Source organism: Novipirellula artificiosorum (assembly GCF_007860135.1).
GTDB lineage: Bacteria > Planctomycetota > Planctomycetia > Pirellulales > Pirellulaceae > Novipirellula_A > Novipirellula_A artificiosorum.
The window spans coordinates 115344-167774 of record NZ_SJPV01000011.1; the positions used below are offsets into that span (position 1 = coordinate 115344).

The window sequence follows — 52431 nt, forward strand, 5'->3', positions numbered from 1 at the left end:
AATTTCGTTACCGCTTTTTTTGTTTGGCTACCGAAGGTGCGCTGCGATAAAACGCACGTGCAGCGATTGTCTTTCGCCGCTTTGCGGTGCCCGCGCGCCAAACCAACGTAGTCGCTTGCCCCAGCCCACAGACGATTTGCTAGCATTAAAGGCGTGATTTTTCCCCTTGACCAAATTGATCAGAGGGTGACAATTCACACTCAAGCGGTCGAGCATAGGATTTTGCTCGGGCCGACGGCAAAGGATTTGTCGTGAAGCGTTCAAACAATCGCGATTTTGCAGGGAGGCAATCATGCGCCACGCAGTGCAAGCTTCATCGAGCAGCTACACCCCCTCTTCTTACTCCGCTGCTGACTCCAAAACGACAGGTGGATCGACTTCCCTTCGTCGTGTTTTCCCGCAAGCCAAGTTTTTCGCTGGCGAGGACGTTCATTTTGAATCGATTGCGGAGGATGTCGAATCGGCGGAAGCGGGCCAGTTGGTTGTCTATCGGATCGGCCAAGACAACCCAACCGAACTGATCGCTGCAGCGATGGCTCGCGGTGTTGCAGGCATTTTGACCGAACAGATCTTGCCTTGCCCCGTGACGCAATGCATCGTCGGCGATGTCAACCTTGCGATGGCCGATTTGCAGTCGCGGCTTCTCGATCGTCCCGATCGCAAAGTGCTGACCGTCGGAGTTTATGGGTCGGCTGGGAAAACAACGACTTCGTTGTTGGTTGCGCAACTGCTTCGTTCCATTGGGTTGCGTACTGCCTACCAGACCGACCTTGGCGAAAGCGACGGCATCGTTCAGTCGACGTCCTCTCGCGATCTTCCCGTGGCTGGCGAGTTGGTCCAATGGTTGGGGGAAGCCAGCGACGCAGGAGCCCGAACGGCCGTGATCGAGTTGTCCGACGATGCGGCCAAGTGTGGCTACTACGATTCCATCGAATTCGATCTGCTGCTGATCACAGGATCCCCGGTCGCCGAAAATGACTTCGGTCCCTCGGGGTTACAGTCGGTTTTGGATCGCGTGACCGCGGCGGGCGTGGTCATCACATCCGCGGACCAGCCCCACATGCTGCGGATGCTTCAAGATCAAGAATGCCGACGATTCACCTACGGCGTTCGTAAACCAGCCGACGTCACGGCGAAATTGATCGAGCAAGAATGTGGGATGTCCACCTTGATGGTGACACATGAATCGGTCAGCGCGGCGATGGAAACGACACTTTGTGGTGCAGCCATGGCGGCGAACCACGCAGCGGCCACCGCGGTTGGCATCCTATTGAACCAACCTCTTGAGGAAATTGTCGAGCATTTGAGCGGACTGAGATCCGTTCCTGGTCGCATGCAAGTACTCAGTTCGTTCGAGTCCGCCGACGTGATTGTTGACTCCGCTCGAACCCCCGAGCAAGTTGCCGCGACACTAAGAGCGGCTCGAGCGATGAAGCAACCGGGCGGGCGTTTGTGGTGCGTGATGGCGATCGATCCTGAATCCGATCCCGTTCAACTGGCCCTTTTGGGCGGCCATGCTGAGCGATTTACCGACCAACCGATCGTGACTTGCGTCAAACAAAGCAAAGATCACTTCCTGCGAGCCTCTCACGCTGTGCTCGATGGCGTGAAGAAATGTGCCTTGATGCGATTGGTTGCCGATCAAAAGCGAGCGATTGAGTGGGCCATCAGCGAATCGTCCGCTCGCGACTGCGTTGTCATCCTCGGAGGGGTCGACCGCGGTCACGCTCAAGACCAGCGATCCCAAATCGAACGGTTGACGCAGTGGGTCGAATCTTCGCGAAAGCAGGACAAGATCGAATCGAAGGTCCGTGTCGAAGGGGCTCCCAAGATCCTGCCGTTTGTCAGCAAGTCATGAGTTTGACGCCGTTTTTTCAAACGCCTGCGCACTAGGAACCGGTACCGTTGTGAGGAACCGGCGTCGCGGGTACGACTGGTTAAGGGGTCAATTGGAAGCAAACCACTTGGTCATCACCTCGCACGATCATTTTGTCGCCGACGACAATCGGAGCCGCCCAACAGGGATACTTTAGCGGTGACGTTTGGAAGTCGACGGCGCCCAGGTCCCAATCGGCAACGAGTTCAAAGGCATCCGGATTGGCTCGAATCACTTGCATGCCACCGCCTTCTTCCAGCACCATCAAAAACTCACCCACACGCGTCACCGAAGACCGCGTACGGCTCGAATCGGACCACCGCACGTTGCCCGTCATCCACTCGACGCAGCGAAAATCACTATCGGGCGCGTTTCGGCCGCTGCATCCGTAAAGAAACCCGTCATACAAAACCGGTGTGGCCCAGTGGCAGCGCATCGCTTGTTTGCGACGGTTGGCTTGAGGATCCTTCCACACCCTTTTCGCCGACTCCGACGAAACCTTCAGCAACACACTGCCGATTTGGTAACACTCGCTGATGAAGACGTGGTCCCCCGAAACCACCGGACTCATCGCATTGACGCTTTCAAGCAGGTCCGCTCGATGTGGGTGACTCCACGCGACCGTGCCGGTTCCCGCGTCGACACACCAAAGTGAGTCGCGTCCCAACACAAGCACGTGGTTCCGGTCGCTCAGTCGAATCGTTCGCGGGCTGCTGTAGCTGGCCAAGTCATCACCGCATTTCCACCGTTCTTTTCCGGTTTTTCGATCGAAAGCAACCAACAACGATCCATTGGCTGAGACGCGATCGAGCCACCCCGGTGCAATGTGCTGGTCCTCAACGGGGCTGCCGCCGACCATCACCACCACGTTGTCGTCAAGCAGCAGAGGCGACGACCCTACGCCGAAGAAATTCTGAACGACGCCGTAGGTCGTGACGGTATCGACGGACCAGACGACTTGGTGGGTCATGCGATCTCGACAAACCAGTTCCCCCGCGACGCCGTAAGTGAAAACAAAGTCAGCATCCACCGCAGGCGTCGACCGAGGCCCCGCTTCGTAACCATACAGATCACGATACGCCAACGGGCGTGCGTCCTGCCAAAGGACTTTGCCCGTCAACAAGTGGATGCATCGTAAACGCTCCTTGACGCCCTCGGAAGTCGTTTCTGCGTCCGATTGATAGTAAGCGTCTCCCCAGACCGCCCCGAGCCCATAACCGTCACCGAGGTCCAAGGACCATATCCTCTGGGGCTTCGCATCCCAATCGAAGGACTTGTCCGTTGCGGCGGTCCCATCAAAACCACGGCCCAGCAACCGCGGCCAGGATTCGGGGGGCGGCGTGGCGTCGACCGCAACGGTCGGAAGTGGTGCATCGCCCGCGGTCGATTGTGCCGAGACGGTTTCAGCCAGTGTCGTGGCAAGCAGGATTGCGATCAAACGAAATGGCTTGAACATCCGAATCGTCTCCCTAAGTTGCGTTGGTATTGGCAAACGGAACGCCCTTGCAGCCCTGTCATCGTAACGCCCCTCTCGCCACGCTGCCGCCCCGTCCGCTACGATTGAACCTCTTCATCGAGCTGTTGGCGGAAACAGCGGGGGTTGGTACTCGGGCCGAACACGTTTTATGTCGCGTATTGCCATTGTTTTTGGTTTATTGTTGTGTGCGTTGACCACGGCCGGGATGATGGTCTCGCAGAAGATGCCATCGCTGTTCTTTCCGATGATGTTGGGGATTCCGATTTTGTTCTGTGGAGTCGTCGGCCTCAATCCTCACCGTCGTCGACATGCCATGCAAGCCGCGGCGCTGATTGCCCTGGTTGGGATGCTTGCCGGTGGCAGCCATGCGGCCTTGGGCGCTCTGCGGACCATGAACGGCGCTGCGGTGAACCCAACCGCTCTAAGAATGGTTGCCGGCGCTGGGTTTTTATGCCTCGCATTCCTGCTGCTGACGCTCAGCGCAACACTGCGGCGAAGCGCTGAGAACCGCCGGCTCAGCGCGCTTTCGCGTTCGAAGTCGTGGTCGGATTCGAAGGGCCCTGCCCCCGCATCCCCCGCCAACTTGAAGAGACCGCAGGGGCGGTGACTCGGCGACTAGTGGACCGTCAAGGTTAAAACTGCGAGTTGGGACGTAGTGGACTTCGCCAGAAGTCCCGACAAACATTTGAGTTACGGATTTCTGACGAAATCCACTACCCGAAAATTGAATGCTGACGGTCCACTAGTGCAGTTTTTTCTGTAAGGCTCCGCGGAGTTTGCCGAGGTAGACGTCGGCATCGCCGACTTCGTTCATCACTTTCTGGCTCATCTCCTCGATCGATTTGTCCGCACTGGCGAGCAGGGAGCGTGCTTCACTCTGCTGGCTCGACAACCATTCCCGCAGCGCCAACGTCTGCTCGAGATGGGCTTGATCGATGGTCGCTTTCAGTTTCTGCTGCGAGGCGACCAGTTGCTCATTCACTGCGTCTTGGGTGGCTCGGCGGAAGACTTGGCCAAGATTGGTATGCACGTCGAACGCCAAGTCATCCCATTTGCCACTAAAGTTCGAATCAACTTCAATGCGATCCACGGCATCCAGACTGGATTGCATCGACTGTGCTGCCGCGGATTTGGCATACTTCGAATCGAGGGCCAATTGCATCTTGAGCCCGGTTTGTTTGCTGACGAATCGTCCTTCGACCTGTTCGCCTTCGCTACGAAGTTGGACCCACAATTCGCGTTTCCCGCCTGTGATACGAAGTCCAGCGTCATGATCGTTACCCAAACGCAAGGGTTTCGCGTCGGTTTGCGGCCAGTGCAATGTCAACAGGTCCACATCGGCGCCCCGACGACGATCACGGACGTATTCGACACGGACCACCTCTGGACCTTCAAGCTGCAGCTTTGCAACACTGGGTTCACGCAATCGCTCCGGCGATGGCGTCATGTTTTCGACAAAGCCCGTCAAGGCGTAGGTATTTCCGTTGGCTCGCAACAACCCGCCCACCTCACAGTGGCGGACCAATACGTCTGGTAAGCGGTTCGCCCCGACCAAGTCAATGTCTTGGCCACGAATGCGATCGGATTCCGGAGCGACCACCGTATAGTTTGCGATCGTTCGGCCACCGTCTAAGTAGCTGCGGATTTGGGCGACTTGATCGCTGACGGCTCGTTTGAGCATGTCCACACCGAAATCGTCGGCGTCATTGAGTCCACCGGGAACGTACTTTTCGACTCGGGCGATGTCGATCTTCTTGGCTTCATCGAGCGAAGCAAGATCGTTTTGCAGTTGCTCCGGCAGCGAATCAATCGCTTGACGGACGGCCATCAATTCGTTGCGTGCTTCACGAGCTTGTTCGAGTGTACGTTGCAATTGCGGCCAATCTCGTAACGGATTGTCAATCCCGCGCGCTTCATCTCGAACCGCACGGATCTGCTGCTCAAGGTTTCGTGCACGAACGACCAGCGAGTCGTATTCCGATTCCCAACGCTCGCGGATTTCCTGACTGCGACGAACCGTTTCGAGGTTCTCGGTCAAGGCGCTCGCTTCGTTTTCAAGACGGCCGGTGGTTGCGGCAAGCATCTTGCTCAAGATCGAGGGTTCCCCGCTCGACTCTTCAACGAGTGGCTTATCCACTTGATCCAGTTTACCCGAGGTTTCGCGGCGTGAACCAATTTGAATCCCCGTGATTTTTCCTTCACGAGCAACCCAGCGACGGTGCAACAGGGCATCGCCGTCAAGTGTCAATTCAATCGACTCGGCACGAAATGCATCGCGCATTTCCTTCTCGTCGCGAGGATCCGCAACTTGAAAGTTGGTGTAGCGAATACTGGGTGGAAACAGCCCGACCTGGGCGTTGCCGATTTCAACCTTTGCGCCGGTCGCGCTTTCCAAGCCCGTAATTGTCACATAGCTCGCAACGGGCCCCAGTCCCCAACGGAACAACATGATGATCGCAACGATGACGATCAAACGGGTGATCACAAAACTCCAGCGAATCATGCTGCATCCTTTTGCTGAGAGGTGCGCAATTGACGAAGCAAGTAGTTGAGTGCCTCGTCCATCGGTTGCTGTTCGGTTGATCCGGCGTCCGTGGCGGACTCCGAAGTGAATTCATTCGATTGGGGGTCTGCCGAAGACTCGGTGCAAGCGTTTTCTTTCATCCGAATCACATCGATCCGCGTCTCCACAATCCCCCCGCTCAGCGACGCGTCCCCGCCGGAATCCGCCTCTTGGGTGGACGGTGTCTGCTGTGGAACGCGATGAGGACCGGAAACGGCCCCGTGGGCAGCGTCAACGGCGACCACTTGCTTTTGGCGGCGAACCGCCACGGATTGAGACGCAGGGTCTGGCGAGTCGAGTTCGTCGGTCGGATGGGGAGCAAACAGCCGAAACAAGGGATATGTGATCATGAAAATCGGAAGCAACGCTGCGACACCGATCAAAAAGCTGCCCATCACGACCGTATTGTTCATTTCGGTCCATGGTGCCAAAGGCAACATCCACGCTTTTGCCAAATGAGGCCCGCCCGATGGATGGGTCAGGACCCATTGGCCCACTTCGTGCGAAATGGGGTCAAGCTTGGTCGCGGCAAACGTCACTCCGATCGCTGTCAACCCAGCCATCGCATGGTTGATTTTGAAAGACAATACTGCGATCAGAACAAATAACGCCAACAGGTTGCCGTGCGGGATGATTCCGAGCAATGCACCGAGCGCAACGGCCCAGGCGAGTTGATGGGGGTACTTGCGACCGGCGACCGCTTTTCGGACGTTACTGATTAACTTGATGGACCAGATGATCATTGCGGTGCGCCTCCATGCGCACAGAGTGGCTTCCCTGGGGTTCCATATAACCGGTTCTATCGGCCACCGTCAGCCTGAATATTCAGTACAGACGGTAAATTTTCTCATCCTAGCCAGTTGGTGAGTTTGGCGACGGGGACCTAGGGGATCCAGGAGGGCTGCGGCACTTCCAGCGAAATCGATCAGGGAAGTCATTGAAAAAAACGCTCCTGATGTGACCAGACTTGTCAAAGAGAGCTGCAACCATGGTCAGGCGACTTCGGGTTCAGTTACGGCGATGGGGCCGCGGATCGGCGGATCGGCTTTTGCGACGACCGGGCCACGAATACAAACACGAATACAAACAACCACCCATGAGGCACAACGTGAATTCACTCTTCCCCAGCACCGACCCCGAGTTTCTCGGTTGGGAGAAGCCACTCTTGCCGCAGGTGGTCGAGTTGCTGATCAAGCGGTTCTGCTCGCGAGCGACGCTCGACTTGTCGGGCTGGATCGTCGTTCTGCCCACCTCGTTCAGTTCGCGTCGCTTTGAAGTTCTGCTTCGCGATTCCGCATCGGATCTCGGCGTCCGGCTACATCCGCCAGAGATTTTGACGATGGGGCAGCTGCCCGAGAAACTCTACCGTCCGCGAAACGCGTTAGCGATCGAATTCGAACAGACTTTGGCGTGGTCACGAGTTCTCGCGACCACGCACGTCGATGACCTCGCCCCGTTGGTCCCGACGCTGCCTGCTTCGGACGAAGTCGAGTCTTGGATGGAATTGGCGGCCACGATTCGTGGATTGCATGAGGATTTGGCTTCCAACCGACTCAGCTTCCAAGCGATCGCCGAGGTCTCAGAATCTGAAAACGACCAACGGCGTTGGAAGCTTCTCGCCGATCTCTATGCCAAGTATTTGCAGGAATTAGATCGCGCTGGTTTGGCGGACCCCCACGAAGAACGCGACGTTGCGATCCGCAACCGTGCCTGCAAAACGAAAAAGACCATTGCGCTGGTAGGGACAAGCGACCTGAGTCACCTGCAAGTCGCGATGCTCAACGTCTTAGAAGGAGAAATACTACCCTTTGTCGCGGCCCCCGACACGTTCGCCCGACGATTCGATGCCTTTGGTAGCATTCTGGCCGATCCATGGCTTGATAGCATCTTGCCTTTGCAAGACGATCAATTGATTCCCGCAGGCGACATCGCCGATCAAGCGACCGCGGTCGCGGAGAACTTAGCGGAAATCGCTCCGCAATTCCCCGCCAACGAAGTCACGATCGGTGTGACCGACGAGTCGCAGGTTGGGCCGATTGAATTGGAATTGCGTGGCTGCGGCGTCGAGACCTTCCGGCATCTGGGATGGCCCATCAGCCGAACGGCAGTGGGCCGATTGTTCGACCTCACCGCCGACTATTTGAAGCACCGGACTTGGCAATCGCTCGCCACCTTGGTTCGTCACGCAGTGGTTCACGATCGGATCAGCGCAGAACTTCCGCAGCCCGCCGAAACACAATCGTTGTGGCTTGTCGAGCTTGACGAACTGCTCGCGAATCACTACCCGATCCGAATCGATGCCGACCTACCCCAACTTGCGAAGCAGAGATTCCCGCAAGCGATCGCAGTCGCCGCGTGGGTCGAAGCATGGCTATCCCCCTTTCTCGACGAGAACAAGACTCATCCGTTGGCGACATGGTGCAAAACCATCACGGTTTGGCTTGATGGCATCTTCCAAGCCGAAGCTCCCAACGATGATCCGACACGCGCTCGGACGCCCATGGCACTCGATTCGGTACGTCGTTTGTTGAAGCGATTTGGCGAGGTGAATGCATCGCTCGATTTTGAAATCGACGGTGCGGGAGCGATGCAAATGATCGCGAATCGAACCGGTGAATTGCGAGTGCTGCAGCCGATGAAATCGGGTGACGTCGAAATTCTCGGTTGGCTTGATTTGGCGCTCGATGATTCAAAAGCCTTGATCGTTGTCGGATTCAATCATCCGTTTGTTCCCGCTGCGGTGACCCATGACGCCTTTTTGCCTGGCCATCTGCGGACGAGCCTTCGGATGGCGGACAATGATCGACGTTACGCGCGCGATGTGTACAACATGCAGCTACTGCTTTCGACGCGTCCCTCGGTTCGCTTCATCGTTGGCCGCACGTCAGCCGATGGATCGCCGACGCCGCCGAGCCGGTTGCTCTCCGCTGCATCGGATCAGGACGTCGCCCGGCGGATCCGCTCGCTGCTGAACGTCACCCGACCTCGTGTCGTCGTGGAGCACTGCTGGGACAGCGCTGAGGAAAACAGATCGCTGTCGATCCCTAAGCTGCCACCGTCCGCTGCAGAGTGTCCGGTCAAGACGATGAGTGTCACGGCATTTCGCGACTATTTGACATGTCCGTATCGATTCTACTTGCGACATGTGCTGAAACTGAAACCCCTCGATGATGCAAGTGCTGAGTTGGCAGCCAACCAATTCGGCGATTTGGTTCACGGAGCACTGGAAGCTTTCGGGAAATCTAAACACCGTGACGAAGGCAATCAGCAGAAAATCGAAGCCCATTTGCTCGATCACTTGCACGTTTACGCAGACCAGCACTACGGTCACGCCACATCGACGGCGGTGACGCTGCAAATTCGCCAAGCGGAACGACGTTTGAGTGCCGTGGCTGCCGAACAAGCGAGGCGGATCGACGAGGGCTGGCGGATTCACCAGTCCGAAGCGTCGGTTGACGACAAGATGGGAGCGTGTGTTGAAGTGGAGGGGTTCAAGATGGGGCTTCGTGGTCGCTTGGACCGAATCGATCACCATCCCAAATCAGGTCGATGGGCCATTCTGGATTACAAAACACATGGTCACAAACCCGAAAAGAAACATTTGAAGGCTACCGACAACGGTCTGCAATGGATCGACCTGCAATTGCCGCTGTATCGGATGATGATTCCTTTTCTTGGAATCGATGCGGATGCCAAAGCGGTCGAACTTGGGTACTTCAACATCAGCGACAAAGACGCAGAAACGCGGATCAACATTGCCAAGTTTGACGAAACACTGATGGACCAAGCACAACATTTGATTTTGCATTGCGTCGCGCAAATTCGCGACGGGCATTTTGAACCGACCGACGGTCCGGTTCTCTACGACGACTACGACATGATCTTGCAAACGGGAATTTAGATCCATGACCACCGAAGCGCCCCACAACGCTCTTTTACCGACGCTCGTGCGGGCTTCCGCCGGGACCGGCAAGACGTATCAACTCACGGCGAGACTGCTGCGCGTCTTGCTGCAGGATTCTGCCCCCGAAACGATTCTGGCAACCACCTTTACACGTAAAGCCGCGGGTGAAATCCTCAATCGGGTTCTCGAAGTGCTGGCCAAGGCGGGGGAGGACGACGATCCCGAGGCGTTGCAGGCACTTCGTGAGCAGGTGGGAATCTCGACGCTCCAGCATCAAACGTGCCGTCAACTGCTGCACCGATTGGTGCGCAACATCCATCGGCTGCGAATCTGTACGCTTGACAGCTTATTTACACAACTCGCTCGCTCATTCCCCTTCGAACTCCGCCTGCCGCCCGCATGGCGATTGACCGATGAAATCGAAGAGGTTTGGATCCAAGAGAAAGCGATCCAGCGCGTCGTCTCGACGTTGAATCCTTCCGAGATGACCACGATGCTGACGATGCTCGGAAAAGGAGAAATCAAACGTTCGATCCAACGGGAATTGATGCAAGTGGTGGATACAGCCTATGGCATCCATCGCCGCTGTCCCCCCGATGCTTGGAACAAAATGGTGGCTCCTCGACGCCCAGAACAAGCAGATCAGACTCGAGCTGTGGGCGACTTTCGATCCGCAAGCCCAAAACAGGAAACGGTCCTTGCCAAGTTGCAGTTGCTTGCCGATGCAACTGAGACGGGTGATTTCAAATCGTTAGTTGACGAAACGCTGATCCGCAATATTGCCAAAGCTCGGCGGACGCACACGGAGGTCAAGTTCGGTCGATCGAAGCTACCCGATGGACTCGACGATGCTCTTGACACCGTCTACGCCGCGGTGCGGACGGAACTGATCGGACTACTCAGCGCGCAGAACGAAGCCACCGGAACCATCCTCACCGCTTATGACTTCCACGTCAATGCGATAAAACAAGTCGGTCGTGTGCTGAGTTTTGAAGATGTTGCGGTGCGATTGTCCAAACTGTTTTCGGCGATCGACTACGACACATTGGTCAACCGGATGGATGGTGCCATCGATCACTTGCTACTGGATGAGTTCCAAGACACCTCACCGGCGCAGTGGCAAGTGCTGCGACCGTTGGCGGTGCGTGCCTGTGACCGCGATGCAGTAGCAAAGGACGGAGCGGAATGGCAATCGTCACGATCGTTCTTCTGCGTCGGTGACACGAAGCAAGCAATTTACGGGTGGCGTGGCGGCGTGGCTGAAATCTTTGATGCCGTGACCGATCAGATCGATGGGATCGCGGAATCGGAACAGAATATGAGTTTTCGTAGCAGCCCTGACATCATGGACTTCGTCAACGTTGTTTTCTCGAACCTGGCACGTCACCCGATGGTACGCGAAGGGGATCCGAAGGACCCCGCTGACAAGTCGGCTCACGAGGCAGCAGCGATTCATCGGTTTGCTCAGCGATTTCCGCAGCACGAAGCAAACAAGAAAACGCTCAAGGGATTCGTTCAGATTCGAACGAGTTCAAAGGTCGAAAAGGGGGATAAGGATGCCAACGACGCGGCCTGCTTCCAAGATGCCGCCGATCTGATTTCAGAAATTGCGGCGGATGCACCGGACAAAACCGTCGGTGTCTTGACGCGAACCAATGCGGCCGTTGCCGAATTGATCACGTTGCTTGAATCCCGCGACGTCGAAGTGAGCCAAGAGGGCGGAAATCCGCTGACCGATTCCGCTGCGGTCGTCACGGTTTTGTCGGCATTGATGATGGCAGAACATCCGGGTGATGGTCGATGGCGTTTTCATGTCGAACCCACGCTGCTTGCTGCCGACCGATCGCTCGATGCCGATTCGATCCGCAGGCGAGTTGAACAACGTGGCATCGCGGAAACCGTCCAATCGCTGTGTGAAACGCTTGCTCCGCTGTGTGGCCCGCGAGATACATTGCGATTGAAACAATTGACACACTTGGCAATCGGCTACGAGAACAATCCCCAGCCGCGGCTTCGCGATTTCGTACGATTGGTTCAAGAAAAACGGGTGGAAAGGCCGCAGCGGGCCCAAGTCCGAGTGATGACCGTGCACCAAGCGAAGGGACTGGAGTTTGATGCCGTGGTGTTGCCGCAGTTGGACGGCCCGCTGACACGATCAAGCGGCAACTGCGTCTCGGATGCGAAATCGTTGAGCCAACCGGCTCAAGCGATCACACGATACATCGGTCAAGACCATTGGCATTTCCTGGATAAGAAATGGCAGTTCGCGTTTGGAAACCAAGGCGCCAGTGCGATGACCGAAGCGTTGTGTTTGCTTTACGTCGCCACCACACGAGCGAAGCAGGCATTGTATTTGGTGATACAACCGAGCAAGAAAAAGGAGTTCCATTTGAAAACAGCGGCTTCCTTGATCTACCATGCGGTGGGTTGCGAAGAGGACCCGACGCAACCGAACGAGGTGATGCATGAATCGGGGACACCGATTTGGTTCGGTGACGCTGACAAAGAAAGAGTGAAGGAGGTTCCGGCAAAGACGGTGAAAATCCAGTTTCGTCACGCCACTTCGGAAACCACGGATGTCCCCGAAGATCTCTCCGAGTTATGATCGGTCGGAGCACGGCTGATCTGTCCCCCCACCGGAAAAAAAGAGCCCGCCCGCCATGAAAACTCTCTTTCGCATCCTCGCTTGCGTTTTTGTTTTACCCTGCATGGTGCAGGCGCAATCCAAGCCAAACGTCGTTTACATTCTGGCGGATGATCTCGGCCTCGGCGACCTCTCATGCTACGGCCAGCAGAAGTTCCAGACGCCCAACATTGATCGACTTGCTAGAGAAGGGATGAAGTTCAGCGGTCACTATTCAGGAAACACGGTCTGCAGTCCCTCGCGGGCCGTGTTGATGACCGGACAACAACCGGGTGCGGTTGCCGTTCGCGGAAACATCTCGGAATCAGGGGACGGACTGCTTGATCCCACGCAGACGGTCTTGCCCGAAGTGTTCAAAGCGAGCGGATACGCAACGGGGGCCTATGGAAAATGGGGATTGGGGCACACCCATGAGTCAGGACCTGCAAATCCGCTCTGGCACGGCTTCGATGAATTTGCAGGTTGGAAGAGTCAGACGATTGCCCACACCTATTACCCGACGTCGATCGTCGAAAATGGCAAAGAAATCAAGCTGGATCCGGGCACCTATGTCCATGACCGAATCATGCATCGCGCGATGGAATTCATTCAGCATCATGCGAAATCCAAGACCCCTTTCTTCTGCTATATCCCCACCGCTGTTCCGCACGCAGCCATGCAGGCCCCGAAGGAATTGCACGCGAAGTGGCGAAAAGTGTTCCCCGAGTTCGACGACGTGATCGGCAAGTACACCGTGCATGGTGGGGATGGCGTCGAAACCTGCGAGGACGTCGTCAATCCGATTGCGGGATTTGCGGCGATGATTGAAAACCTTGACAATCAAGTCGGCGAGATTCTGGACTTACTGAACGAGTTGCAGGTTGACGACAACACGTTGATGATCTTTACCAGCGACAACGGAGCGCACAAAGAGGGCGGGCATGATCCCGACTTCTGGAACTCCACCGCGAACCTGCGCGGGTTCAAACGCGACATGCACGAGGGAGGTATTCGGACGCCGATGCTTGCCCGTTGGCCAGGCGTGATCCCAGCGGGTCAGACCACCGATCATCTGAGTGCGTTCTGGGATGTGTTGCCCACCATGTGTGAAATTCTTGGGCAGCCCCGGCCTGATCAGAGCGACGGCATTTCGTTTCTGCCGACCTTGCTCGGCAAACCGAACCAACAGCGGGCACACGAATATCTCTACTGGGAATTTTGCAAGGGCGGTGATCAGATCATCTTTTCCCAAGCGCTGCGGAAAGGGAAGTGGAAAGCGTATCGCGAAGTCGCAAAAAACTCGCAGCCAGCACTCGCGCCGATGGAAATCTACAATCTAGAGATCGATCCCTACGAAACCAACGACTTAGCAAGGTCCATGCCGGAACTTGTGACGGAGATGGCTACTCTGATGAAGGAAGCTCATTCGCCGTTGCCCACTTGGACCCGGAAGTAGGCTTTAGCCGATTCAGCAAGGATCCAGCACGCAATCGGCTAAAGCCTACCACTCCAACGAATCATCCGGGCTAGCTCCAATCCAGCCCAAACGGTAACCGGTTGAGCGTTCGGGGCTCGCCTTCGGTGACGACCAGCATGTCTTCGACTCGGACGCCGCCGTCGGTCCGTCCGTAGAGCCCAGGCTCGACGGTAAAGACTTCGCCTTCGAGCATTTCACCGCCGCCTTCGTCCAACAGAATGGGCTCATGGACGTCCAACCCGATGCCGTGACCGGTTCCATGTTGAATGCTTGGCGCGTCGGTGATCGTGCCACGCGACGTTGGATAGCCGTGTTGCTTCAAGGTTTCCTCGGAGGCCTTGTGCACATCGCTTGCCAAGTTACCTGCGACCAATTTGCTTTCGGCCGCAAGCTTTGCCTCGACCACCGCGGCGTGCATCGCTTCAACGGTTTGCGAGGCCTGGCCGTGGACGATCGTCCGCGTGCAGTCGCCGTTGTAACGACTCGACTCATCCCGTGGGAACAAATCGACAACGACGGGATGCCGTGTGTAGATCGCTCCACTGCCGCTGTGATGACAATCGGCGACTTGCGGGACGGTCGCGATAATCGCGCCGTGTCCCATGCTAAACCCTCGCTGCAAGAATTGCATGGCTGCAAAGCTTTGCAGGCCTTCGCTGGTCAACACTTCACCATCGACCGACAACCGGCCTTCGGCGTCGGCCTTTGCACCCGCGATCCGCCGCAGCACGATCAACATGACCTCTTCGGTCACGCTTTGAGCCTTGGCCAGGGCTTCGATTTCTTGATCGCTCTTGGTGCGTCGGTCCAAAACGCCAAGTTCTTCGTCGTAGCGAACCTCGATCTCGGCTTGTTGCAGGTGCCATGCGAAGAGGAACGGCAAGCTGCGGTCCGTGATCACCGTTTCAATTTTTTTAGACCGCAACAATTGAACGGTGGCCTGGGCGGTCGCGGTTTCTCGATCGGCACTCAATCCCAGCGGCGGAATATGCTCAGCGGGACACGTCACATGATCCGCATGGCTTTTTTGCCGCACTCGATCCATTTCCAAGTCGCGGACCAGCGCGATGGTGTGGCCGTGAATATCGACCCAGGCAGCCGGATCGCCCAGAGGCACTTGGAAGCGTCGGAACAGGGAAGCGTTCTTGTCAGCGAAACCGGCGAGGATGAGGGCACTGTGTGGCATGAGAAACGGGGTGTCATGAGAAAGGGAAACGGTTTCCGAGGATTTTAGCAGATCGGTTGACGAGGTGTTCGCCTCGCGAGGATTCACGCCGTCGCCTGACCGTGCAAGCATTCACTTGGTTTGCCGCGCGGAGGAAGTGGAATACGTGAACGCCAAGATTGCATCCCCTGTGGCATTCTGTCCGATTGCGTCAAAGTGGGCGTGGAGGGGGCTTAGCGGTCCTTGGCAGTCTTGCCCTCGCGACGTAAATTCGGGGCCTTGCGAAGAAAAATTCTTCCAACAGATGTTGATTTGGAACGCCGGTTTTCGGTCAAAACAGCGACTGATTGGTCCGATTAGAACAGTAAGGGCCGCCAACGTCGCGCACAGCGCCCTTGTCGCTAGTTTTGTCAGCGGAAACGCCTCGGTGAACCTCTCGGGCTTTTGTTTGAAGCGTTTTTTTCGATAGGATATTCGGTCAAAGCAACCGATCATCGAGAGAGTTGAGCAAGCACGAGCGAGCGCTTCGTTTTTTGCCTGTTTCGCTTTTTTTCGCATCAGCGTCTTTCACATCTTTGCACCGTCGGTGCATTGACGGTTTCCACTTCCCGCATTCCCCCCGACGACAGACGTGTCCAACCCAACTTCTGAAACTTCATTTTTCCTTCGTCACGAGTTCGCACTTCGCCGACTTCACTCTCTCACCGGGATTGTGCCGTTAGGGCTGTACATGATGGTTCACTTGACGGTGAACGCCAGCTTGTTGAACAGCACTCAGTCGTTCCAAGGGGCGGTGTACGGAATCCACAGTGCCGGCAAAGTGCTTCCGATTGTCGAATGGGGACTGATCTTTGGCCCGCTGCTGTTTCACGCCCTGTTCGGCGTTTGGATCGCCAAGAATGCCAAACTAAACACGAGCCATTACAAGTACGTTAGCAACCGCCGCTATTCGTGGCAGCGATGGACGGGCGTGATTGCATTGGTGTATCTGTTCCTCCACATCCTGCATCTTCACGGTTGGTTCCATTTCGAGCCTTACTTGGCCGTGATTCAACCGATGGGATTCGGCCAATTCAAGCCTTACAACGCGGCCAGCACTTTGATGATCGCGATGAATGATTTCGGCGGTCTGGTTTGGCCACCCATTTACTTGATCGGCATGCTTTGTTGCGTCTATCACTTGGCCAACGGTTTATGGACTGCGGGGATTACCTGGGGCGTCTGGATCACTCCGGCCGCTCAAGAGCGTGCGTCCAAAGTCGCCCTCGTGTTCGGTTTGGGGTTGGCCCTGGTCGGTACTGCCGCTTGGTGGGCTGCGATCTCGGGATCCGCCGAGGACATCGCTCGAGCCAAGAAGACCGAGGATCGGATGTACGATGTTGGCATTCGAGCTGGCTATGTCCCCCTGTCCCATGAGAAGCGGACACAGCCGGACGAGGTCGCCGCCGAATTTGAAGAAGAAGACGAAGTGGTCGTTTACGAAGCCATGATGAGCGACGATGCCGAGTAGACTCGGCTGGGAAAGTCGGCCGCTTGGCCGATCCGAAAAACCTTCTGTATTAGTATCCACAAACTGTTTGATTTGAAATATGTCTGAGCATCGTGTAGTCGTTATTGGTGGCGGACTCGCTGGGCTTGCTTCCGCAATGAAGCTTGCAGAACTTGGCGTAAAAGTCGACTTAATTAGCCTCACTCCCGTTAAACGGTCACACAGCGTTTGTGCTCAAGGCGGGATCAACAGTGTCAACGATTCGACTCGCCAACTCGGTGACGACGAGTGGAAGCACTTGGACGACACCCTGTACGGTGGTGACTTTCTGAACCATCAACCGCCTGTCAAAGAGATGGCGTATTGGGCCCCCAAAATCATTGATTTGATGGACCGACTCGGTGTCACGTTCAACCGCACCGGCGAAGGCTTCCTCGATCACCGTCGGTTCGGCGGCACGCTTTACAAACGAACCGCATTTGCCGGAGCGACGACCGGCCAGCAGTTGCTTTACGCTTTGGATGAACAAGTCCGTCGCTGGGAAAGCGAAGGGATGATTCGCAAGTATGAGTTCTGGGACTTTTTGAATCCCATTCAAGATGAAACCGGCCGATGCCGGGGCGTGGTCGCCCAAGACATGGTTTCGATGGAAATTCGAGCGTTCCCGGCCGATGCGGTCGTGGTCGCCACCGGCGGCTGTGGTTTGGTTTACGGCCGTAGCACGATGAGCGTGTTCTGCACCGGTAGCGCCGTCAGCCGCTGTTTCCAGTCGGGTGCGAAATACGGAAACGGGGAGTGCATCCAAGTTCACCCCACGGCGATCCCCGGCAGCGATAAGTTGCGGTTGATGAGCGAGTCGGCTCGCGGCGAAGGAGGTCGAGTTTGGGTGCCACGCAAGGCCCAGGACCCTCGTCCGCCGATGGAAATCCCCGAGAACGAACGTTATTACTTCCTCGAAGAACGTTACCCTGAATACGGCAACTTGGTGCCACGAGACATCGCGACTCGCGAGATTTTCGACATTTGCGTCAACGACGGCTTGAGCGTGGATGAAGACAAAATGTGCGTCTATCTCGATTTGACCCATATTCCTCGAGCCGAATTGGACCGAAAGCTGGGCGGCATTTTGGAAATCTACGAAAAATTCCAGGGTGTTGATCCTCGCGACGAACCAATGCGGATTTTCCCCGCCGTCCACTACAGCATGGGCGGATTGTGGGCCGATTACGTCAAATCGGCCGAGGGTGGCATGGAACAAGGTGCTCCAGAAAACCACATGACTAACATCGAAGGTTTGTACGCGATCGGCGAGTGCGATTATCACTACCACGGTGCAAATCGGCTGGGTGCCAACTCGTTACTTTCCTGTATCTTTACCGGTTTATTCACCGGGCCGTCGATCTTGAACTACGCCGACAAGCAGTCCTCCGGTTCCGGCGATGTGCCCTCGGAAGTCCTCGAAGCGGCGGTCGCGAAAGAGCAGCAGCGTCACGACGACCTGCTCAACGGCAACCCAGGTAGTGATGAGAACCCGTACTTGATTCACCAAGAACTTGGCGACTTGATGACCCGTGTCGCCACCGTGGTCCGCCGCAATGATCAATTGGCGGATGCCATCGAGAAAGTCAAAGTGCTTCACGAACGGGCGATGAAAGTCAATCTGTCCGATAGCGGCAGCTGGACCAACCAAAACGTCATTTTTGCGAAAGCGCTTCAGGACATGTTCCCATTGGCGAAGTCGATTCTGCAAGGAGCCCTGCAGCGGGATGAGTGCCGTGGGGCCCACTACAAACCGGAGTTCGAGAAGCCATCGTTGACGGCCGAGGATCCGACGGAACGCCGAAAACAAGCCGAAGCATGGTGCGATGCCTTTGAAGCGAACAACGAACGATTCCTCAAAAGCACGATCGCGACATGGAACGCGGAAACCATGATGCCCGACATCACCTATGAAGAAGTCGACGTTTCGCTGATCCCGCCACGCCCTCGTTTGTACGGCTTGGTCGGAGCCGAAGAGATCGAAGAGGTCTGGAACGAGCGTGCTCGCGCCAAGAAGCAGTCGCAACAAGCAATCGGTGCCCAGTAGGCCTGACCTTGGGCATGCCGTTTGCTAACCATTTTTTCGAAATCATTCCAATTCACCAATACAGCTACAGGATCGACGGATGACCGCCCTCGAACCCACTACGAGAACAAGCACCGATTTCATTAAGGTACGGATTCGTCGTCAAGACGGACCGGGCAAAAAGCCCTATTGGGAATTGCACCAATTGCCTTATGAGCCTGAGTTGAACGTGATCAGCGTTCTGCAGAAGATTGCCGCTCAAGCAACGACCAGCGATGGCAAGAAGGTTGCGCCCGTGACCTGGGATTGTGGTTGCCTCGAAGAAGTTTGCGGGGCCTGCACGATGGTCATCAACGGCAAGGTGCGTCAGAGTTGTAGCGCTTTGGTGGACCGATTGCTCGAAGACAACCCGGACGAATTGGTGCTCGAGCCGATGCGAAAATTTCCGGTCCTGCGTGACTTGATGGTTGACCGTCAACGTTTGTTCCGAGCACTCGAGCGGGTCGAAGCGTGGGTGCCAGTCGATGGCTACTATGACATGGGCCCCGGCGAACGACAGTCGCGAGAGGACCAAGAACGCAATTACCCTCTCAGTCAATGCATGAGTTGCGGATGTTGCGTGGATGCCTGTCCCCAATACCTGAAAGCCGAAGTGGCACGTCTCGACGGGGAAAGCGACGAAGCGTACGAAAAGCGGAAATTCGCCGAATACGATGCAGCGTTTGTCGGGCCCCACGCGATTTCGCAGGCAATGTTGTTCAACAACAATCCCACCGGCAAGTCGCTGGCCGGTGAACGGCTCGATGCCCTGAGTGGCCCCGGTGGAATCCAAGCCTGTGGCAACGCCCAGAATTGTGTGGCGGTTTGCCCCAAGGAAATCCCACTAACCACTTCGATCGCCCGGGCTGGCCGCGCCACGACGCTGCACGCAATCAAGAAGTGGTTCGGTTAATGCTCGGTTAGCCCGGATGATTCGTTGGAGTGGTAGGCTTTATCCGATTGCGTGCTGGATCCTTGCTGAATCGGCTAAAGCCTACGACTCCAACGTGCGCAGTCGGTTTTCACTCAATCGGTTTAAGCCGGTTGCATTCAAAGTGTGAATCGTCTAGTCGTCTAACGAGGCTGCAACCAAATCGTAGCCGTCGGCGGCAACGATTTCGCAGCGGACCATGTCGCCCACTCGAATCTTTTGCTTTTTTCCCGCTCCGCTGACGTAGACAATCCCGTCAATGTCCGGTGCCTCGCCACGAGTCCGCCCAATCCACACGCCCTCTTCATCGGGCAACGGTGCATCGATCAACACATCGTCGATCGTGCCCACGCGGCTTTGGGTCCAATCGAAAGCGATTTGCTGTTGGATCGCCATCAATTCTCCTTGCCGACGATCCGCGACCTGTTTGGGAACGCGGTTCGGCAACTTTGCAGCCGGTGTATCTTCTTCCACCGAATAGGTGAACACACCGAGATGTTCGAACCGTTGCTTGGTGACAAAGTCACACAGCTCTGCAAAGTCGTCGTCCGTTTCGCCGGGGAACCCAGCGATCATCGTCGTTCGCATCACGACATCTTTGATTCGCGACCGAAACTTCCCCAACATCTCTTCCTGGATTGCACGAGTGGTCTTGCGAGACATTCGCCGCAGCATCGTGTCGCTGGCATGTTGCAGCGGCATGTCGATGTAAGGCAATATCCGCGTCGCACCCGCCAGCGTGTCGATCAGCGCGTCGTCGATGTACATCGGATAGAAATACATCAAGCGAATCCAATCCACCGATTCGATCTTATCCAGTTCGGTCAACAGTTCGGTCAAGCGTGGTTGGCCGTAGAGGTCTTTTCCGTAATAGGTCGTGTCTTGTGCGACGACCACGATTTCTCGCACGCCACTGTCGCCCAACCGCTTGGCCTCATCGACCACCTGTTCGATCGGCTTGCTGTAGTGTTTGCCTCGCATTTTTGGGATCGCACAAAACGTACAAAGCCGATCGCATCCTTCGCTAATTTTCAGATAGGCAAAGTGCCGCGGCGTCACCGCGCTGCGAACGGCGTCGCTAAGCGGTTTGATCGGGGCAGGGCGAAAAACGCGTTGCTGTTCCTCGATTCCTGATTGCAAACGATCGATCACGGAAACGATTTCGTTGCGACCGAAGACGCCGATCATGGCATCGATCTCGGGACGCGCTTCCAGCAATTTGCCTTGCTGGCGCTCGGCCAAACAGCCTGTCACGATCACGTTGCGGATTTTGCCTTCGCGTTTGAGCGCCAACATCTCGTCGATCGCCTCAAGCGATTCCTCGCGAGCCGAGTCGATGAACCCGCAAGTGTTGACAACCACAAAATCGGCCTCGTCGACCGACCCGACCATGTTGTAGCCATCTTCGTCGAGGCGGCCGAGCATCTGTTCGGTATCAACCAAATTCTTGGGGCAGCCCAAACTGATGACCGCGTAGCGGCCTCGCGCGTTGGGATCGTTGCCGGTGGCACGCATCGATGGAGCAGGGGAGGAGGTGTCCGAAACGACGGGAAGCTGCATGGGGAGTCTGTCAAGGTTTGGAGGTTGGACTTCGGCCTGCGGAAACCGATGCGACAGCGTGAAATCCAGCGAACGCCGCAATGAATTAAACCTGACAATCCACTTTTCCGCTACCGACTTTTTGCGGAATTCGCCGGTGATCTTGCGATCCGCGGCACCGCAATCAAAAAAAATCCTTCCTGAGCCGTTAGATCAATGCCTTGGGGCGGACTGTTCTACAATAGGACACGCCGATGAACCTTCCCAACAAAACACCGAATCAGCCGAAAACTCGCCAAAGCTTGATCCTGCAACTGAAAAAGCAGCGGGATCAGGACGCGTGGCATGAATTCGTATCGGTCTATGAATCGTTTTTGATGCGTTTGGTCGAACGACGTGGGGTTCCCAAATCGCATGTTCCTGACGTCACCAATCAAGTCCTGGCCGCAATCGCTCGTTCGATCGATTCGTGGCAAGACGACGATCACGATGCATCGTTCCGTCGCTGGATCAATCGCGTCGCACGCAATGTCGTGATCAAATACATGTCTCGCGAACGTCGCCAAATTGCTGCCGCGGGAGGGACCGATGCGTTCGAAGCTCTCGCTCAATGTGCCGACCAGCCCGATCCGGCGCTGGCAAGACAGTACGAGCATGAATTGATCGTTTGGGCTGCTGAACAAGTCAAAGCGGAATTTGTGGAGACCAGTTGGACTGCATTTTGGGAAACGATGATCGAAGGTCGGTCGGTTGCGGAGGTGGCTGAGACGTTGTCGGTTTCCGCCGGCAGCATTTACATGTCACGCGGCCGGATCATGAAACGGATTCGCGAAAAAGTGAGCGAGGTGATGGACCGATGAGTTCGCCAACAAGCCATCTCGACCCTGAAACGTTGTCCGCTTCGCTGATCGGTGAATTGTCGGAGGATCAAGAATCGGTCACCCGCGATCACCTCAGCGAGTGCGAGGTGTGCCGAGTCGAACTGCAGCGACTCGCCTGCGGTGGTGATTGGGATTCGATTGAACATGCCTTGCGAGTGGAAGCCCAATCCCATCGCTCGCTCGGGACTCACTCCGCATCTCGGCTGATCGAATGCTGTGAGAATCCAGATACCAACGAACCCGTTTATCCCGTCGAATATGCCCAGTCGCCGACGGATTTCGCGATCAGTTTTTTGGAGCCCAGCAACCGTGAAGATTCGATGGGTCAGCTTGGCGAATTCGAAGTCCTGTCGGTCATCGGATTCGGCGGCATGGGGATCGTGCTGAAGGGATTCCAAGAGGAGCTGAATCGACCTGTGGCGATCAAAGTGATGGCTCCACATCTGGCCACCAGCGGAGTGGCGCGGCAACGATTTCTGCGTGAAGCACAAGCAACGGCGGCGATCGTCCATCCGAACGTGATGCCGATTTTATCGGTCAATGAAAAGTCATCGTTGCCTTTCTTGGTGATGCCCTATGTCGCATGCCACTCGTTGCAGCAGCGAATCGATAGCGACGGTGCGCTCGCCACGGTGGATGTGCTACGAATTGCACTGCAAGTCGCCGAGGGACTCGCTGCCGCTCACGGCCAAGGTCTGGTCCACCGCGATGTGAAGCCGGCAAACATCTTGCTCGAACGAGGAGTCGATCGGGCCATGTTGACCGATTTTGGCTTGGCCCGAGCGGTGGATGATGCGACCGTCACGCGGTCGGGCATTATCGCTGGAACGCCGCAATACATGTCACCCGAACAGGCACGGGGTGAGGCGGTCGACGCTCGCAGCGACCTGTTTAGTCTCGGCAGCGTGATCTATGCGATGTGCGTCGGGCATCCCCCGTTTCGCGGTGAAACCAGCTACGGCATTCTGCGAAAGGTCACCGACCTCGCTGCACGATCGATGCAGCTGGAGAATCCGCAAGTGCCGGAGTGGTTGGACCGGTTGACGGCGAAGTTGATGTCCAAAGAGGCCACCAAGCGATACGGCAGCGTGAACGAGGTCGCGACCCTGCTTCGACAATGCTTGGCTCATGTCCAACAACCGACGGTAGAAGCGTTACCCCCATCGCTAAGGACACCGATGAATAAAAAAGGCAAGCGACAGGTTTTGTACGCCGTCTTGACGGCGGCAACGCTCGCCAACGCGATGGTGTGGCTGGGCCCGCACTGGAAAACGGAATCGAGTGAGAGTTCCATCGGGCCGATGGTTGTGCCAGCCGGGTCGACGTCGAACCCTACAGCTCTTCCCCTACCGCCAGCCGTTTGGGATGACGACGTCGATCAAGAACTTGGCGAACTGAGCCATGAAATTGATCAGCTACTCGGTGAGACGTCGGAGTTCCCGCTTTAGAGAGCGTCCGACTCGGAAAGTGAAACAAACGCATAGCATTCGATCTTCTTTCTCCTCGAAGCATTGGTATCGACACAACGCGTCTCTGGCTCCCTTCTCCTCCATTTTTAGGTCGTGCAGTTTTTAAGTTGTTTCTTATCGAGAGATTACGGTACCGTTACCTCTCCTTTGGGAGAGGTCGGCGTCTATACGCCGGGAGAGGGTTTTCGGTTGCCCTCCCCCTCGCTGCGCTCGACCCCTCCCGCTACGGAGGTCGTGCAGTTTTTAAGTTGTTGATTGAAAAAGACTTACAAGATTTACCTCTCCCCTCTGGGAGAGGTCGAGCCTAAGCGAGGGAGAGGGAAAACGGGCTGCGATTACAACATGAAATTCCAGCACTGTTTCTATACCGGCCCTCCCCCTCGCTGCGCTCGACCCCTCCCGCTGCGCGGGCAGGGGTGGTTGGATACCTAAACACTGTATTAGTCACAACTTAAAAACTGCACGACCTCTACGCGGGCAGGGGTGGTTGGATACCTCAACACTGCAGCAGTCACAACTTAATAACTGCACGACCTCCAAGTGGGGAGAGGGGAGCCCGAGAGTCGAGTGTATCGTGTCGGGGTGAACGGCAACGTGAACTACCACAAACTCTTTTCTACAAGGCGAGAACCTATGATGAAAACCATCCTGACACGTCGGCCGTTGATGTCGACCTCTATTGCCACAACCGCACTGTCGATTTGGATCCTGCTGCTGACTCCGGCGACATCGGTTGCACAAGATGGAGGCGCTGGTGAAATGGGCGGTGGAGGATACGACGGTGGTGATGAAATGGGTGGCGACGACTATGGTTCAGGATATGGCGAGGTCGGCAGGGGGGTCGAAGTGAAGTTCGTAATCCTGCTCGGTCCCAATCTGAAATCAGGTGAGAAACCTTTCCTGGACGCGTATGAATTGTCCCGCGCAGCAAGCGTTTCTGGGGGTGCAAGCCTCCCCATTTCACAAGATGCAATCGACGTGGACTTGAAGACTCCGCTACCAACCGACGCCGGCATCTCGGCGCAAGGTCGCTATCCCCAAAAGTGGGACAAGGAGGAACTCGATCAGTTTACCACTCGGATTCGTGCTCAGGCGATCCGATTTGGGATCACCGATGTCCGGTTTGAACCGTTTCCCGAAGAAACCGCGAAAAAAACTCCACGCACTTCGAGGTCGGATAGGGTGTCTTTTCCATTTTCCGAAGTCAACGCGAAGGAGACTGCATTTGTCCGTGTCCCCGTCCGACTCGGACGACCCGACTTCGCCGTTCTCACCAAAGCAGCTGCTGCAGCTCGAGCCCTGGATGCCGAAAACCCCAAAATCGAACTTTTTAATGCACCGCCCCCAGCCCAACATGCGGGCGGGTATGGCGATGGCATGTACGGCGGCATGGGGGACATGTATGGCATGTCTGACGGCGGTGAGATGTACGGAGGCATGGACATGATGTATGGCGGCGGTGACATGGATGGCGGCTACGGTGGTGGCATGATGGGAAGTGACATGGAGACGCCCACCCTCGTTGATTTGACCACTCAATTGGAAATGCAACGAGAAGCCCTGCAACAGGCAGAAGTGGCATTGGAGTCACTTCGGCAGAAATCGATCGATTCAAAGAACGATTCCGAAAAGCAGCAACTTGAGCTCAAGATCCGCGAGCAATTGTTGTCGGCATTCAACGTTCGCCAATGGCTTCAGCAGGCCCAAGCGGAACAGCTTTCGCGAAAGCTAAGCGATATTGAAGAGAGGATGCGTCAACGTCAATCTCGCCGCGACGAAATCATTGAAAACCGACTCAAAGAGATGCTCGATCGCAAATAGCGAGACGATCTCGCTGGCTCAAGCTTCGCGGGTTGGTACGATCCCGGGCATCACCCGAGGTGCCTGGTTCGTCCGGCATCGAGGCCCTTTCTTGGATTCAAGGCGGCTTCTTACGCCGCTCGGCGAAGGTCTTGATCCGCTGCGCTTGGTCCGAGGGTGGTCGGCGAGTGCATACGGATCACGCTGTGTTCGTCGTGATCCTTGTTGACCGTGTCAATCTCGCTGCCGGTGAAAACGCACTCCAAGTTCCCCGCGTCCGAGTAGATTTTCAGTTGGTCTTCCTCGATGAACCAAATCGCGCGATGATCGGTCAACTCGAAACTTCGGCCACAAAAAAATCCTTCGCGAATCAGCATCGATTCCGATACAATTCCTGACGTGCTATTCTCTTCGGTCGATCCGCCGTGTTGCTCCGCAACCCAGCGTCTGAGACGATTTCGGACCATAGCCAAACGTTGAGAATTTGTCATGCGAGGGGTCTGTACTTCGGTCAAGCGGAAGGGGAACTGCTCGGGCGGTATCGGTCGAGCCATCCCGATCCGTGGAACAAGTTCGGGAAAATGAAGCAAACAGGGCGTGCAATGCGCTCGAGAAGCCTCACACCCTTTTTCGGCTCACTACAATTGGTCCGTTCGGCTCAAATCGATCCGTAGGCAATCCAACCCCAAACCTCCCAAATTGACAGTGTTCGAAGGGAATCCTCCATGCGTGTTCTGCTCGACGAGACTCAATTGACCACGGGGGTCCATGGGCTCGCCGATGAAATTGACCGATACTATGGAAACCAGCGGCATTTGACGGTCATTGCTGTGATGACGGGCAGTTTGGTCTTGTTTGCGGATCTGATTCGCCGGCTATCGATGCCTCAACGGGTCGGCGTGGTGCAAGCGTCCAGCTATCGTGGCGGTACCACGTCGGGACAGCTGCATGTTGACGCGAAAATGATGATCGATGTCAGTGGACGCGATGTGTTGTTGGTGGATGATATTTTTGATACCGGCAAGACACTCGATCGGCTTCGCTCGATGATGATTGAATTTGGAGCAAACAGCGTGAAAACGGCGGTGTTGCTTCACAAGCAGCGTGACCACGCCGTGGAGCTGCGGCCCGACTTCGTGGCATTTGAGATCCCTGATGAGTTTGTGGTCGGCTATGGGCTTGATTACTTAGACATGTACCGCAATCTTCCCTACTTAGCCGTACTCGAGCCGGCTGAAATTGAAGCGACCGCGTCGGAACAACAACCGTGAATCCACCTTTGCGAGTCCTTCTCGTTGGCCGGCATTTTTGGCCGTCGGCTTCGTATGACAGCACAGGGTTTCTGTGTCAATTGGCGACCGGCCTTCACCGCAGCGGGGTGCATGTCGAAGTCCTTTCACCTCGCTACGCTGCGACGTGGCCCGAGCGGTTTGAATATCGCGAGATTCCCGTGCATCGGCCCGCCGCGGCGCCACGTAGCGATTGGTCGATGGGGCGTTACGTGCGGCATGTGACGTCGTGGTTGAAGGAGCATGGCCGTTCCTTCGACGTCATTTTAGTCGACTCGATTCGTGAAGAGTCCGTGGCTGCCGTTGATGCAGCGAAATCGGTCGGCGTGGCGACGATTTTGATCAGTGGTGGTTGGGCCGAGCATGGTGATCCGCTTTGGTGGCAAACCACTCGGGCGGCACGGCGCTGCGGTGTGGCCGCCAAGTCGGCCGATTTCATCATCGCGAAAGACGCCGCCACTCAGCGGTTGTTGATCAGCAGCGGCATCCCAACCGAGCGGGTAAGGCGGATCGAAATTGGATTTGCCAACTCGACCGGCACAGCCGACGATTCACGCGAAGCGGCGCGAACTCGACTGGGGAAGCTCAATTCTGATCTGTCGACGATGCCCGACACACCGGTCATCGCCTGTCTCGGGCGTATGGAACGCGATGGCCCGATGGGACTGCTTTCTCAATCGGCCCGTTACTTGGTCACTCGAAACCCCGATGTTCGGATCTGGTTCATTGGGGACGGGCCGACACGGCAATCGCTCTATGATTTCATGCGGGCGGATGGAGTGCGCAATTCCATCGCCATGCCAGGCTCCTTTGTCGACCCGAGCGACTTGTTGATCGCCGCAGACTTGTATGTGCAAGGAGCGGAAACGGGTCTCGATTTTTCGTTGCCGGCCGCCGTTGCCGCCGCAATCCCGATCGTGGCAGTCGAAACACCGACGGTTCGGGCCCTGTTGGGTCAATCCCAACCGGGTGCAGACCCCGCGGCGGCTTGCAACGATGGCAGCGAGGTCGAAAACGTGACTTGGTTCGCCAAAGGCAAGGCAAAATCGCTGCGTGGGGCGATTCGTAGTGTGATGGATCATTTGCCTGACGCCCGCAAACGAGCTCGGATGCTGCGCCGAGATTTGGTCCGCACGCGGCCTCACAGCCAAGCGATCGCTGATTACGTGGATTTGATTCACCACCTACGCCAGCAACAACGGCGACGTGGTCTCAGCGACCGACCTGGCAATCCTTCCTTCGAGGCGGCATCATGACGACGCGCATTGTCTACATCATCCCCACCATGGACCGTGGTGGGGCAGAAAAACAATTGTGCTTGCTCGCGGAGAACCTTCCACGCGACCGATTCGACGTCCACGTGGTGCTGTTGACTCGGGATGGCCCACGCAGCGAACGGCTGCGTGACGCGGGCATTCCTGTCACGGTCATTGGAAAACGGTTCAAAGCCGACCCGACCGCACTGCTGAGGTTGCGAAAGTGTTTGGTCGGATTGAAACCGGACCTTGTTCATACTTGGATCTTTGCGGCCAACAGCTTTGGCCGTGCGGCGGCAAAGCTTGCGGGCGTGCCACGGATCTTGGCGAGCGAACGTTGCGTGGATCCCTGGAAAACGGCAGCACATCATTGGATCGACCGACGTTTGGCAAGCTTCACCAAAGCGATTACAACCAACAGCAGCGGAGTTGTCGAGTTCTACGCATCCCACGGCATTCCTGCGGACTTGTTTCGAGTCATTCCCAATGGCATCGAATCTCGCAGCGATCATTCGATCGACCGTGAAGAAGCGTTCGCAAGGTTGCAGGTGGATCCGCAGCGGAAATTGATTTTGGCGGTCGGGCGTTTGTGGCCTCAGAAACGATACCGTGACCTTGTTTGGGCCGCGGAACTGTTGGCGACGACGCGGCAAGATACGTCGCTGGTGATTCTCGGTGATGGCCCCCAGCGAGGTGAATTATTGCGATTTCGCGACTCGGTAACGGTGCCCGAGCATGTACGTTTTGCGGGCCAACGCGACGATGTTTCGGAGCTGCTTCCCCATGCAGATGCGTTTTGGATTGGCAGCCAATACGAGGGGCAAAGCAACGCGTTGATCGAGGCCATGCAGGCCTGCGTACCCGTCGTTGCCTCCGACATTGCAGGCAATCGTGACCTGGTGATCGACGGTGAAACAGGATGCTTGGTGCCCCTGGGTGACACGGCGGATCTGGCGAGACAAACCCATCTTTTGCTGGAGGATCGCGAACGAGCAAGGGGGCTCGCCCAAGCGGCACAAAACAGAATCGCGACGGAGTTTACGGTCATGGCAATGGTCAATCGGCACGTCCAGTTGTATGAATCCTGCTCGGCCTAGAACGGGATTGAAAACGGCGGACGTTTTGCTTGCATAGGATTTCTTGATAAAACATTCCGCTCGTAACGATCAGGAGAGTGTCGGGGTCAGCTTTTTGTCTCCAAAAGGCCATTTTCGCTCAAAACCACGTTGAGTGCTTCGCCAGGATAGATACGATCGAGAATGTGCTCGCAGTGTGAGGGCACGGTGGCTCCCCGCGGATCGGACTGCGGCGTGCCCGATCATATCGGATCTTCGAGATTTCCAAACCTCCAGGCGTTCCTACCTATGGACATGAGCGAGACCAGCCGCCCCGTCGTCGATGAAGTCGATCTGATGTTGGCGAATGCCCGCTTGCGTGACGAGCTTGAACCGTATCGTGACGAATCGGTTGATAGCCACGCGTTGCATCGGATGCCGCTGCAAACTGAAAATGAGTACCTGGCTTCGATGCTGGCTTGGGAACGGGCACCGGCGCTTGCCATTGCGTGCTGGTTCAATCCACCGATGCAATTGCCTGCCCCCGAGTCTGTTTCGGATGCGGCGCTACCTCGGCTGCTGCAAAATACGATTGAGCGGCTGTACTCGGAGCACGTGGTGCTCAAGTTCACCGATCACTTGTCCGATCGAGAACTCTACAAGATCATCTATCGTGACATTCTTCCATCGTGTGAGAAGAAGTTAAATATCCCCGGCAAATCGCTGGAGTGGCGATGTGTCGAAGACCATGAAACGTGGTTGCGTTACTACGCCACAGCGGTGGAACGCCGCCGTTTCCAAGAAGAGCACGAGGTTGAATTGCCCGCCAGCGAAACGCTGGCGCATCGCCGCAAGCTGCCAGGCAATTAAGGCTGTCAGAGCGGACTCCGTTTGCCGGCTGATCACTCAGCTTGCCGCAAAGACGACCCGCGATCGTCACGACCGCGACCGGGGTGCGAATCCGCGGGTGTCACGGGCGTTCTGAGGCCCCTAGCCCTTGCGGTACTTCCACATGCACCCGACGGCAGCAAAGGCATCTTTCCAGCCAATTTTCTTGCCCTCGCGATAACTGCGGCAATCGTATTGCGTTGGCACTTCCAGCACGTGAGCGTCGAGCGAGGCGATTTTGGCAGTGATTTCGGGTTCAAAACCGAATCGGCACTCGTGCAAATCAATCGACCGCAGCATGTCACCGTCGAAGGCTTTGTGACAGGTTTCCATATCGGTTAGGTGCAGACCGGTCAGGGTGTTGCTTAGTTTGGTGAGCATCCAGTTGCCGAATCGGTGCGTCAACGAAGGGTCCGTCGAGCCATCAAGGTAACGTGACCCGTACACGACTTCGGCGTCACCATCGAGAATCGGCCAAACGATTCGCAGCAAGTTCGCTGGATCGTATTCGAGGTCTGCGTCTTGGATCGCCACGACGCCGCCGTGCGTGTGTCGGATGGCCAAACGGATGGCCGAGCCTTTTCCATGGTTGCGTCTGCGACGAACGATCGTGCGGTTGGCTCGGGGTTCCAAGTCGGCGAGCCACTCGCTCGTTCCATCCGTGCTGGCATCGTCAACGATGATCACTTCGGTGGATCGAGGCATCACCTCGTCGATTCGGTCGAGGACTTTGGGTAGAGTTTGTCGTTCGTTGAAAACCGGAACGATGATCGACAGGTCATAGCGATTTAAAGGTGCAACATTTTCCGCAGCGCTGATTGCCTCGGCCAAAAAGTCCAAGGTGCTCTCGGCTCGACGGATCACTTCGTCGGATGCATCGTAGGAGCCGAGGCTCCAAGGCTGGCCGGTTTGGCGTTCATCGCCTTCCAGCTCGCTATCGAAGAAGGCATCGGCTGTGGTTTCGAATTCGGTTTGCATTTATAGCTTTCACAAATCAACGATCTTAAGGAATCAGACGAGTCGCTCCCTCACCTCTAAACTTGGGCCATCAATGCGAAGGTGGCGGAAACAATGATCTCGACCTCACGGATCCGGACGGCGGTCATGGGCATTTTTGCGGATCAGTCCGATTGTAGGGCTGGGGAGACAAAGCGGTGCTAGATTGATTGCCGTGTCGTCCGCTACATTGTGCAGTTCGGATCGCCATGTTTCGCTTGGCTGTGACCGTTCGCACTTCAAAAAGTACTTCTTCAACACCTGACGTTAAGCCTTGCCGCATGGACCTACTGCTCTACTTGGCGATGATTCCCGCCCTTGGCGTTTCCGCCCAGTGGCTGGCTTGGCGAACCGGGCTACCCGGAATTCTGCTGTTGCTGTTGTTCGGTCTCTCGCTGGGTTTCTTTATTCAACCCGACACGTACTTAGCAGAGTTAGTCGGTGGCGATGACGACATGACAGGGCCAGAGCTTTTGTTCCCCATCGTGTCGCTGTCGGTCGCCGTGATCATGTTCGAAGGCGGCTTGTCGCTGAAATTCCGCGAACTCCGCGAGGCTGGCAGCGCCGCGTTTCGGCTGGTGACCCTGGGTGCCTTGATCACCTTCCTCGGGTCGGCCGCAGCCGCTCACTTGACGCTCGGGTTTTCTTGGCCGCTCAGTTTTTTGCTGGGTGCCATTTTGATCGTCACGGGGCCGACCGTCATCGGACCGCTGCTACGACAAGTACGACCGAGTCGACGCGTTGCATCAACGCTGAAATGGGAAGGCATTGTGATTGACCCAATCGGTGCGGTCTTGGCCGTGCTGGTATTCGAGAATGTCCTGCTGCACTCGGCGCATTCCGATCTTGGGTCGGCCTTTTGGATGCTAACCAAAACGGTACTCATCGGCACAGGGCTGGGTGCCGCCGGTGGCGCGTTTTTGACGGGGATTTTCCGGCGTTATTGGATGCCCGACACGTTACACGGCGTCGGAACCCTTTCGTTTGCATTGCTGCTGTATGCGATCAGCAACCACTTGGCTCACGAATCGGGACTGATCACCGTGACGGTGATGGGAATTTGGCTGACCAATCAAAAACGTTTCGACATTGAACACATTGTTGAGCTGAAGGAAAATCTGCGAACGCTGCTGATCGGTTGCTTGTTCATTGTGCTCGGTTCTCGGGTTGCCATTGAGGATGTCGCCGCAATCGGATGGCCAGGGTTGGCGTTCTTGGGATGTATGATTCTCTTGGTACGTCCCCTTTCTGTGTTTATTTCGTTGCTCGGTTCACCCTTGAATCTACGAGAGCAAGCCTTTGTTGCGGCATTGGCTCCACGCGGGATCGTCGCCGCAGCGGTCAGCAGCGTGTTTGCGTTGGAAATGGAGCGGCATACGGAAACGTTGACGTTGGCGGGTTCGGACCAACTTGCCACGGTCACGTTTTTGGTGATTGTCGGAACCGTGGCGATTTACGGCATGTTGGCATCACCGATCGCAAAGCTCTTGGGGCTGGCCGATGAAACATCCAATGGCGTGCTGATCGCCGGGGCCGATCGCTGGGTGCGCGACTTCGCCACCGAACTTCATGCTTTAGGGATTCCCGTGCTGCTGGTTGATACGAACTACAACAAAGTGTCGCAGGCTCGGTTAGCCGGTTTGAATGCCGAGTGTGTCAACATCTTGAACGAGCATGCTCGAGAGGAACTGCCCCTGGCGGGGATTGGGCGATTCCTGGCCATGACACCTAACGATGAAGTCAATTCGTTGGCCACTCGCGAAAGCCGTGGACTGTTTGATCGATCAAAACTCTACCAGTTGACCTTCACCAGCAAGAACGCTGCGGGGGGTCGAGGCTTGACGACGAATTTGATGGGACGCGAGTTGTTTCGCGATGGCTTGACCTTTTCGCAGATCCGCGAGATGTGTGAAGCGGGTGCCCAATTCAAAGCCACAAAACTGAGTGAGTCGTTCAGCTACGCCGAATTCCTTCGTCGCTACAATGACACCAGCGAATTGCTTTGCTTGCTCAAAAGCGATGGGTCATTGCAAGTCAATACCATCGACAAGCCGTTGGAACCGGAAGCGGGCCAAACGATCATTTGTTTGGTCGCGTCGGTGCCGGTCCCTGCCGAGCACGTTTCACAAGATTCCAAGCTGGCCAGCAAAGGCAATTCGCCCCAGAGTGATGATTCCGCGAAGCGTTCTAAGAAATCTTCCCCTGATAATGACGGCGAGTGCTGATGTCCAATGCCCCGTTCACGATTCTGCTGGCCCTGTTGCCGTTGATCGGATATTTGATCCTGCTCGGCGTGATTCGTGTGATCGGCCGACCGTTGGTGACGACCGGAGCCCGCGACATTGCGGCGTTGGGGATCGCAATCAGCGGTTTGGTCGCCGTGGGACCTGCCGAGTTGTTTTTTCCGGCCGCGGCGGCGTCCGCATTTGGGCCCTACGTGTGGGTTTCCCTTGCCCTGTTTTACTTTTTGTGCGTTTTGTTGGTGGCCTTGACCAGCAAGCCGAGGTTAGTCGCCTACGGGCGGTCCGCCCAGGAAATTTATGAGCCGCTGCTGAAGGCGGCTCAGACGTTGGACGCGGCCGCGACGGGAGACCCGGGCCGTCTGCAGATCTCGATGCCGACCGCGAACGTTCGATTGCGAATCGATGGGCAACCCGGAGCCGACTATGCGCAGATTTTTGCCTTTGAACCGAACCTAACGCCACACTTTTGGAGCCAATTGCAGGCTCATTTACGAGAACAGGTAGCAACCAGTCCTCGCCCCCGCAACCTGCATGGCTACGCGATGTTGATCACAGCGGCTTGTTTGGTCGCCTTCTTGGCTTGGCAAAGTCTTGGACGAGAAGAACTTGTGGTCGAGGGCTTCCGAAATTGGCTTTGGCGATGAAATAATAGGCGTCACTGTTTCTTCCTATCACAGCATCGCGCGGTGACGAGGTGTTCGGTCGTTTTGCTGCAAAGTACCTCTCGGGCGGTTCCGATCGGGCCGCAGCAAAAAACGCATCGGATCCAAAATTGTCCGCGGATGGCTAATCCCCAACTCTCGTTCGGACTGTCCCCGTAGCGGACAGGAATTTTCATGCTGGCAAAAGAATTGAAGCCGGGGACCGTCGTGGTCTTTGAAGGCAATCCCGTTTTGATTGGATCGATGTCCGTACAGTCCCCGTCGGCTCGCGGCGCCGCGACGCTCTACAAGTTTCGTGGCAAGAATGTGATGACCAAGTACAAAGTCGACATCACATTGAAGGGGACGGATGTGATCGAGGAAGCCGACTTTTCTCGCCGAAATGTCCAAGTCATGTACAGCGATCCAACGCATATCTTTTTGATGGATCAAGAGAATTACCAGCAGTACGAATTGCCGCTGGAAGATGTCTCGGAACAGACACCCTACATTACAGAGGGACTCGAGGGGATCCGAGCCCTGATCTACAATGATACCTGTGTCGGAATCGATATCCCGGTCTCGGTCGAATTGACCATTGACCAGTGCGATCCTGGTGTTAAAGGCAATTCCGCAACTTCGCGGACCAAACCCGCGACGTTGGAGACGGGTTTGGTGGTCCAGGTGCCCGAATACATCAAGCAAGGCGAACGGGTGAAGGTCGATACACGAACTGGCGATTTTTTATCGCGAGCGTAGGGCCCGGGCCGCAGGAATGGGAACCTGCATCCAAGGCGTGGGGGGGCGCTGCGGCAGGGCCAAAACATCAATTCGCAAATCCACCTTTTTCCTCTCATCAAACGAGGAAACTTTTGCCGATCCTCACTTGATGACCGCCTAAGCGAGTCTAAGATGAAGGTTGTGGGAACTGAATAAGCGCCCGCAACCGCTTCGGTCGTCTAATTTCGGCAGAGGGATCATTTTTAGGGTTCGTCAAAGTCACTTCAAGGCTTGTGCAGTAGCACGCTGAGACTTTCACGTTTCTCCCAGCGGCTCCATTTTGCCGCCGACCGATCGAAGCATTTTCCATAGCCGGCCAACGATGTGAAAACGTCGTTGGTCGGTTTTTTTTTGTCGCCGATTGCTCTATGTTGGAGTCCATCCTTTCGGTTGCTCTGATGATGGTTTTCGCTGGAAGTCAATACGCCCCGAACACGGCTCTCATGTCCCAACCTCCCACTCACGCCGTTGACCAGCCGCCCCGCAGCATCGCGCCGGTACGCCAGCTTTCCTCGAGGGCATTCACGGTCGCACTGCTTGCCGTTTGCATTGCGCCGCTTGCAGGACTCAGCCTGTATGCGACGTTGTATGGCAGAGCAGCCGAGAAGAAGTTGCCCGTTGAGATCATGCTTGACCGACAGGTTCTGAAAACGCCTGGCGCCGAGGGCGGTGTGTTGGTTGACGTCGTCGTCATCAAGAATTTGGCGGACTTTGACATTCCGAATCTAACGATCGATCTGAATGGCCAGTATTTTTTGTATCGCGATTCAGCGCTTCAACAGGGCGAGACCTTGGTGCTTCCGCAAAGTATCTTTATGACTAAAGCCAATCAGCGATTCGCCCCTGGCAGGTACCCTATCACGGCAGTCACAGTGACCGGGAAATTGCCAAGCAATGCCCGTGGTGTAACGGAAACAAATTTCGAGTAGCGTTACGGCCTAAGAAAGCGACTCAGCAGGTCTACGTTTCGAATGAATTCGTCGGAGTGAACAACGCCTTCGGTAGGCACGAGCTTCTTGCCTGCAGCATCGCGAACATAGCCTGGAAGGAGCCATGCTCCGCTCGACGCTTGCCGCCCAACCACTTCGGCAACCTGATTGCCATCAGGCCTCCCTATCGCAGCCGGTTCTCTGCCATCGACCAACCGCTGATACCGAAGCTCGATTTGTTCTAAGTCGGAATCGACAACAAAGGAATAGTGGTCCGGCATGTCCGCATCATCATGCGTCATTTGATAATCCACGGTAAAGTAGATGGGCTGATTGGTCCTCAATTCATAGTAGCGAGCCAACTTGCCATCCTCTCGCCGACACGATTTCAAATAATCAATCGCGGGTCCAACCGCATCGAGAAAGCGTTGGTCCTTCGTTTCTTGATACAGGTCCATCAACGTCTTCATCACGCGCTGAGATTCAAAGCCCGTAATAGCAGGCGGTTCGAATTTCCGATCCCATACCGGCTGCATTGCGCGGTTGTATTGCTGGGCCCATGCAGGCTGCGGATCAGGCATTTGCGCAAGCAACAAAAACTCACCGCCGCGAAGGGCGCTTTGCCGGTACCGAGGATCGTCATACACATCCGCAGCCAGCAACATCGCGTCGATCATATCAAGCGAGATGCAGTCGTTGAGCACGTAACACCCCGTGAAGTCCTTCGTCCATGTTCGGTCCCACGACTCAGGATAACCTGCCCGCACGATTGGATAAAAACGTTCACTCGGTGGTTCAAGCGGAAAGCGATCGTAGTTGTGACTCCAGCCGCCAATCGGGTGCTGAGCACTTAGGCACGATCGCAGAGCATACTCCACCGCATCGTGGATCCCGGCATCCTTAAACTCAAGCGTCTGATCCAATTGACAGAAGAACCGAATCGCGGCTGCGGTGGTATCGTCGTCCAAGACGGTTTTGTTTTCGCCGTATTTGCGTTGTTTCCACACATCCCAACCTCCTGGCTGTGGCGTCTCGGCAATCGATTCCGTTTTTCCATTTGGCCCCACGCGGTAAGGAATCGACTCTCGTTTGGTGGGATCAAACTCAATCGAATAGCCCCAGCCACCGCTCCGCAGTTGCCCTTGAACGAGCGCATCTCCCACATCCTTGGCGGCATCAAGGTGCACAGGATCAAGCGTCACTCGGAACGCTTGCAGGAAGGCCATACCGACCGCCGGCGTTCCCGGCGGCTGAACCCAGACGCGGTCTTGGCCTGCAACGCCCTCGCCATGACTGTGAACTCCGTCGGCACTGGAAACCCATGCATAGCCTCCGTGGTCTGAAACGGTTTCGGCCATGAAGCGAGTCGCGTTGTGCAGCGACCGCTTGATTTGCGATTCCGTAAGGGAATCCTGCCCACACAGCAAGAGCAGGGTGTTGGGGAGAACGCCAAACATGATCAGTGCCAAGAGCGTCTGCCGAAGAACGGACGGATACATCGCGAATCTCGAAGAAACGGAAAGGGAGTCAATCAAAAACAAACGATGGTCTCGAAAGACCATCGTATCGAATATCCACTCGGTTCGCTGGTTCCGATCAGAAATCGGTTCCGATCACTTCCTTCGAGGCTCGCGTGCCAAGCGCCCCCCACAACCCGTAAGGGCTCTTCGAGCCCGGCCTACTCTTGCCGGTCCCTGACAACCAAACGTTTCCGTGATGAATGTCGCCACATTCAATCGAATCGGTGATAAAAACCACCGCGCCATCGCCCATCACCAGATGCGCGCCACCTTGGTGTCGACTGCTGATCGTGGCGGTCCCCGTACTGCTCGCGGTCGGGCCGTCAAAACAGAGTTCGCGGTTCGGTGGCAAAATCGTATTGACGGCGTTGTAGGCAGCACCGCTCGACGCCCAACGGAATCCACGACCTGCATTCACTGCAGCCAAGTTGGGTGGAACGCCGGGTATCCAGAATTGAGGTCGACTCGGATCCACGAAGCCTTCGTGTTGGCACAAGTCCGGCTCGTCTCGAACGGATTCGGTTCCCGAATCGTTACCGAGTGCGGGGATGGAGCGAATGTCGCGATCGCCCAGATCGGTTGCGATTTCGCCCAATAGAACGGTGCTCGACAACCCATCCAAGATATCACGGAAGCGAGTCGTGTCATGTGAAATGAAGGCACCGCGACACGCCGCTCGCGCTTGTTGACCGTGGGCGGCTAAGTTACTTAGCGTCACGGTGGTGTCGCTTAGGATGCCCAGAGGACCTTGATCCATGTAATGAATGGAATCCCCTAGGCACGCGGCGTAGTTGGTGCGTCCCATCGACGGCGCACCATATCCGGGATCACTGGGACAACGAAGCGTCGGCATCTCGGTCATCCAGGGCGTGTAGGACTCTTCGCCCGTCTCTGGCCCCATCGATGGCCAAGGATTGGGCGTCCCACTGGGATGGTTCATCGGACTGCTGATCTGCTCCCACAATGCTTGCTGTTCAACGAAAGGGGTCAAAGCAACCCAAATCGACAAGTCCATTCGATTGGTGAGATTGCTGCCGATCGGTGTGCCGTCGACCCACGTGCCACCGCCGTGCATCGGCAATTGATTGTAGGCGGAGTGATAATTGTGAACGGCCAAACCGAGTTGCTTCATGTTGTTGCTGCAACTCATCCGGCGAGCAGCTTCACGAGCGGCCTGGACCGCTGGCAAGAGCAGCCCGACCAAGACGCCGATGATCGCAATAACGACCAACAACTCAACCAAGGTAAAACCAAACGCTTGATGCCGGCGCATAGGAAATCGATTGTCCATGATAAAGACTCTTTTCAGGAAAAATGCGGTGATTGAAAGAATGAAGTGAGATCGTTGCTTCAAACCAATACCGGCGGCCCCCGAGAAGACTGACTGCCGCGAACCTGAGCTAGTAATAAAGGAGGCTCCCGCAGTATAGCGGATGCCGTGACTTGTGGCTGGCTCGTTCCGCAGAGGAGAAAATCGAACGCTCGCCCCGAAAGCGTTCTTGCTGCACAAAGTGCACACAATCCATCGCAGGAAACCGATTCACGGGACGGGATGAGTTGCAGCTCGCAATTGAAGTGGGTTTCCGAGCCTCGCAGAGTCGCTGCGTCAGCACGAGCATCCGTCGAGGCGGCGTGGACACAGCAGCCATGATGGGCAGTGCATCCCGCAGGCGTTGGCACCGATTCGACCGACAGCCCATCACGGACATCGCGATGATGCAGATGATGGTGCATCGCCGGTAAGAACCACCCACCAATGAGATAGGCAATCAGAGCGATTCGGGAAGTCCAGAGCGACACAGAAAGGCAGCGTTTAAGGAAGAGAGAGCAATCTTTAATTTAGGGAGTGTACGCGTCCCCCACACCCGATGTTCAAGATTATGCAAGTTTGACATCTTGCGGAAGCGGTGCGAATGGCTGGGCTTCGCCTTTTTTCTCCTAAAACGGCATGTTTTCCGCCGTGAGGGCTGCCCACCTTCACAAAACCGCAGAATTCGCCTCTCTGTTTCTGAGACAATGGCGTCTCGGTGGCGTCCTTGGTTCGAATGAGTCAGCTTATCGGCAGCTGAGCCAACATCGCTGTCACGGGGCTGCGAGAGGATGGTTGCCCATTCACGACGAAATAGAATCCGGGCCTTTGATTGAAACGAAGCAGCTTGACGAAATTTGGCGCAACCACGGTGATCGTTTGGTGCTGATCGCTCGGTCGATGGGCGAGCCTGGGTTCAGTGGCTTGGCCGAGGATGCTGTCCAAGAGGCTTTTGTCCGCTTGGCAGTCCAAGCCAAGCTGCCGCACGATCCGCTCGCCTGGTTGGTTCGGACGACACGAAATCAATTGATTGACTGGCACCGAAGTGCTTCGAGAAGAAAAAGGCGTGAAAACACGACCCAACATGACGATTGGTTCGCAGAGTCCGCCGATTGCTCGATCGATCGACTCGACGCCGCGGAGGTGACGGCCACGCTGCGCACCTTGCCGACACCTGAGCGTGAGGTGATCGTGATGAAGATATGGGGTGACATGACCTTTGCTGTGATTGCCGACGCTCTGGGTCTGTCCCGCGCCTCCGCTCATCGTGCTTTCGAGCGAGGCATGACACTGCTGAAACAGAAATACAATCCTCAGCAGCTTTCGGTGAAGCTGCAATGCCACAAGCTGAGGTGAGCTTTCCGATGAGACGAACGATGGAAAATAGAAAACAAATGTTCGATGACGAAATCGATGCTGACGACCGAGGGTTCGTCCGATCGATGCAACAGATGAGTCCATCGGCGACGAAGATCAATGCAAATGAACTGTTTTTCAAGGCTGGTTTTGCCGCAGGGGCTCAATCGACAAGACAACCGGTCTCGCATTGGCAAAGAACGGTGGCGGCAGTCCTTATCGGCATGATTTCTGTTCCAGCAGCTTATTGGTCTGGAAAAACGGCTGCTTTGGCTCCAGACGAAAGGGACATCATCGTCGCAAACGGGCCACGGGACGTTGCGTCCAAGGAGTTCAACCTACCTCAACCCGATCCGTTCGTCACTGCGAGGGCCGTGCAATCGGAAAGGAAGCGAACACCAATTCAACCCCACGACCGATTGACCGCCTTTCATGGTAACGTGGACTGGAGAATGAATCCGGATCGCATTTTGTCCGAGATCGCCCCGCTTCAACCAAGCCTAACAGAACCAGGTCCTTCGGGACCGTCGCAACCTCGTCTGTATGCAGGCGATCTGACTGCCATTTCGGAGTTAACCGCGCGATGACATTCCTGCGGCACGCGACCTTTTCTCTACCTACCCGCATTCACGGAGAATGATCCCATCGAGACAAACCTGATACCGCTTGTGAGTTTGTTGATGATCTTGTCGTTCCGAGGTGAGGCGGCCATGGCTCAAGTCATGCTCTCGCCGGCGTTTGAAACAACTCAGTCGGCTACGGACGCGGCGCCGCGGCATTCGGAATCCCCGATCAAGAGATTGCACTTATCGCCAGCGGCTGAACCCGATCCGGCGATGCGTTATCGATTTTGGCCGGCGCCCGAAAACCGAATCGCCGGGAATCCCATGCCGTTTGTCAGTCGCGCGGTGTTGTTGACCACACAGAAGTTCGGCAAAAAGAACGCGGTTCAGCACTATAACGAGGTGTTCGTCCGGTTCTCGGCCATGTCGATTGATGAGCTTCCGATCGCAGAGCTTCGCGAGTTTGTTGCGACCTATGCTGACGAACCCCTTGGTGAATTGGAGCGCGCCGAGAATTTGATGTCCGTGCAGTATGATTTGCGGATGCAGGATCTCAGTGCCAGGGAAAGGGTGCAAATGGTGTTGCCGGAGTATCAAGAGATGCGCGTGCTGGGTTGGATGCTTGCGGCGCGGATGAGGTTAGCGATCTTGGAAAGTCGTTGGGATGATTTCGCAAAGGATTGTCGGCTCTGTTTTCGGTTATCTGAAGTAGCGGGTCAGAGCAATGACTTGTTGATTGGGCGTTTGATCGGGTACGCCATCGCTTCGCTTGGACTCAATGCAATCGAAGAAGCGATCACACGTACCGATTGTCCGAATTTTTACTGGGCACTCGCCTCGATTCCCGTAAACGACCTGTTTGAAATCCGCACATCGATCGAGTTTGAATCCGTCTTGCTCTCTCGATACTTCATGGCCGACCAAGCGTCCCTGCATCCTTCGATCGGCGAGGCAGCCGCTCGTGACCGAATCAAGCAGATTGCGGAGCAGGCCAGTAAAATGTCGGTACCAAGTGAATTTGGCAATTACGATCGCAACACAGCACACCTTCTGGCGGGACTCTACGCCGTTGTGCTGAAGGAATCTTCTCGAGAAACACTCGCATCCACGCCGCGATGGAAGGAGGCAGCAAACGCGATATCCACTTCCGAAGCGGTGCTGCTGGCGACACAGCTTCGAGTCCTTCGGCTGCGCGATAGTTGGGTAAAATGGACACTCTTGGGTGACGAAAACTGGGATCGATTTGGCGACAATGCCGAAGCCGCCATTAGGCAACGTGGCGATTTCACGGATCCAGCCTTAATGGTCTCGCAGATGTTGATTCCTGCCGCCGTACCTGCTCGGCGTGCCGCTCGGCGGTCGATTCAATCGCATCATTTTTTGTGTGCTATCGAAGCCATTCGCATGCATGCGGTGTTTGCCGGCGAACTGCCAACGACGCTCAACGCCTTGCAGGTTGTCCCCGCTTGGAACGATGCAATTTCACGAGAACCGTTCGGTTACACGCGGACATCCCGGACGACCGCTACGATGACGCGAAGTCCACGCTGGGTGGGCGACGAGGAAACATCCATTCAAATTGAACTGACACCTGCAAGGAGCGGACCATGAAGTGGCTATTGATAACAACCCTTGCGTTGATGTTCAGCGTGACTGCAAACCCCTCGACCGCACAAATCAGGCAAGACGCTGAACTCACTCGCGGACCGCTCATCAATGATGTCGAGGAATCCCGACGTGTGTTTCATCCGGCAACCGTCGCACTTCGCCCCTCCTCGGCGATCCTTGTCGACGTCGACCTTGCTCAAGTCGATGTCGCAGCGGCGATTGGCTGGTTTGTCGACCAAAGCATGGTTTCGGTGAGGGAGGGAAAGGAGCTGACCCAAATGCTCGACGGGATCATCAAACCGCTTCGCAGCGTCTCGGTTGGGCATGTGTATGCCATCATCGGAACCAGTACGCTTGTGGATGGAGGGCCGGTGATTGTCATTCCCTGCGACAATCCGCTGGCGGTTGAAGGGTTGGCCTCCGTCGTGATGCAGTTGCTGCCGGGAGCGTTGTCGCTTTCGACACGCAAGCATGAGGATCTTGTCTTGATTGGCCCCGCGGTGTCCTTGGATCGAATCGATCGATATCAAGGTGACAAACAAACCCGTTTGGTTTCCTTGGCGCTGTCAAGCAGCGGGAAGGAATCACTCGATCACAAGGCAGTGTTCGAGTTGCCGACCGAAGCGAGGCGAGAGCTGTTGGCGTACTGGCCCGAGACCGCACCTTCATCGAGCCCGGTCGAGTTTTCACCCAAGCAGCTCCTCGAGGATCTGGTACATGTCACGGTTTCCTGGGACATGCCGCCGCTACCCCAAGTGCAAGTCACGATCTTCAATCGAAGTCGCGACGCTGCGTCTCGCACGAAGGAGATTGTCGATCAATGGATTGCACAACGAGAGGATTTGGCAGCACGACTTGAAGTAACGAAGGATGGTTTTGCGGTGAAAGTGACCGCCTCGACCGATGCGATCGAGGCGGCAGTCGGTCCAGCACAACGGGCCTCGGTTCGGCGTCAAGAGATCGAGAGACTGAGCGAACTGGGAAAAGCCCTTCACGCCTACCATGAATACCATGGGCATTTTCCGCCGCGCTGTTTTGTGGATCGCGATGGCCGGGAGTTGCTCAGTTTGCGAGTTTGCATCCTCCCGCACCTGGAACAACTTGCGATGTACGGTCAATTCCGGTTGGGTCAGCCCTGGGACAGTAAGCACAATTTTGAACTGGCAAAGATCATCATCCCCACCTACCGAGTCGATTCACGCCATCAGGAAGGTGCGGCAAAGACCACGGTTCGTTTTCCCGTTTTTCCCGGATCGCTCTGGGACGGGGATGGCCCACCCCGAACGGTCAAAGATGTCACCGATGGAACCTCCAATACGATTGCTGCCATCATCGCTCCGGCCGACGAAGCGACTCCGTGGTCCTCGCCAAGACGATGGGACTTATTTGGTGACGATCTCGCGGAGGCAGTCTTCGGCGACCGGGACGAAATCGTCACTTTGTTCCTTGATGGTTCGGTTCGCGTTTTCAAAAAAGACGAACTCGACAGCGAAACACTGAAAAAGTATCTCACCATTGCGGGGAGAGAAGTCGTTCAGCCATAACGTTTTGTACGCAATCAGCTTACACCGATTGAGCAAAAAACAGACTGCGTGCGTTGGCGTCGTAGGCTCTAGCCGATTCAGCAAGAATCCAGCACGCAATCGGCTAAAGCCTACCACTCCAACGAATCATCCGGGTTAAACCGCTTGCAACAAGCGAACCCAGCGTAACAACGTGTCGACGTCGATGTCGTCGACGGAGATAACAGGATAGCCCGCGTCGCGGAGCGTCGGCACCCAGGTTGGCGGCTCGTCGTTCGGATCCATCGGCAGCAGCACCTGTAACGAAGCTTCTGCGTCGTTCTCGCGAAGTCGCACGGCCGGCGGACGTGTTTTCGCAGAAACCGCGACGCCATAAAACGTTCGGCTTGCCGACATCGCGACCGCCAATGCCATCGAGTCGGCCGCTTCGGCATCCCTGCCCGACAAGGCTCCGGTCGCAGCAACGGCGACCGCCGACGAATCAATCGGGGACGTTTTGAGTACCGATGCAACAAATCGGACAATGACATCGATTTCCTTGGGCTGCCATCGCTGGTTCGACTCGGGGGCGATCGCACAGACGACGACGCCGGTTTGCTCGGCCGTTTCCGTCCATTTTTCGAGCAACGATTTTGGTGTCGTCTCTCCCGGATTCAACAGCAGTATCAACAATCCAAGTCGAGTTCGCTGATCTTGTTCGCCTGGTGCGACCACGGCAACAAGGTTTGCTGCGTCAGGAAGCTTCAACTCGTCGATGGTCCACACAGCTTCCGTAGCGGTCCAAGATTCGGGCAGACTGGCAACGCCGGCATCACCGATTGTTTCGGGAGTCACCGGAACCACTTGACTGACACCCTCTCGTTTGACGGTGACCGCAACGATCTTCTCCGGCTCTGCGGCAATCATTTGTCTCCGAAGGGAATCCGCCTCCCTGATCTCCACCTCACCGACTTTTTGAACCACATCGGAAGGCTTGAGTTTTCCGTCCGCGGGGCTGCCCGCGATGACCTGCTCAATCACGACTTCGCCTTCCTCCGCCGCTGGAACACCGGCGCCGATCGTGATCCCCAACCGCTGTGGTTTCAGCGGCGGGATCGAATCGGCCAGGCTGACTTCGGCTGTGATCGTTTGATCATCGCGGAGGACCTTGATGGTAATCGAGTCACCTGCATCGTAGCGACCGAGAACTTGGCGAATTTCTTGTTGCCGACGAACCTTTTCCCCTGCTACAGAAACGACGCGGTCTCCCGCTTTTAATCCCGCCAATTCCGCGGGCGAGCGAACACGGATTGCCGCCAATTCCGTGTCGTTTTCATAGGGATCCTTGCTCTTCGCAACAATCCCGATCAGCCCCTTCTCGATGTTCTCGCCCCGACGGAGCCGATCGAGGTTCTTGGTGATGGACTTGAAGGGAATCGCAAACGCAATCCCCGAGTCGTACCAACTGGTGGCGTCCTCCGCTCCGCCTTCGGCCACGGCGGGAATCAAGACACCAAGAGGATTTCCGTACAAATCGACTAACACGCCGCCATAAAACGAGGGCGACACGCGTGCATCGGCTTGCAAAGCGATGCCATCCAATCGATCTTCGCCACTGAGGACGCCGCGGCTGACCAACGGCGATGCATCCGCACCATAACGTCCGACCGCGACGACCGTTTGCCCCACTTGTCGATTCGTAGCTGCGGGCAAATCGATCGGTGCGAGCGAGGATTCCGTATCGATCTTCAGCAGAACCAAATCGCGATGATGGTCTTTCGCTACGACTTTCGCTGCGTGGCGTGTCCCGTCCGGCAGCATGACCAAGAGCGTGGCCGAGGGTCGGCGAATGACGATATTGGACGCCAAAATGTGACCTTCCGAATCGACCACAACACCACTCGTCGGCGCGTCCTGTTCGACCTCTCCATGGGCAACTCCCGTCCCCCCAACGATTTCAATGACCACGATCGAAGGCAAAACTCGCTGGGCCGTCGCACGTACGGCAGCGGCCATCGCGCGGCGGTACTCGGCATCTTGGGCAACAACGGGCATCACCATGCCAACGCAAAACAAAAGGGTGAACCACGGTGCGGGGGAACGCCATCTCAAAAAACGATTCACAGCTTCTCCATCCAAGTCGCTTGTCTCAGACCGCTCAATTGCCACGCAACTGAATCGGCAAAATCTCAGAATCTCGCTGAATCGTCAACGCCACGCCGTCTCGGCGGTCAATCGTCCGCAACACCTCACGCAGGGATCGCTGCGAATCGATACGCCGCCCGTTGACCAGCAACACCAAGTCGTCTGGCCGTAACGCACCACGTGCTGCCCACGAATCGGGGACCACTTCGTCCACATAAGCCGGCGTCGATTCGAGTACGTCGGGAACCATCACCAACCCAAGCGACGCGAGGGAATGGGCTTGGTCGCGTGGAAGCTTGGGCTCGCCATCATCGACCGATTGGGTCAGCCGACCTGCAATGATATCACCGATCGTTTTCCGTAGCGCCGACGCGGGGAGTGCGTAGTTGATCCAAACGCCGGTTGTCGCATCGCGAAGTTCTTTCCCCAGCATGCCAACCAAGTTTCCATCAACGTCGACCAATGCCCCTCCAGCCGCTCCTGGGTTGTTGGCAATCAAATCCAAGATCAACACGGGGCCACGATAGGGCGTTTTGAACGTTCCTCGACGCGCATCAAGGGTTGTCTTGGCGGCAACACAGCCTTGCATCACACTGGCGGATTCACGCCCCGCCGCGATTCCAAACAGATTGCTGACGGCTAGCACCGCATCCCCCCAATCGACAGTCGATTGCTGTTCGATACGAAAAAACGGCAACCCTGACGCATCAATTTTCAAGACCGCCAGTTCGAGCGACGGCTCGAACCCGACGATCTTGGCATCAAACCGACGGCCGTCATCGATCACCACCGTAGGCTCGACGTCCAATACATAACTCCACGCCGTCACGACGTGGCCTTCGGGCGAAACCAAAAAACCGCTCTGATAAGCCTCCAGCCCCGCGATCCCGCCGGCGCCGTAGACCTTCACCACTCGCTGCTGAGCCTGTTGGGCTGCTCGATCGAGAGACGGTTCCGCACTGCTGCAGGGGATGCCCCAAACAACGTGGACCATCAATGCGACACCCATCATGCGCCCGATCACAGTTGAGTCTCCCGTTCCGCCGACTCCGGCTCCGCCACCCCCGGCTCGGCCGATTCGGCAACCTTTTCCGTTTCCCATGTATCAATGTTTACGCGGAAGATCGATTCCGTCCCATAGCGCAAGTCCAACGTCACCGGTGGTGCATCGGCATCGCTGCGATCACGAATCAACCAAAGCTCGACCGGATCCTCGTCACGATCGGCAAACACTTCGATCGCTTCCACCAACTGGGTTTGTGGATGAGATAGCCAACGCACTTCCAGTTCCCCGTCATTGCCAACGACACAATCTCGCAGCGGTCGTTCCCCACCGAGCGGCATGGTCCCCAAGTAAGCGGTCTCTCCAAACTTTTTGGGGCCATCGGCAATCATTCGACGCCACGCATCGAGTGCGGGCAAGATTCCGGCGATCGATCGGTTGTCAATGGTTTCGTAAAGATCGGCCTTTGTCTCCGACTCCATCGCTGCATCACCCGCAACCATGGACAAACGCCCGCCCGAAACATAGATGGCCACTTTGCGGTCGTCATCGGTCGTACCCTTGATCGTCCATGCCATGGAACTGCCATCCTCACCACCAGGAAACTGGTCCCGAAGCGATGTCAGGAATCGCTGTTGTTGTTGCTCGTTGAAATAATAGTTCGCGAAACCTCGTCTTGCCTCAAAGACCGCCATCACCGATCCAGGGACTTCCTGACTCAAATCGGTCTCGATTGGTTCCGCATCGCCATGCGGGATCGGTGTTCCTTGACGGTTTTCATCGCCGTCGGGCATTTCCGGTTGTTTCATCGGTGGCTCTCGCGGTGGTGGCGGTGGCATTGCCCCGGCCATCTTCTCCAGCAACTCATCTTGGCGATGGACGCTTGACATACGCACCAACGTTTTGACGGTTTCACCTTCTTTGCGGTAGACCAGCTTGACGCGCCATCCGCTCGGCAGCGTCGCGATCACGTTCTGCAAATCGTTGGAAGTGTGAACGACACGGCCGTCGACTTCCAGAATTTCCGCGCCATAGGTCAAGCCGCGACGATACGCGTCACTCGTTTCCAAAATATTCGAGACTCGAACGCCACCTTCCGGATCGGTTGCCGCCGTAGCGCCCAACGTTGCGTGGTCGACGACGCGTCCACTATGCAAATAGCCGAGGAAGTTTTTCGCTTGGTTGACGCTGATCGCATAACCGACCCCCACATTGACGCGGCCACGTTTTTCAAACGAACAACGCCCTACAACACCCAACAACCGTCCGTCGGCGTCATAGAGCGGCCCGCCGGAATTGCCTGGATTGACCGATGCATCGGTTTGCAAACAGTCCGCGTACTCGAGCAGCGTTCCCGACGGATACTGGTATCGGCCGACGCCGCTGAGGATTCCCCAGGTGACGGTCGGTTGCAAGTTCGACGCCAACAAAAACGGATTGCCGATCACCATGCACCAGTCGCCCGAACGAGCCCGGCTGCTGTCGGCCATCTCGGCATAGGGAAAGTCGTCTCGTCCGAGCAGTTGGATCAACGCCAAATCGCCTACCGGATCGATGCCAACGATCACGGCATCGTAGATATTGCCATCACTCAGGCCGCAGCGCATGTAGTTTCCAGCGGGGCTGGAGACGTGGAAATTCGTCAGCGCGTAGCCCTCCGGCGAAATCAAAACGCCGCTACCGCCCCCCGCACCGCCAGGCACAAACACGCTGACGGTCGACTTCATCGCTCGCTCAATCGCTTCGATCCGTTGCCGTTCTGCCTGCGCAATCAACGGATCGACCTCAATCGGTCCCTTCGCAGCGACCGTCGACGAGATAACCGTTGACGAGATGATTGCGAGGACAAGACACAGGCATCCGATTCGCATGCAAGGACGTTTCCAAATCATCATGATCGCAACAACCTTGGACGCGAGATTCGAAACGTGTCGCCGATGTCACCATCCTGGCCGCTGTCAACCTCGATCCTTAAGCGACGGGCTTGATCAAGCGGCAGTTCCAAACCGACGACTTCGTCCCCTTCGAAACGTTTTTCCCAGGCAACTTTGCCGTCAACCCAAACTCGCACGATCGCTTGTGTCGCTCGTTCCACAGACCCGTCGCGACGCACTCCCGCAGAGAAGGTCTGAAATCCCTCGTCAATCCGATACTCAATGAAGGAACGACCAAACATCAACAGGTCCTGCGTCGATTCCGAACTGCCATCGGCTTTTGAGTTCACCGCCGCTGGAGCAAACCAAGCTTCTAACAGCGACTTGTCGATCTGCGTTTCGATCGACTCGCGGTGCGAGCGGATCGCGGGGGTCATCCCAGCTAACATCTCGACACCACCGGTCCAACGAATCGACTTGACTTGATCGAGCGGGATTCGATGTTGGATCGAACCTTGCAACTGAATCTCAAGCGGACCTTCTGCTTCACAAGGCAACAAGTCGGATGCCGACCATCGGGAACCATAGACGTCGACGATTTGAATATCACCCGGATGGTTGGCCCCTTTCGCTCCACCAAAAATCACCCCTTCGAGCCGACTGATGGGTGCATCCATCGTTTCCCCATCGATTTCGATACGGACCGCATCGGCGGAGATCGACACCACCAAGCCCTCGATAAAGTCAAGTCGATCCCCTTCGCGACGGATTGCCAAGGTATCGCTGCGCCGCCCTTCTTCGATCTTCGCGAGCCAGGCCGGGTCCACCTTCGGATTGCCGGGCCGAAACCGAATCGAACGGGCCAGTTGAATCGGGATCGATACCGTTTCTTGTCGTCGAAGCTCAACCGAAAAGGTTTCTCCGCTGAGCGTCAAAGCCTGAGCAGCAATCTCGGTGCCTGCCTCCAAAACCAGCCGCATCGTCGGACCGGTCCCTTGAGGCTCTTGTTGGGGCTCAAGAGAGGAAAGATCGGCCACAGGGATTTGCACTTCCGTCCCCGTCGTCTGAATCCGAAGACTCGACTCGCTCAACCCAGCAAACGTTCCGTCCACACCCTCGCCGTCGATCGTCGAAACACGAACGGGGAGCACCGAAACAAGGAACAGAAGCAGCAGTTTTGTCAGCATCAACGCAAACAGCCGTCGAAAATGGGGGAGCAAAAAGGATCCGTCGAAGTCGAGCCAATTGTAGCAAGAATTCCGAAAGCGAGACATTGTTGCCAGAAACCCGATCGAGGCAACTCCGTTTTCTCGAAGATCCACGTTGCCAGAAAAACAGAATTGGCCTGCAGAACGCAAATCACTCGATTGCCAACCCTGCAAGAAAGTCGGTATTTTAGGGCAATGGGAAAACAACGTTACGCAATCATTGGGGCTGGCGCTCTCGGTGGGCTTTACGGAGCCATGTTGGCCAAGCAGGGAAAGGAAGTCCATTTCTTGCTGCACAGCGATTACGACCATGTGGCCGCCAATGGCTTGGTCGTCGAAAGCGTGTGGGGAGATTTTCGCTTGCCCAAAGTGCATGCGCACGCTTCCCCCCAAACGATGCCGCCGTGTGACATCACGATTGTGGGGTTAAAAACGACGCAGAACCACTTACTTGCCGAACTATTGCCTGCACCCACACGCGATGGCGGAGTCGTCTTGGTGCTGCAAAACGGGCTCGACGTCGAGCAAGACACCGTTGCGGTCGTCGGCGAAGGCCGCGTTTTCGGTGGCTGTTGTTTTTTGTGCAGCAATAAAATCGGCCCGGGGCATATTCGCCATATCGACTACGGGCGAATTGTTTTTGGCCAATATGGAATGACCACCGAGGCAATGAGACGCCTGGGACTGAAAATCGCCGAAGACTTCAACGCCGCCGGAGTCGACACCAAATTCTCGGAATCCTTGCCCGTGGTCCGTTGGCGAAAATTGATGTGGAACATCCCGTTCAATGGGCTGTCGGTTGTGCTTGACGCCAGCACGAAGCAAATCATCGAAAACAAACATGCCTGCCGCTTAGCGAATCAGATCATCCGCGAAGTGCATGCCGGGGCCGCAGCCTGCGGCGTGGCCGTACCCGAAGAGGCGATCGAGATCACGCTCGAACACACCCGAAAAATGGTCCCTTACGACAGCAGTATGCGGCTCGATTTCCGCAACCAACGACCGATGGAGGTCGAGGCGATCATCGGGAACCCCGTTCGTGCCGCGGCGCGGATTGGCTATGAAATGTGTCGCGTCGAAATGCTTTACCAGCAACTAAAATCGATCGATGCAGCACGCTCCACCTCACAGCAGCTCCACGGCTAAGGGTTGCCGGGCAAATTTGTGTCAGGATTGCGGGTGCCTACAACAGCTCCTGATCGATCTCCTCCTCCATCGAGACACCGAGTCCTTTGAGAACTTCGGTTAGCTTTGCATCGAGCGCGTCGAGTTGCAGCAGGACGTCATCTTGACGTCGCTCCAAATCGCTGAGCAGTTGGCCCGGTTCCATGGCTTCAACATTCGAGGTCGGCGTAGGCGACATGGTGACATCACATAAAAAAGGGGTCATGCGGAAGCGTCGCGCCGCCTTGCGGAAAGCGGTTTCCTTGGTCTAAGCGTTCACGTGTTCCAAGAACCGTGGCGACACCCCACAGAGATCGACTCTTCGTTAGCGATTCCGCACACAAGCGCCGGTCGCACGCATCGGCGAAGCGGGGCAAAGCGTGACGATTATTCCGCTTCGACCGGTCAGGAAAGCGCTCTGCATTGCAAGGCTTGTGGTACACCGAAACACAAAAAGCGATCTGAACGGGCAAGCCTGACCCAGCCCCGATGCAGAAACCGACCAGCCCGAGCTGGCCCAGGGGGCGTGCCGAGCGGTGATGATCTAAAGCAAGACGAATGACCAAGAAAAACGACGTTTTTCCGTGACTGGGCATTGCCACCATGCGTTCCCGATGGGTAAACTTCCGCTCCTTCGTCTGCGAAATGGTAATGTAGATTGAAGAGAAACCGTCAATTGGTGCGATTTTCCTCTATTGTGGGGAGTTCAGAGAGATAGAAATGAAACCGGAGACAAAATGGTTAAGTTAGTGGTTCGAGATCGGGAAACAATTCAGGAGGCAGTCCGTCGATTCCGAAAGTTGGTCGAGCGAAGCGGTATTAAGAAAGAAATGCGACGCCGCGAGTATTACGAAAAGCCCAGCGAAACCAATCGTCGGAACCGGTTGCGTGCCGAGCGAAGAGCCCGTCGAACCCGAATGCTGAGCCGCTAGTCTGTTTTTGGCTTCACTCTTTTGAACCCACACGCCGATAGTCATTCCGGCGATCCAGTTCACCAGGCATCCTCCGAAAGAGGATTGTCGAACCCTCGGGCGTTTAGCTCAGTTGGCTAGAGCATCTCGTTTACACCGAGAGGGTCGGCGGTTCAAGTCCGTCAACGCCCACTTTTTCTTCCCTTCACGGCATTCCTGACTTCCCCTTTGCCGTTTCGTCTGCCCTCAATGGTTCTCCTTGAGGAGCGTGGGCGTGTCCCCCACAAACCTCTGATCGGGTCTAGCCGTTTGCAGGTTCACTCACCCCGCCACTAAAAACGACGGAGTGCTGCTAATACGGACAAGCCAATCCAGCCTGCGGGTGGCCTGACCAATCGGTGCAAGTTTGCAGACCGATGGAAAGTACCAACGATTCGAAAGTGGTCGTATGGAGCAAGTCAATTGGGTGCCAAGAAACCCTGTCCCTCGCTGCACCTGACTCTATCTAGGGGAAGCCAAACCCCCTCCTGCCGCTTGGAGGTCGTCCGGCTTTTAAGTTTTGACGAATACAGTGTTTAGGTATCCAACCACCCCTGCCCGCGCAGCGCTCGTTGTACCCCACATCCTAATCCGGTGAAATTTTTTTGGCTCCTGGTCCGAATGTGTTCCATGCGTTGGACAGGTCGTGGCAGTTTTTAAGTTGTTGATTGAAAGAGACTTACAAGATTTACCTCTCCCTCTGGGCTCGTTGTACCACATAACTCCCGCGTTTTGCATGCATTGACGGGTTGGTTTTGTGTGCAACTCCACTGGACTTTTTGCTGGACGCCGCGAATTATCCTCAATTGAGGATCCGCGTTGGTGCTGCGGTTCATGGCAAATTTCTTCCACGG

39 protein-coding genes and 1 tRNA gene are annotated in these 52431 nt (G+C 56.1%); 26 read left to right on the forward strand and 14 right to left on the reverse strand.

Annotated features, from left to right (window positions below):
• Positions 1-292: 292 nt before the first annotated feature.
• A complete protein-coding gene (locus tag Poly41_RS24825) occupies positions 293-1858 on the forward strand; it encodes a glutamate ligase domain-containing protein (RefSeq protein ID WP_146530003.1) in 1566 nt (521 codons plus the stop codon).
• A 79-nt stretch (positions 1859-1937) separates the two neighbouring features.
• Here the strand turns inward: Poly41_RS24825 and Poly41_RS24830 are convergent, their stop codons facing one another.
• On the reverse strand, positions 1938-3332 hold the full coding sequence (locus tag Poly41_RS24830; protein WP_146530005.1) for an outer membrane protein assembly factor BamB family protein: 1395 nt from the start codon (positions 3330-3332) through the stop codon (positions 1938-1940).
• A gap of 169 nt (positions 3333-3501) precedes the next feature.
• Here Poly41_RS24830 and Poly41_RS24835 point away from each other — a divergent pair, with 169 nt between their 5' ends.
• Complete coding sequence (locus tag Poly41_RS24835; protein ID WP_146530007.1) at positions 3502-3960, forward strand: hypothetical protein; 459 nt, start codon at positions 3502-3504, stop codon at positions 3958-3960.
• 135 nt (positions 3961-4095) lie between these two features.
• Here the strand turns inward: Poly41_RS24835 and Poly41_RS24840 are convergent, their stop codons facing one another.
• On the reverse strand, positions 4096-5856 hold the full coding sequence (locus tag Poly41_RS24840) for a TIGR03545 family protein (protein WP_146530010.1): 1761 nt from the start codon (positions 5854-5856) through the stop codon (positions 4096-4098).
• Positions 5853-6659 (reverse strand): TIGR03546 family protein, encoded by an 807-nt coding sequence (locus tag Poly41_RS24845; RefSeq protein WP_146530012.1) that lies wholly within the window; start codon positions 6657-6659, stop codon positions 5853-5855. The genes Poly41_RS24840 and Poly41_RS24845 overlap by 4 nt, the downstream gene beginning before the upstream one ends.
• A gap of 365 nt (positions 6660-7024) precedes the next feature.
• Between Poly41_RS24845 and Poly41_RS24850 the strand changes: the two genes are divergently transcribed.
• Genes Poly41_RS24850 through Poly41_RS24860 form a run of 3 tightly spaced genes read left to right on the forward strand, consistent with a single transcriptional unit; the run spans position 7025 to position 13899 of the window.
• Complete coding sequence (locus tag Poly41_RS24850; RefSeq protein WP_197231610.1) at positions 7025-9817, forward strand: PD-(D/E)XK nuclease family protein; 2793 nt, start codon at positions 7025-7027, stop codon at positions 9815-9817.
• Positions 9818-9821: 4 nt separating this feature from the next.
• Positions 9822-12425 carry a UvrD-helicase domain-containing protein gene (locus Poly41_RS24855; RefSeq protein ID WP_146530016.1) on the forward strand — a complete coding sequence of 868 codons (2604 nt, stop codon included), beginning with the start codon at positions 9822-9824 and terminating at the stop codon, positions 12423-12425.
• A gap of 55 nt (positions 12426-12480) precedes the next feature.
• On the forward strand, positions 12481-13899 hold the full coding sequence (locus Poly41_RS24860) for an arylsulfatase (RefSeq protein WP_146530018.1): 1419 nt from the start codon (positions 12481-12483) through the stop codon (positions 13897-13899).
• A gap of 70 nt (positions 13900-13969) precedes the next feature.
• Here Poly41_RS24860 and Poly41_RS24865 read toward each other — a convergent pair whose 3' ends face one another.
• A complete protein-coding gene (locus Poly41_RS24865; protein ID WP_231615909.1) occupies positions 13970-15217 on the reverse strand; it encodes a M24 family metallopeptidase in 1248 nt (415 codons plus the stop codon).
• A 499-nt stretch (positions 15218-15716) separates the two neighbouring features.
• Between Poly41_RS24865 and Poly41_RS24870 the strand changes: the two genes are divergently transcribed.
• From Poly41_RS24870 to sdhB, 3 genes are all read left to right on the forward strand, one after another.
• Positions 15717-16595 (forward strand): succinate dehydrogenase cytochrome b558 subunit, encoded by an 879-nt coding sequence (locus Poly41_RS24870; protein WP_146530019.1) that lies wholly within the window; start codon positions 15717-15719, stop codon positions 16593-16595.
• A gap of 79 nt (positions 16596-16674) precedes the next feature.
• Positions 16675-18660, forward strand: coding sequence for a succinate dehydrogenase flavoprotein subunit (gene sdhA / locus Poly41_RS24875; RefSeq protein WP_146530021.1), 1986 nt, complete (start codon positions 16675-16677; stop codon positions 18658-18660).
• Positions 18661-18739: 79 nt separating this feature from the next.
• Positions 18740-19591 (forward strand): succinate dehydrogenase iron-sulfur subunit, encoded by an 852-nt coding sequence (sdhB, locus tag Poly41_RS24880; protein ID WP_146530023.1) that lies wholly within the window; start codon positions 18740-18742, stop codon positions 19589-19591.
• Positions 19592-19744: 153 nt separating this feature from the next.
• Here sdhB and rimO read toward each other — a convergent pair whose 3' ends face one another.
• The gene (gene rimO, locus Poly41_RS24885; RefSeq protein ID WP_146530025.1) at positions 19745-21169 is read right to left on the reverse strand and encodes a 30S ribosomal protein S12 methylthiotransferase RimO; all 1425 of its coding nucleotides are present in this window, start codon (positions 21167-21169) and stop codon (positions 19745-19747) included.
• Positions 21170-21402: 233 nt separating this feature from the next.
• Between rimO and Poly41_RS24890 the strand changes: the two genes are divergently transcribed.
• From Poly41_RS24890 to Poly41_RS24900, 3 genes are all read left to right on the forward strand, one after another.
• Positions 21403-22008: an RNA polymerase sigma factor gene (locus Poly41_RS24890; RefSeq protein WP_146530027.1), complete on the forward strand. Its 606-nt coding sequence runs from the start codon at positions 21403-21405 to the stop codon at positions 22006-22008.
• Positions 22005-23477 carry a serine/threonine-protein kinase gene (locus tag Poly41_RS24895; protein WP_146530029.1) on the forward strand — a complete coding sequence of 491 codons (1473 nt, stop codon included), beginning with the start codon at positions 22005-22007 and terminating at the stop codon, positions 23475-23477. The genes Poly41_RS24890 and Poly41_RS24895 overlap by 4 nt, the downstream gene beginning before the upstream one ends.
• Before the next feature lie 654 nt (positions 23478-24131).
• Positions 24132-25319, forward strand: a complete 1188-nt coding sequence (locus tag Poly41_RS24900; protein WP_146530030.1) for a hypothetical protein — start codon at positions 24132-24134, stop codon at positions 25317-25319.
• Between the two features lie 110 nt (positions 25320-25429).
• On the opposite strand, the gene Poly41_RS24905 is transcribed toward Poly41_RS24900, so the two are convergent.
• Complete coding sequence (locus Poly41_RS24905) at positions 25430-25789, reverse strand: hypothetical protein (RefSeq protein ID WP_146530032.1); 360 nt, start codon at positions 25787-25789, stop codon at positions 25430-25432.
• A gap of 234 nt (positions 25790-26023) precedes the next feature.
• On the opposite strand from Poly41_RS24905, the gene hpt reads away from it, so the two are divergent.
• From hpt to Poly41_RS24925, 4 genes are all read left to right on the forward strand, one after another.
• On the forward strand, positions 26024-26569 hold the full coding sequence (hpt, locus tag Poly41_RS24910; protein ID WP_146530034.1) for a hypoxanthine phosphoribosyltransferase: 546 nt from the start codon (positions 26024-26026) through the stop codon (positions 26567-26569).
• Entirely contained in the window at positions 26566-27843 is a 1278-nt protein-coding gene (locus Poly41_RS24915) for a glycosyltransferase (RefSeq protein WP_146530037.1), read from the forward strand. The genes hpt and Poly41_RS24915 overlap by 4 nt, the downstream gene beginning before the upstream one ends.
• Complete coding sequence (locus Poly41_RS24920; RefSeq protein WP_146530039.1) at positions 27840-28940, forward strand: glycosyltransferase family 4 protein; 1101 nt, start codon at positions 27840-27842, stop codon at positions 28938-28940. The genes Poly41_RS24915 and Poly41_RS24920 overlap by 4 nt, the downstream gene beginning before the upstream one ends.
• Positions 28941-29207: 267 nt before the next feature.
• Positions 29208-29768, forward strand: a complete 561-nt coding sequence (locus tag Poly41_RS24925; protein ID WP_231615910.1) for a hypothetical protein — start codon at positions 29208-29210, stop codon at positions 29766-29768.
• A gap of 120 nt (positions 29769-29888) precedes the next feature.
• Here the strand turns inward: Poly41_RS24925 and Poly41_RS24930 are convergent, their stop codons facing one another.
• A complete protein-coding gene (locus tag Poly41_RS24930; protein WP_146530041.1) occupies positions 29889-30764 on the reverse strand; it encodes a glycosyltransferase family 2 protein in 876 nt (291 codons plus the stop codon).
• Positions 30765-31063: 299 nt separating this feature from the next.
• Here Poly41_RS24930 and Poly41_RS24935 point away from each other — a divergent pair, with 299 nt between their 5' ends.
• The 4 genes from Poly41_RS24935 to Poly41_RS24950 all read left to right on the forward strand — a co-directional run bounded on the left by Poly41_RS24935 (position 31064) and on the right by Poly41_RS24950 (position 35375).
• Complete coding sequence (locus Poly41_RS24935) at positions 31064-33007, forward strand: cation:proton antiporter (protein WP_146530043.1); 1944 nt, start codon at positions 31064-31066, stop codon at positions 33005-33007.
• Positions 33007-33669, forward strand: coding sequence for a hypothetical protein (locus Poly41_RS24940; RefSeq protein WP_146530045.1), 663 nt, complete (start codon positions 33007-33009; stop codon positions 33667-33669). The genes Poly41_RS24935 and Poly41_RS24940 overlap by 1 nt, the downstream gene beginning before the upstream one ends.
• 192 nt (positions 33670-33861) lie before the next feature.
• On the forward strand, positions 33862-34425 hold the full coding sequence (locus Poly41_RS24945; protein ID WP_146530047.1) for an elongation factor P: 564 nt from the start codon (positions 33862-33864) through the stop codon (positions 34423-34425).
• Positions 34426-34889: 464 nt separating this feature from the next.
• Positions 34890-35375, forward strand: a complete 486-nt coding sequence (locus Poly41_RS24950) for a hypothetical protein (RefSeq protein WP_146530049.1) — start codon at positions 34890-34892, stop codon at positions 35373-35375.
• A gap of 2 nt (positions 35376-35377) precedes the next feature.
• On the opposite strand, the gene Poly41_RS24955 is transcribed toward Poly41_RS24950, so the two are convergent.
• Positions 35378-36874 (reverse strand): pectate lyase, encoded by a 1497-nt coding sequence (locus tag Poly41_RS24955; protein WP_231615911.1) that lies wholly within the window; start codon positions 36872-36874, stop codon positions 35378-35380.
• 97 nt (positions 36875-36971) lie between these two features.
• The gene (locus Poly41_RS24960) at positions 36972-38186 is read right to left on the reverse strand and encodes a DUF1559 domain-containing protein (RefSeq protein ID WP_231615912.1); all 1215 of its coding nucleotides are present in this window, start codon (positions 38184-38186) and stop codon (positions 36972-36974) included.
• A gap of 846 nt (positions 38187-39032) precedes the next feature.
• On the opposite strand from Poly41_RS24960, the gene Poly41_RS24965 reads away from it, so the two are divergent.
• From Poly41_RS24965 to Poly41_RS24980, 4 genes are all read left to right on the forward strand, one after another.
• The gene (locus tag Poly41_RS24965) at positions 39033-39560 is read left to right on the forward strand and encodes an RNA polymerase sigma factor (RefSeq protein WP_197231611.1); all 528 of its coding nucleotides are present in this window, start codon (positions 39033-39035) and stop codon (positions 39558-39560) included.
• Positions 39561-39580: 20 nt separating this feature from the next.
• On the forward strand, positions 39581-40147 hold the full coding sequence (locus Poly41_RS24970; RefSeq protein WP_197231612.1) for a hypothetical protein: 567 nt from the start codon (positions 39581-39583) through the stop codon (positions 40145-40147).
• A gap of 93 nt (positions 40148-40240) precedes the next feature.
• Positions 40241-41734 carry a hypothetical protein gene (locus Poly41_RS24975; protein WP_146530055.1) on the forward strand — a complete coding sequence of 498 codons (1494 nt, stop codon included), beginning with the start codon at positions 40241-40243 and terminating at the stop codon, positions 41732-41734.
• Positions 41731-43275: a DUF1559 family PulG-like putative transporter gene (locus Poly41_RS24980; RefSeq protein ID WP_146530056.1), complete on the forward strand. Its 1545-nt coding sequence runs from the start codon at positions 41731-41733 to the stop codon at positions 43273-43275. Before Poly41_RS24975 ends, Poly41_RS24980 begins: the two co-directional genes overlap by 4 nt.
• Before the next feature lie 135 nt (positions 43276-43410).
• Here Poly41_RS24980 and Poly41_RS24985 read toward each other — a convergent pair whose 3' ends face one another.
• Genes Poly41_RS24985 through Poly41_RS25000 form a run of 4 tightly spaced genes read right to left on the reverse strand, consistent with a single transcriptional unit; the run spans position 43411 to position 49529 of the window.
• A complete protein-coding gene (locus Poly41_RS24985) occupies positions 43411-45357 on the reverse strand; it encodes a PDZ domain-containing protein (protein WP_146530058.1) in 1947 nt (648 codons plus the stop codon).
• A gap of 34 nt (positions 45358-45391) precedes the next feature.
• On the reverse strand, positions 45392-46390 hold the full coding sequence (locus tag Poly41_RS24990) for a S1C family serine protease (RefSeq protein WP_146530216.1): 999 nt from the start codon (positions 46388-46390) through the stop codon (positions 45392-45394).
• An 8-nt stretch (positions 46391-46398) separates the two neighbouring features.
• The gene (locus Poly41_RS24995) at positions 46399-48276 is read right to left on the reverse strand and encodes a S1C family serine protease (RefSeq protein WP_146530060.1); all 1878 of its coding nucleotides are present in this window, start codon (positions 48274-48276) and stop codon (positions 46399-46401) included.
• On the reverse strand, positions 48273-49529 hold the full coding sequence (locus Poly41_RS25000) for an NPCBM/NEW2 domain-containing protein (RefSeq protein ID WP_231615913.1): 1257 nt from the start codon (positions 49527-49529) through the stop codon (positions 48273-48275). Before Poly41_RS25000 ends, Poly41_RS24995 begins: the two co-directional genes overlap by 4 nt.
• 129 nt (positions 49530-49658) lie before the next feature.
• On the opposite strand from Poly41_RS25000, the gene Poly41_RS25005 reads away from it, so the two are divergent.
• A complete protein-coding gene (locus Poly41_RS25005; RefSeq protein WP_146530064.1) occupies positions 49659-50609 on the forward strand; it encodes a putative 2-dehydropantoate 2-reductase in 951 nt (316 codons plus the stop codon).
• A gap of 37 nt (positions 50610-50646) precedes the next feature.
• On the opposite strand, the gene Poly41_RS25010 is transcribed toward Poly41_RS25005, so the two are convergent.
• Positions 50647-50853: a hypothetical protein gene (locus Poly41_RS25010; RefSeq protein ID WP_231615914.1), complete on the reverse strand. Its 207-nt coding sequence runs from the start codon at positions 50851-50853 to the stop codon at positions 50647-50649.
• Positions 50854-51364: 511 nt separating this feature from the next.
• On the opposite strand from Poly41_RS25010, the gene rpsU reads away from it, so the two are divergent.
• A complete protein-coding gene (gene rpsU / locus Poly41_RS25015; RefSeq protein WP_146530068.1) occupies positions 51365-51559 on the forward strand; it encodes a 30S ribosomal protein S21 in 195 nt (64 codons plus the stop codon).
• A gap of 97 nt (positions 51560-51656) precedes the next feature.
• Positions 51657-51730 (forward strand) — tRNA-Val (locus Poly41_RS25020).
• The last annotated feature ends 701 nt before the right edge of the window (positions 51731-52431 follow it).

Bases quoted from the DNA above. Each gene is read 5' to 3' on its own strand.
- Poly41_RS24825 (WP_146530003.1), top strand. From the start codon at position 293: ATGCGCCACGCAGTGCAAGCTTCATCGAGCAGCTACACCCCCTCTTCT.
- rimO (WP_146530025.1), bottom strand. From the start codon at position 21,169: ATGCAGCTTCCCGTCGTTTCGGACACCTCCTCCCCTGCTCCATCGATG.
- Poly41_RS24835 (WP_146530007.1), top strand. From the start codon at position 3,502: ATGTCGCGTATTGCCATTGTTTTTGGTTTATTGTTGTGTGCGTTGACC.
- rpsU (WP_146530068.1), top strand. From the start codon at position 51,365: ATGGTTAAGTTAGTGGTTCGAGATCGGGAAACAATTCAGGAGGCAGTC.
- Poly41_RS24930 (WP_146530041.1), bottom strand. From the start codon at position 30,764: ATGCAAACCGAATTCGAAACCACAGCCGATGCCTTCTTCGATAGCGAG.
- Poly41_RS24860 (WP_146530018.1), top strand. From the start codon at position 12,481: ATGAAAACTCTCTTTCGCATCCTCGCTTGCGTTTTTGTTTTACCCTGC.
- Poly41_RS24840 (WP_146530010.1), bottom strand. From the start codon at position 5,856: ATGATTCGCTGGAGTTTTGTGATCACCCGTTTGATCGTCATCGTTGCG.
- Poly41_RS24905 (WP_146530032.1), bottom strand. From the start codon at position 25,789: ATGACAAATTCTCAACGTTTGGCTATGGTCCGAAATCGTCTCAGACGC.
- Poly41_RS24900 (WP_146530030.1), top strand. From the start codon at position 24,132: ATGATGAAAACCATCCTGACACGTCGGCCGTTGATGTCGACCTCTATT.
- Poly41_RS24945 (WP_146530047.1), top strand. From the start codon at position 33,862: ATGCTGGCAAAAGAATTGAAGCCGGGGACCGTCGTGGTCTTTGAAGGC.
- Poly41_RS24855 (WP_146530016.1), top strand. From the start codon at position 9,822: ATGACCACCGAAGCGCCCCACAACGCTCTTTTACCGACGCTCGTGCGG.
- Poly41_RS25005 (WP_146530064.1), top strand. From the start codon at position 49,659: ATGGGAAAACAACGTTACGCAATCATTGGGGCTGGCGCTCTCGGTGGG.
- Poly41_RS25000 (WP_231615913.1), bottom strand. From the start codon at position 49,529: ATGTCTCGCTTTCGGAATTCTTGCTACAATTGGCTCGACTTCGACGGA.
- Poly41_RS24950 (WP_146530049.1), top strand. From the start codon at position 34,890: ATGTCCCAACCTCCCACTCACGCCGTTGACCAGCCGCCCCGCAGCATC.
- Poly41_RS24980 (WP_146530056.1), top strand. From the start codon at position 41,731: ATGAAGTGGCTATTGATAACAACCCTTGCGTTGATGTTCAGCGTGACT.
- Poly41_RS24990 (WP_146530216.1), bottom strand. From the start codon at position 46,390: ATGATGGGTGTCGCATTGATGGTCCACGTTGTTTGGGGCATCCCCTGC.
- Poly41_RS25010 (WP_231615914.1), bottom strand. From the start codon at position 50,853: ATGACCCCTTTTTTATGTGATGTCACCATGTCGCCTACGCCGACCTCG.
- Poly41_RS24940 (WP_146530045.1), top strand. From the start codon at position 33,007: ATGTCCAATGCCCCGTTCACGATTCTGCTGGCCCTGTTGCCGTTGATC.
- Poly41_RS24830 (WP_146530005.1), bottom strand. From the start codon at position 3,332: ATGTTCAAGCCATTTCGTTTGATCGCAATCCTGCTTGCCACGACACTG.
- Poly41_RS24955 (WP_231615911.1), bottom strand. From the start codon at position 36,874: ATGTATCCGTCCGTTCTTCGGCAGACGCTCTTGGCACTGATCATGTTT.
- Poly41_RS24925 (WP_231615910.1), top strand. From the start codon at position 29,208: ATGGACATGAGCGAGACCAGCCGCCCCGTCGTCGATGAAGTCGATCTG.
- sdhA (WP_146530021.1), top strand. From the start codon at position 16,675: ATGTCTGAGCATCGTGTAGTCGTTATTGGTGGCGGACTCGCTGGGCTT.
- Poly41_RS24935 (WP_146530043.1), top strand. From the start codon at position 31,064: ATGGACCTACTGCTCTACTTGGCGATGATTCCCGCCCTTGGCGTTTCC.
- Poly41_RS24995 (WP_146530060.1), bottom strand. From the start codon at position 48,276: ATGATGATTTGGAAACGTCCTTGCATGCGAATCGGATGCCTGTGTCTT.
- Poly41_RS24895 (WP_146530029.1), top strand. From the start codon at position 22,005: ATGAGTTCGCCAACAAGCCATCTCGACCCTGAAACGTTGTCCGCTTCG.
- Poly41_RS24975 (WP_146530055.1), top strand. From the start codon at position 40,241: ATGATCTTGTCGTTCCGAGGTGAGGCGGCCATGGCTCAAGTCATGCTC.
- Poly41_RS24920 (WP_146530039.1), top strand. From the start codon at position 27,840: ATGACGACGCGCATTGTCTACATCATCCCCACCATGGACCGTGGTGGG.
- Poly41_RS24865 (WP_231615909.1), bottom strand. From the start codon at position 15,217: ATGCTTGCACGGTCAGGCGACGGCGTGAATCCTCGCGAGGCGAACACC.
- Poly41_RS24970 (WP_197231612.1), top strand. From the start codon at position 39,581: ATGGAAAATAGAAAACAAATGTTCGATGACGAAATCGATGCTGACGAC.
- Poly41_RS24845 (WP_146530012.1), bottom strand. From the start codon at position 6,659: ATGATCATCTGGTCCATCAAGTTAATCAGTAACGTCCGAAAAGCGGTC.
- sdhB (WP_146530023.1), top strand. From the start codon at position 18,740: ATGACCGCCCTCGAACCCACTACGAGAACAAGCACCGATTTCATTAAG.
- Poly41_RS24890 (WP_146530027.1), top strand. From the start codon at position 21,403: ATGAACCTTCCCAACAAAACACCGAATCAGCCGAAAACTCGCCAAAGC.
- Poly41_RS24960 (WP_231615912.1), bottom strand. From the start codon at position 38,186: ATGGACAATCGATTTCCTATGCGCCGGCATCAAGCGTTTGGTTTTACC.
- hpt (WP_146530034.1), top strand. From the start codon at position 26,024: ATGCGTGTTCTGCTCGACGAGACTCAATTGACCACGGGGGTCCATGGG.